The sequence below is a fragment of the Catellatospora chokoriensis genome, assembly GCF_011297315.1.
Taxonomy (GTDB): Bacteria; Actinomycetota; Actinomycetes; order Mycobacteriales; family Micromonosporaceae; genus Catellatospora; species Catellatospora citrea.
Genome location: NZ_JAAOTI010000047.1, coordinates 1 through 47,342 on the forward strand (window position 1 = coordinate 1; position 47,342 = coordinate 47,342).

The window sequence follows — 47,342 nt, forward strand, 5'->3', positions numbered from 1 at the left end:
TGGGGGTGGGGGTGGGGGTGGGGTTACAGGAGGGGGGCCAGGCCGAGGGTTAGGCCGGGGCGTTTGACCACCTCGCGGATGGCGAGGAGGACGCCGGGCATGAAGGAGGCGCGGTCGAAGGAGTCGTGGCGGATCGTGAGGGTCTCGCCGGTGGCGCCGAAGAGGATCTCCTGGTGGGCGACGAGGCCGGCGGCGCGGACGCTGTGGATGCGTACGCCCCCGACCTCGGTGCCGCGCGCGCCGGGCATCTCGTCCGTGGTCGCGTCGGGCATCGCGGGCTTGCCGGCGGCCTTGCGGGCCTGCTCGATGAGCCGGGCGGTGTGCAGGGCGGTGCCGCTGGGCGCGTCGACCTTCTTCGGGTGGTGCTGCTCGATGATCTCCACCGAGTCGAAGTAGCGGGCCGCCCGCTCGGCGAACTCCATCATCAGCACCGCGCCGATGCCGAAGTTGGGCGCGATCACCACACCCACCTCAGGCTTGGCCGCGAGCCAGCCCTTGACCTGCTCCAGGCGCGCGTCGGTGAAGCCACTGGTGCCGACGACCACGTTGATTCCCTGGTCGATGCACCACTGCAGGTTGTCCATGACCACGTCCGGCGTGGTGAAGTCCACCACGACCTGGGCGGCGGCGTCGGAGGCGTTGAACAGCCAGTCACCCTGGTCGACCATCGCCACGAGGTCGAGGTCCCCGGCCTGGTCGACGGCCCGGCACACCTCGATGCCCATGCGGCCGCGGGCCCCCAGCACACCGACCCGCAGCGGCTCTACTTCATCAGTCACGCGCCCAACCTAGCGGATCAGACCGCCCCAAGCGCGACGACCACGCGCTTTCGGGACGCCCCCACCCGACCGCCCCACCCACCGAATCGATCATGAAGTTAAGGCAGCGACACCCCGTCGAACACGTCCACAAGTTCATGATCAACCCGGGCACGGCGGGTGGGGGTCAGAGTTGGAAGGCGGTGTCGTCGAAGGGGCCTACTACGGCCAGGGACATGGGGGCGGTGAGGACCTTGGCGGCGATGTGGTTGACCTCGTCGAGGGTGACGGATTCGATGCGGCGGAGGAGTTCGTCGACGGACATGAGGTCGCCGTGCAGGAGTTCGCCCTTGCCGAGGCGGCTCATCCGGGAACCGGTGTCCTCCAGGCCCAGCACCAGGGAACCCTTGAGCATGCCCTTGCCGCGGCGCAGTTCCTCGGCGGTGATGCCGTGCGCGGCGGTGTCGGCCAGCTCCTGGCGGATCAGGGCGAGGACCTCGTCGGCCTTGGCGGGGGCGCAGCCGGCGTACACCGCGAAGCTGCCGGTCTCGGCGTACTGCGAGGTGTAGGAGTAGACCGAGTACGCCAGCCCGCGCTTCTCGCGGACCTGCTGGAACAGCCGGCTGGACATGCCGCCGCCGAGCACGTTGTTGAGCACGCCGAGGGCGAACCGGCGCTCGTCGTGGCGGTGCAGGGCCGGGCCGCCGAGCACCAGGTGGGCCTGCTCGGTGTCGTCCGGTCGCACCAGCGTGGCCGGCGGGCGGTGCTTGACCCGCGAGTGCGGCGAGCGGGTGGGCTCCGGCGAGGCCGGCAGGGCGTCGCCGAGCGGCGTGCCCGCGAACGCCTCGCGGACCTGCTTGACCACGGTCGCGTGGTCCAGGTTGCCCGCGGCGGCGATCACGATGACCGGCGGGGTGTACCGCCGCCGGTAGAAGCTGTTGATCTGCTTGCGGGTCATCGGCGTGATGGTCTCGACGGTGCCCGAGATCAGCCGGCCCAGCGGGTGGTCGCCGTAGAGGACCTCGGCATGCAGGTCGTGCACCTCGTCACCGGGCTCGTCGGCGTGCATGGCGATCTCTTCGAGGATCACCCCGCGCTCGGTCTCGACATCGGCCTCGGCCAGCACCGAGTCGGCGACCGCGTCGCACATGACGTCGATGGCCAGCGGCAGGTCCTCGTCGAGCACCCGCGCGTAGTAGCAGGTGTACTCCTTGGCGGTGTACGCGTTGGTCTCGCCGCCGACCGCCTCGATCTGCGCGGAGATGTCCAGCGCGGACCGCTTGCGGGTGCCCTTGAACAGCAGGTGCTCCAGGAAGTGCGAAGCGCCGCCGAGCTGCGGGGCCTCGTCGCGCGAGCCCACACCGACCCAGATGCCGAAGCTCACGCTGCGCATCGCGGGCACGGCCTCGGTGAGGATCCGCATCCCGTTGGGCAGCACGGTGCGCCGCACCGTCCCGCCGAGCGGGTCGCTGTCCAGGACCCGGGTCACCGCCCGCGCGCCGCTCCCGGAACCCGCGGCTGGTGCGGCGGAGGCGGCACGCCGTCGGCCGCCCGCCTGGCCGGAGGCGGGGCCGGGCTGCTCGGCGCGGCGGTCCGCGGGAGCCGGTCCGGTGGGCTGCGGCATGGACTCGCCGCCGGTGGTGGGTGCAGGAGACATGGGCGGCACGGTTCCTCAGCGCGGGTAATCGCGGGTAATGGGCACAGCCCGCGGGGAAGGATTCCTTCCCCGCGGGCTGTGTTCTAGCTGTTCTGGCTGGTCACCGACGAGTGTCAGTCGCGGCGCTGGGTGCGCCGGCGCTCGCCGCCCTCGCCACGGGGACGGTCGCCGCCCTCACGGCGCGGGCCGCGGTCGCCGCCGCGGTCGCCACCCCGGTCACCCTCGCGGGGGGCCGGCTTGTCGCTGACGATCGGGTTGCCGTCGGGGCCGATCTTGTCCAGGTAGACCTTGCCGCGCGCGTCGATGTCGGCGATGACGACCTCGACCTTGTCGCCGACGTTGAGGAAGTCCTCGACGCGGTCGACCCGCTTGCCGTCGCCCACCTTGGAGATGTGCAGCAGGCCGTCGCGGCCGGGCAGCAGCGAGACGAAGGCGCCGAACGCCGCCGTCTTCACCACGGTGCCCAGGAAGCGGTCGCCCACCTTCGGCATGGTCGGGTTCGCGATGGCGTTGATCCGGTCCACGGCGGCCTGGGCCGACGGGCCGTTGGTCGCGCCGACGTAGATCGTGCCGTCGTCCTCGATGGAGATCTCGGCGCCGGTCTCGTCCTGGATCGCGTTGATGGTCTGGCCCTTGGGCCCGATCACCATGCCGATCTTGTCGACGGGGATCTTGACCGAGGTCACCCGCGGGGCGTACTCGCTCATCTCACCCGGGGCGGCGATGGCCGCGGCCATCACACCCAGGATGGTCTGGCGCGCCTCGTGGGCCTGCTGCAGCGCGGCGGCCAGCACGTCCGACGGGATGCCGTCGAGCTTGGTGTCCAGCTGCAGGGCGGTCACGAAGTCCGGCGTGCCGGCGACCTTGAAGTCCATGTCGCCGAACGCGTCCTCGGCACCGAGGATGTCGGTCAGCGTCACGTACTGGGTCTTGCCGTCCACCTCGTCGGAGATGAGGCCCATGGCGATACCGGCGACGGGGGCCTTCAGCGGCACACCGGCGCTCAGCAGCGACATGGTCGACGCGCAGACCGAACCCATCGAGGTCGAGCCGTTGGACCCCAGCGCCTCCGACACCTGCCGGATGGCGTACGGGAACTCCTCGCGCGCCGGCAGCACCGGGATCAGGGCCCGCTCCGCCAGCGCGCCGTGGCCGATCTCGCGGCGCTTCGGCGAGCCGACCCGGCCGGTCTCACCGGTCGAGTACGGCGGGAAGTTGTAGTTGTGCATGTAGCGCTTGGTCTTCTCCGGTGAGAGAGTGTCCAGCGCCTGCTCCATGCGCAGCATGTTCAGCGTGGTGACGCCCAGGATCTGGGTCTCGCCCCGCTCGAACAGCGCCGAGCCGTGCACCCGCGGCAGCACCTGCACCTCGGCGGTGAGCTGGCGGATGTCCCGCAGCCCACGACCGTCCATGCGGACGCCGTCCCGCAGCACGCGGTTGCGCACCTCGGACTTGGTCACCGACCGGAACGCGGCCGAGACCTCCTTCTCACGCCCCTCGAACTGCGGCGCGACCTGGCCGACGACCTTCTCCTTGACCAGGTCGAGGGCCTCTTCGCGATCGGCCTTGCCGGCGATCTTGAGAGCCTCGGTGATCTCCGAGCCCGCCGCCGCCTTCACGGCCGCGTACACGTCGTCCTGGTAGTCCAGGAACACCGGGAACTCGGTCACCGGCTTCGCGGCGACCGCCGCCAGCTCGCTCTGCGCGCGGCACAGCTCGCGGATGGCGACCTTGGCGGCCTCCAGGCCACCGGCCACGATCTCCTCGGTCGGCGCCTGCGCGCCGCCCGCGACCAGCTTGATGGTGTTCGCGGTGGCCTCGGCCTCGACCATCATGACGGCGACGTCGCCGTCCTCGAGGGCACGGCCGGCCACCACCATGTCGAAGGTGGCGCGCTCCAGCTCGGCGTGGGTCGGGAACGCCACCCACTGGCCGTCGATGTGCGCCACGCGGGTGGCGCCGATCGGGCCGCTGAACGGCAGGCCGGACAGCTTGGTGGACATGCTGGCCGCGTTGATCGCGACCACGTCGTACGGGTGCTCCGGGTCGAGCGAGAGCACCGTCTCGACGACCTGGACCTCGTTGCGCAGGCCCTTCACGAACGACGGCCGCAGCGGCCGGTCGATCAGGCGGCAGGTGAGGATGGCGTCCTCGCTGGGACGTCCCTCACGGCGGAAGAACGAACCCGGGATGCGACCGGCGGCGTACATCCGCTCCTCGACGTCCACCGTGAGCGGGAAGAAGTCGAACTGGTCCTTGGGCTGCTTGCCCGCGGTGGTCGCGGAGAGGACCACCGTGTCGCCCAGCTGGGCGATGACGGAGCCGGCGGCCTGCTTGGCCAGCCGTCCGGTCGAGAAGATGACCTCACGGGTGCCGAACGACCCGTTGTCGATCACTGCTTTGCTGGTCTGTTCGCCGAGGTTGTGCTCGGTCATGAAGCTGTGTGCTCCTTCTGTCGCGGCACGAGCCGCCCGTTGCCGGGTAGGACAGTCGGTCTTCGATCGAAGCGCCCGGAGCTCGCTCCGGACACCACTACCGAGGACCGACCCAAACCGGCTGGCCTGGGTGTGTTGCTTGCGCCAGGCCCGGTGTTTCTTCCCGACGGCGGGTGCGTGCCAAAGTGTGGTCAAACATCGGGGGAGCGACTGGCGTCGCTCCCCCGTCAGAACTATCGGCGCAGGCCGAGGCGCTCGATGAGCGCACGGTAGCGGGCGATGTCCGACTTCTGCAGGTAGGCCAGCAGCCGCTTGCGGCGGCCGACCAGAAGCAGCAGACCACGACGGCTGTGGTGGTCGTGCTTGTGCAGCTTGAGGTGCTCGGTCAGATCCTGGATCCGCTTGGTGAGGACCGCCACCTGGACCTCCGGCGAGCCGGTGTCCCCTTCGACGGTGGCGTAGTCCGCCATGATCTGGGTCTTGACTTCAGCGTCGAGCGCCATGGTCTCCCTAACTGGTGAGTCTTTGCCACCCGATATCCCACGGCGTCGTGCAGGCATACCGGGCCGACACCGGTGACCCGGTGTCCCTTCCAGGCTACCAGCCGGTGAGATACCACCCCGCCGGGATACGCAAACTACGCGTTCCCCGCGCCGGGTGAGCTCGGCCCTACGGCTTCGGCACGCCCAGCACGGCTCGCGTGCGGGCCACGTCGTCCTCGATGGCCTCGACCAAGGACGCGATCCCGTCGAACTTGAGCGTCGGGCGCAGGTGGCTGACGAAGTCCAGGGCCAGCCGCTCGCCGTAGAGATCGCCGGAGAAGTCGAGCACGTACGCCTCGACTCGCCGGTCCTGTCCCGCGAACGTGGGGTTCGTCCCGATCGACACCGCCGCGGGCAGCCGCTCGTTGCCGCGGACCAGCCAGGCGGCGTACACCCCGTCGGCGGGCACCGCCGCGTACTTGGCCACCATCAGGTTGGCGGTCGGGAAACCGATCTCCCGGCCGCGCTGGTCGCCGCGCACCACGACGCCCTCCAGCCGGTGCGGGCGGCCCAGCACCGCCGCGGCTGCCGCCACGTCACCGGCGTCCACGCAGGCCCGCACGTACGTCGAGGAGTAGACGGTGCCGTCGCCGGTGACCAGCGGCGCGGACTCGACCGCGAAGCCGAACGTGCGGCCCAGCTTCGCCAGCAGCTCCACGTCGCCGGCGGCCTTGTGCCCGAACCGGAAGTTCTCCCCCACCACGACCAGCGCCGCGTGCAGGTGCTCGACCAGCACGTCGTGCACGAACCGGTCCGCGTCGAGCTTGGAGAAGTCGAGCGTGAACGGCTGCACGCACAGCACGTCGACGCCCAGGCCCGCCAGCAGCTCGGCCTTGCGCTGCGGGGAGGTCAGCATCGCCGGGTGCGAGCCGGGGCGCACCACCTCGGACGGGTGCGGGTCGAAGGTCAGCACGACCGCGGGCAGGCCCAGCTCGCGGGCGCGCTTCACGGCGTGGCCGATGGTCTGCTGGTGCCCGGTGTGCACCCCGTCGAAGACGCCGATGGTGACGACCGCGCGGCCCCAGCCACCCGGCGCCGCGTCGTACCCCCGCCACCGCTGCATCACTGCTCGCCTCCCACCAGGACGATCTCCGCCTTGGCCCGGCCGCCGCGCTCGGACATCACGGCCAGCGCGGCCCCGTCCGGGCCCACCACACCGTACGGCCCGGCCTGGCCGACCGCGGGCAGCGGCCCGCCGTGCGACACGATCTTCGCGGCGTCGGCGTCGACCGCGCGCACCGGCATGGCGCGGCCCAGGGCCTGCGCCAGCGGCAGCGCCACCGGGTCGGCGAGCTCCGCGAGCTGTTCCAGGGTGTACGCCTCGGCGAGGGTGAACCCGCCCACGGCGGTGCGCCGCAGCGCGGTGAGGTGACCGCCGACACCGAGCGCGGCGCCCAGGTCACGGGCGATGGCGCGGATGTAGGTGCCCGACGAGCAGGCCACTTCCACGGCGACGTCGACCACGTCGTCGGTCCGGGTGATCTCGGACACGTCGATCCGCGAGATCGTCACTCGGCGCGCGGGCAGCTCGACCTGCTCGCCCTGGCGCACCCGGTGGTACGAGCGCACCCCGTTCACCTTGATCGCGCTGACCGCGGACGGCACCTGGTCGACCTCGCCGGTCAGCGCGGCCAGCCCGGCCCGGATCTGCTCGTCGGTGACGTGCCCGGCGGGCGTGGTGGCGGTGACGTCGCCCTCGGCGTCGTCGGTGACCGTGACCTGGCCCAGCCGGATGACCCCGCGGTAGACCTTGGCCGTGCCCACGACGTACGTGAGCAGCCGGGTGGCCCGCCCGACGCCGAGCACCAGCACCCCGGTCGCCATCGGGTCCAGCGTGCCGCCGTGGCCCACCTTGCGGGTGCCCGCGATCCGGCGCACCCGCGCGACGACGTCGTGCGACGTCATGCCGCCGGCCTTGTCGACCACGATGAGCCCGTCGGTCACCGGGCGCTGTTCCCTCTTCACACTCACAACGCACCAGCCTAAGGCGAGGCCGGGACCGGTCCCGGGCTGGGCACGGCCCAGCCGCCGGTGCGCATCCGCAGCACCAGCGCCACGAAGCGCACCACCATGAACATGGTCAGCCCGGCCCACACCCCGGCCAGGCCGAGCTGGAGGTAGTACGCCAGCCAGGTCAGCGGCAGGAAGCCGGCCACCGCGGCGAGGATGGTCAGGTTGCGCAGGTAGGCCACGTCGCCCGCGCCGATCAGCACCCCGTCGAGCGCGAACACGATCCCGCCCAGTGGCAGCAGCACCAGGAACCACGGCCAGATCAGCGCGGTCTGTGCCCATACCGCGGGATCGTCGACGAACAGCGCGGGCAGCACCGCCACGCCCGCGCCGAGCACGACGGCGAACGCGACCCCGCACCAGCCGCCGAGCCAGGCGATGCGGCGCGCGGTGCGCTTGGCGGCCGGCGCGTCGCCCGCGCCCAGCTCCGCGCCGACCAGCGACTGCGCCGCGATCGCCACCGAGTCCAGCACCAGCGCGCTGAAGAACCACAGCTGCAGCGCGATCTGGTGCGCGGCCAGCGCCGCCGCGCCGAACCGGGCCGCCACCGCCGCCGCGGACAGGAAGCACGCCTGGAACGCCGCGCCGCGCACGAGCAGGTTGCTGTTGACCGACAGCTGGCGGCGCAGCACGTCCCAGCGCGGCGCGAGCGGCACCCGCGCCACGACCAGGGCCCGCAGGAACAGCCCGCCGGAGGCGGCCTGCGCGACCACGTTGGCCCAGGCCGAGCCGACCATGCCCCAGCCCAGCCCGTACACCAGCAGCGGGCACAGCACGGCGGAGGCGAGGTTCGCACCGAGCACGTAGCGCAGCGGGCGGCGGGTGTCCTGCACCCCGCGCATCCAGCCGTTGCCCGCCATCGCCAGCAGGATGAACGGAGTGCCGAGGCTGGCCACTTGCAGCCACGACTCGGCCTGCGCGGCGACCTCGGCCGCCTCCGGGCCGCCGCCCGACAGCGCCCGGGTCAGCGGCCCCGCGAACAGCTGCGCCGCGACCAGCAGCGCCAGTCCGGCGAGCACGGCCAGCCAGGACGCCTGCACCCCTTCCTGGACGGCGCCCGCGCGGTCGCCCGCGCCGAAGCGGCGCGCGGCCCGGCCCGTGGTGCCGTACGCCAGCACGTTGCCGAGCCAGACGGCCAGCCCGAGCACCGTGCCGGCCATGCCCAGCGCGGCCAGCGGCACCCGGCCCAGGTGGCCCACCACGGCGGTGTCGACCAGCACGTACAGCGGTTCGGCGGCCAGCACCACCAGGGCGGGCAGGGCGAGCGACGCGATCCGGCGGTATTCGGCCGTCGGCGTCGAGGTGGTGGTCACGGGCGCTCGCGCTGCGGCGACGCGGTCGCCGTGCCGGCGTCTTCGGCTGCGAGAAACCCCGCCCGGCGCCGGGCCAGCTCGGCGGGCGCGCCGATCGCGGTCCGGTCCTCGGGCACGTCCAGGTAGTGCCGCACCAGGTGCGCCAGGAACGCCGGGTCGGCGTCCACCACGCGCAGCCCGACCCGCAGCGTGCCCCGCTCCCGTCCGGGCCGGTCGACGGCCAGTGACAACGGGTCGTTCGCGCCCGCGGCCGCGTGCGCCCCGGTGAGGTGGGCCCACGGCACCGATCGTGTGCCGATCCGGCGCACCAGCAGCCCGCCGGGAGTGATCGTGATCCGCACCGGTCGCCAGGTCAGCAGCAACGCGAGCAGCATGAACGCGAGCGCGACGCCGAGTGAGAGCGTGCCCAGCGCGGCCGGCGAGCCCTGGCCCAGCATCACCGCGCTCGCGGCCAGCGAGACCGTCGTCATCAGGTGGTGGCGCGGCCCGGCGACCGTGGTGAAGCCGAGCGGCAGCCCGGACGGCACGAGCAGCGCCTGCGCGTGCTCGCGCCACAGCTTCCGGGCGACGACGAGATAAACGACCACCATCACGACGGCCGTGAATATCGACACCGCCGGGCGCCACATCGCGCCGCCGCCGATCGCCCCGGCGGAGATGGTGACCAGCAGGCAGGCGCCGCCGAGGCTCCACACCGCAGCACGCAGCCGGCGAGCCCGCATTGCCGTGTCGGCGAGGATTTCGTCGATGGCGGGGGCCGCGGGCACGGCTGTCGAGGACATCACGACAGCGTAGACGCCGCGATCACCCCGCCGTGTCCCCGTCGTTTGCCGGGGCGGACTACTGCCGGGTGTCCATGGAGGTCTGCAGGGCGCGGCGGGCCTGCTCGCGCTCGCGCTCTTCCTCGGTGGGCTGCGGCTGGGGCTTCTTCGACGTAGGCATGGGACGGTCCTTTCACAGAACAACAACGGGTCAACTTCGTCGCGCGGTCGCGTCAGGGACGCGCCGTGCTCTTCTGTAGTCCGCCGCCGCTCTCGGGATCGCCGAGCTGAATCGCCGGTGTGACTGCCGCGGAGCCGCAGGTCGTCGTGGACCGCGGGCGGCGCCGCTAGAGGCAAAACTATCGTTCAGGTCCACATCCTGCACAGTGGTTCCCACATCACGGAACGTCAGCCATGCGACAGCGCTGCTGGAGGTTGCCTTAACGCACGACCAGTCGGATATGTCTGATTGCTGATTCGTCACACCGTGGAACGCGGCGCGCGGCCCGGCGCTCGGCGCTCGGCGCTCGGCCTTGATCGTCCGACTTGCCCGGCACTCGTGCGTATCTTGGGCGCGCTTTCGAACACTTGCCTGGCAAGTCGGACGATCTTCGTGGACGGCGGGACGGCCTGGGCAGGGGCCTGGCCCGGTTAGTGGTCCTGGGTCGGGTCAGCGGCGCGCGGGTGGCGTCAGCGGGCGAGGAAGTGCCAGCCGAGCCAGAACCAGAAGCTCAGGATGGCCAGGCGGCCCACCGGGATGCCGCCGACGTCGTAGCGCATGACCAGCGCGGACACGTCGCCGAGGGTCGGGATGCGGGAACCCGGCCGGCGGGCGGCCCACTCGACGGCGAGCACCGCCAGCCCGGCGAGCAGGAACCCGGCGATGGCCAGCAGACGGGTCAGGCTCATCGGCGCACCAGCCCCCAGAATCCGGCCAGCCAGCCGAAGTACGCCATGCTGCGCACCAGGTAACCGTCGAGCAGCGGGTCGGCCAGCAGGGACAGGGTCGGGTAGTCATGGGTGGAGCCCATGCCGAAGGTGATCACCTCGACCACCACGAACACGGCCACCGGCACCAGCCACCAGGCGACGCCGGGCAGCAGGGTCACCGGCGCGGCCCGCCGCGGCAGCCGGGAGGACATGCCCGCGAGCAGGAGACCGCCGCCCAGGGCCAGCACGTACAGGTTCGCGGCCAGCGAGAACGACGGGAGCAGCCCGCCGATCAGCGCGAACGGGACGAACACCGGCAGCATGACCTGCGCGCGCGCCCAGGGCGACACCGGTTCGACGGTGAGCTCAGGACGCTGTTCCATGACCTGATTGTGCTCCGTTGACCGGTCTTCCGGGAGATCTTTCCTGCCGGAAGACCGGGACGCGCATGATCGACGCGTGGTACCAGAACCGGCGGTCAGGCCGTAGATCACGCCACGAATTAGCGATCTTCATCGTCACGCGGGGCGGGCCGGGGCGGTCAGGCCTGGGACGCCAGCTGGTCGCGTACCGCTGAGATGATCTGCTCGGCGGTGCCGCGGCCGGTGAAACCGGCTGCCAGCCGGTGCCCGCCGCCGCCCAGGGCGACCGCGACCCGGCTCACGTCCGCGCCGCCCTTGCTGCGCATGGAGACCGCCCACTCGGTGGGCGCCACCTGCTTGAGCAGCAGCGCGACGTCGGCCTCGGAGACGCAGCGCACCGAGTCGATCAGCGCCTCCAGCACGTACGGCGGCTGGTGGTGCTTGGCCAGGTCGTCGAGCGTGGCCACGGCGTACACCAGGCCGCGCCCGCCCGCCGACTCCGGCTCCAGCTGCGCCCGGCCCATCACCTCGCCGAACATGCGGACCGCGCCGAACGGGCGGCTGTCGAAGATGCGGCGCGCGATCGCCCCGACGTCGATGCCGGTAGCCACCAGCCGGGCCGCCAGCTCGTGCACCTCGGGCGTGGTCAGGTCGAACTTGAACGAGCCGGTGTCGGTGACCAGGGCGATGTACAGGCACTCGGCCATGTCGCGGTCCAGCGGCACGTCCAGGCGGCGCAGCAGCTCCGCGGCGACCACCGACGTGGCCGCGGCGCACGGGTCGACCAGCGACACCTTGCCGAAGCCGGTGTTGGAGGCGTGGTGGTCCAGCACCAGGCTGACCGTCGCCGTCTCCAGGCGGTCCGCCAGCGCGCCCAGCCGCGACTCGCTGGCCGCGTCGAAGGTCACCAGCAGGTCCGGCGCCGGGTCGGCCTCGGCCTCGGGGATCAGCAGGTCCATCGCGGGCATGTGCAGCGGCTCCGGCACGGTGAGCGGACCGGGGAAGGTGCACTGCAGCGAGGTCACCCCGAGCCGGCGCAGCCCCTGGGCGAAGCCGAGCATGCTGCCCAGCGCGTCACCGTCGGGGTTGACGTGGCACACCAGCAGCACCCGGGCGCCCGGCCGCAGCCCGGACCGCACCGCGTCGACCGCGGCGGCCCAGTCCTGCTCGGTCGGGCGGCCCAGGGTGCCCGCCTCCAGCGTCGTGGGCTTCACCGCTGGACTGCCGCGCGCAGCGCAGGCTCGTCCTCGTCATCGTCGTCGGACGCGCCCTCGTCGTCGTCCTCGTCGACCTTGTAGGGCTGCGCCTCGCCGGCGTACGCCGCACCCGCGGCCAGCTGCTGCACGACCTCGTCGCGCTGCTTGGCCTCGGCGAGCAGGTCGTCGATGTGCTTGACGTGCTCCTGCACATCGTCGGAGACGAACGCCAGCGACGGCGAGTGGCGCAGGCCCAGGGCCCGGCCCACCACGCCGCGCAGCATGCCCTTGGCGCTCTCCAGCGCCGCGGCGGTGCCCGCCTGCTCCTCGGCGTCGCCGAGCACGGTGTAGAAGACGGTCGCCTCGCGCAGGTCGGCGGTGATCCGCGCGTCGGTGATCGTGATCATCCCCAGCCGCGGGTCCTTGATCTGGGTACGAACCACCGATGCGACGAGCTCACGCACTCGCTCCGCATGCTTGCGAACCTTGGCTGGATCAGCCATCACGTCACCTCCGCGACCGACGACCACGACGCGCCCGCGCCGACTCATGCCGGCCGCGGTGACGAGCCAGGGTCGAAACCAACACCATGACACTACCCGCCGGGCCCGACTGTCACTCGCGGGAGCTGAGCGCTTCCGCCCTCCCAGCTCAGCCCTGTGACCACGGACACCCCGGCGCCTGGGGCGACCGCTCGGGCGCGCCCCGGCCCGCATTCGATAGACGTCGGCCTATCCGGATGACTCTTCGGCGATCGAGCTCATCCGGATAGGCCAACGTCCATGAAAAACGGGTCAAACCATAAAAAGCAGGTCAGTCGTCGTCGCCGTACCAGCGGCGCTTGACGGACAGAACCTCGACCTCGGGACGGCCGACCACCAGGCGCTCGCAGTGGTCCAGCACCTCGTTGACGTGGGCCGCGTCGGCCGCGACGACGGCCACCCCGATCTCGGCGCGCCCGTGCAGCTCCATGGCGCCCACCTCGGCGACCGCCACCTCGTACTTCTTCAGCGCCGCGATGATCGGACGGATGTACGACCGCTTCTCCTTCAGCGACCGCGAGTCACCGGGCAGGAGCAGGTCGAAAACGGATGTTCCGGTATGCACGAGCGATGACAGTACGCCAGGTCACACCTTGCGGGCCACCAGAATGTCCCGGGTGATGGCCTGGTCGACGCGGTGCTCGAAGCCCTCGTAGTCGACGGCCTCCAGCCCGTGCTCCTCGAGCAGGTCCAGCGCGTCCTCGCGCGGAGCGACGTGGGTGTTCCACGACATGCCCAGCGCGCCACCCGGACGCAGCAGCGACGACCAGCCCGGCAGCGCCTCCTCCAGCAGCTCCTGCGGGCCGCGGGCGAGGCCCTTGGCGCTGCGGCTGCCGTGGACCACGCCGTACGGCAGGTCGGCCACGATCACGTCGACCGAGTTGCCCTTGAGCAGCGCCCGGGACGCGATGGTGTCCGCCTCGAACACGGACAGGTGCTGCGGGTGCTCCCGCACGTCGCCGATGCGCGCGTCGAAGCGCCGGCCGAGGCGCTTGCCCTCGCGGCGCAGCGGCGTCATCTCGGTGGTGTGCTTGATCCGCTTGTTCTTGAGCCAGGTCTTGAGGAACGCGCTGTACGCCTCGACGTCCTTGCCGTCGAGCTCGATGCCGACCGCGTCCCAGCCGTACATCAGCGCCTGGTTGAGCGTGGTGCCCCGGCCGGCGACCGGGTCGAGCACGGTGAAGCGCTTGGTGAGCAGCTGCTCGGCCCAGGAGGTGGCCAGCACGGTGACGTTGAGCAGCAGCTTGGTGAAGTGCTCGTTGGTCTTGCCGGCGTACTTCTGGATGGTGATCAGGTCGTCGTCGTAGCGGTCCAGCGACGGCTCGCCGAGCGGCCGCAGCAGGCCGCCCTCGACCATCTCGAACAGGGCGTACGCCGACGACAGGTTGGCCAGCACCCGCAGCTCGTCCGTGCCGAGCGTGCCGTCCTCGACCTCGAACGACAGGTACGGCCGCCCGGCGAACTCCACGATCTCGGCCGGCTCGATCCGCCCGCCCAGCGCCCGCTCGGAGAACACGGCCAGCTCGGCCGCCATCAACTCCGGGGCCGACTGCGTGTAGACCCGGTTCGCCGACGGCGCCACCAGAAGCCCGTACCTAGCCACCTGTGCCACTCCTTCCGCCGCCTTCTCAACGACGATCCAGCAAGACTTGTTGTCCGCAACTGTTGCCGCATGACCTGCGGACACGGAGCGGGGCGGGACTCCGGTGCACTTTCGCACCGGGGCCCCGCCCCGCGTCACGGGATCACACCCGCGGCTTCTCGCGCATCTCGAAGGTCTCGATGATGTCGCCCACCTGCAGGTTGTTGTAGCCACCCAGGGTCAGACCACACTCGAAGCCCTCGCGGACCTCGGTCGCGTCGTCCTTGAACCGCTTGAGCGAGCTGATCGAGGCGCTCTCCGCCACGACCGCACCGTCGCGGACGACCCGTGCCTTGGCGTTGCGCCGCAGCAGACCCGACCGGACGATACAGCCGGCGATGAGACCCACCTTGGACGAACGGAAGACCTCGCGGACCTCCGCCGAACCCAGGGCGACCTCTTCGTACTCCGGCTTGAGCATGCCCTTGAGGGCCGCCTCGATCTCCTCGATGGCCTGGTAGATGACCGTGTAGTACCGGATCTCCACGCCGTTGCGGTCGGCCAGGTCGCGTGCCTGGTCCATCGGCCGCACGTTGAAGCCGATGATGATCGCGGTCGAGTTCGACGAGGCCGACGCCAGGTTGACGTCGTTCTCCGTGATCGCACCGACGCCGCGGTGGATGATCCGAAGCTGGATCTCCTCCGGGATCGGCAGCGCGACCAGCGCGTCCTCCAGTGCCTCCACGGAACCGGACACGTCGCCCTTGATGATGAGGTCGAGCGAGGTGCGCTCGCCCTCCTTGATCTTCTCGAGCAGCGTCTCCAGCGTGGCCCGGCCGCGCAGGTTCGCCTGCTCGGCAGCCCGCTTACGGGCCTGCCGCTGCTCGGCGATCTGGCGAACGGTCCGGTCGTCGTCGGCGGCCAGGAAGGTGTCACCCGCACCCGGCACCGCGGTCAGACCGAGCACCATCACCGGACGGGCGGGGCCCGCCTCGGCCAGCGGGGTGCCGTTCTCGTCGAGCATCGCCCGGACGCGACCGTAGGCGTTGCCCGCCACGATCGAGTCGCCGACGCGCAGCGTGCCCTTCTGGACCAGGACCGTCGCCACCGGGCCGCGGCCCTTGTCGAGCCGGGCCTCGATGGCCAGACCCTGGGCGTGCCCGTCGATCGGGGCCAGCATCTCCAGCGACGCGTCCGCGGTGAGCAGGACCGCCTCCAGGAGGCCGTCGATGTTGAGACGGCTCTTGGCGGAGATGTCGACGAACATGGTCTCGCCGCCGTACTCCTCGGCGACCAGGCCGTACTCGGTCAGCTGCTGACGCACCTTGCCCGGGTTGGCCTCCGGCTTGTCGACCTTGTTCACCGCGACCACGATCGGCACGTCGGCCGCCTTGGCGTGGTTGAGCGCCTCGATCGTCTGCGGCATGACGCCGTCATCGGCCGCCACGACCAGCACGACGATGTCGGTGGCCTGGGCACCACGGGCACGCATGGCGGTGAACGCCTCGTGACCCGGGGTGTCGATGAAGGTGATGGCCCGCTCTTCGCCCTCGTGCTCGACGTGCACCTGGTACGCGCCGATGTGCTGGGTGATGCCGCCGGCCTCGCCCTCGACCACGTTCGCCGACCGGATCGCGTCCAGCAGCTTGGTCTTACCGTGGTCGACGTGACCCATGACGGTCACCACCGGCGGCCGGCTGACCAGACGCTCCTCGTCGACGTCGGCGTCGAGGTCGATGTTGAAGCGGGCCAGCAGCTCGCGGTCCTCGTCCTCGGGGCTGACGATCTGCACCTCGAAGCCGAGGTGCTCGCCGAGCAGCTGCAGCGTCTCGTCCGTGCAGGACTGCGTCGCCGTCACCATCTCGCCCAGGTTGAACATCTCCTGGACGAGCGAGCCCGGGTTGGCGTTGATGCGATCGGCGAAGTCCGACAGCGACGCGCCGCGCGGCAGCCGGATCTCCTGACCCTGACCACGCGGTGCGCCCGAGCTCATCGTGGGCGCGGAGAGGTTGTCGAACTCTTGACGCCGCTGCTTCTTGGACTTGCGGCCGCGCGACTTGCCGCCGCCACGACCGAACGCACCGGCAGCGCCGCCACCACGGCCACGACCACCGGCACCGCCACCCGGACGGCCTGCGCCACCCGCCGGCGGGCCACCGGTGCCACCACCGGGACCACCGCGGTAACCGCCGCCGCCACCGGGCGCACCGCCACCGGGACGGAAGCCCGTGCCGGCGCCGCCGCCGCCACCGGGACCGCCACGGAAGCCGCCACCGCCGCCGCCACCAGGGCCGCCGCGGAAGCCGCCGCCGCCACCGGGACCACCGGGACGGCCTGCGCCGCCACCCGGGCCACCGGGACGACCCGCGCCGCCACCCGGACGGGCGGGACGCTGGCTGGGCATCGACGCCGGGTTCGGCCGCGGCGGCATGGAAGCCGGGCTGGGCCGAGGCGGCATGGAAGCCGGGTTGGGACGAGGCATGCCCGCGGGGGACGGACGCGAAGGAGCGCCGCCCTGCGAGATGCCGAACGGGTTGTTGCCACCGCTGCGCGGCGGGCGAGCACCACCAGGTGCGGCCGGACGGCCCTCACGGGCGCCGCCCTCGGGACGCGGGCCACTCGGACGGCCGTCGCGGCCGCCCTCGGGACGCGGACCGGCGGGACGTCCGTCACGGCGATCGCCACCGGGCGCGCCGGGACGGCCGCTCGGAGCGGCCGGCGGACGGGCCGCGGTGGAACCGGGCCGGGGCGGCATGAAGCTGGGCTTCGGGCCGTCACCGCGGGGCTGGTCCTCACGCTGCTTGGCAGCCTGCTGAGCCGCCCGGACGGAGGCCTCCTGCTCGGCCTTCAGCGCCGAGGCGCGGGCCTCGGCTGCGGCGACCTCGATGTCATGGGCGCTGGCCGGCTTCGTCACCGGGGTGGGCGGAACCATGGAGGTCGGTGCCTTCGGCTTCATGGGCGCCGAGGGCTTCTTGGGGGGTGCCGGCCGTGCCGTCACCCGGGGTTCGTTCGCGGTCGCCGCCGTGGTCGTCGCCGCCGCCGCGGGCGCCGACGGCGCACTCGGGGCGCTGGGCGCTCCCGAGCCGGCCGCGAAGGCGTCCTTCAGCCGACGGGCGACGGGAGCTTCCACGGTGCTCGACGCGGACTTGACGAACTCGCCCATCTCCTTGAGTTTGGCGAGAACGTTCTTGCTCTCGACGCCGAGCTCCTTAGCAAGCTCGTGTACGCGGGCCTTGCCTGCCACTGCACTCCTCACTCCGAGGTCGCACGGGCAGTGACCCGCTGCGACCTCACTTGTGCACTTGAAGCCTGATCATTTTTGCGACTTCATCGTGTGCCCATGCCGGTAGTCCTACCTTGCTTGATCCTCAGACGGGGCTGATGAGGCCGCCGTCTACGGTGGGTCCGCCACCCCGTGACTGGTCTGGCGGTGATCCTTCGGATCGGTTCGTGACCCTCGGGCCGTCACGGTCCGTGGATCGCCCCGGCCAGCTCGCCGGTGTCGATGACCCCGGTGATCCGCAGCGCGCGCCCGAAGGCACGACGCCGCAGCGCCAGCTCGAGACAGGCCGCTGTCGGATGCACGTGGGCACCCCGGCCGGTCAATCTGCGTCGCGGGTCGGGTCGGAGACTGAACTGGTCAGCTCCCGACGCCACCGCCACGACGCGGAGCAGTTCGGTAGCGGACGCCCGCTGCCTGCATCCGACGCAGGTGCGCACCGGAGGCGGCACAAGCGTGACTGATGAGGCCGCCACAAGCGGTGCGGGCCGCGAGCGTCGTACCACCTGTTGAGTCTACCCCTATGCGGAGACGGGAGTGCCGCCCGGCTCCGTCTCGTGATCAGCCGCGGAACGCGGTCCGCGCGGCTGCGCGGTCCCGGAGTCGGCCGCGTCGGAGCGGATGTCGATGCGCCAACCGGTCAGACGGGCAGCCAACCTGGCATTCTGCCCTTCCCGCCCGATCGCCAGGGAGAGCTGGTAGTCAGGCACCGTGACGCGCGCCGCACGCGTTGCGAGATCCACCACTTCGACCTTCAGGGCCTTGGCCGGGGAGAGCGCGTTGCCCACGAACTCCGCCGGGTCGTCCGACCAGTCGATGATATCGATCTTCTCGCCGTGCAGTTCGCTCATGACGGCGCGCACCCGCTGACCCATCGGGCCGATGCAGGCACCCTTCGGGTTGACCCCCTGCACGGTGGACCGTACCGCGATCTTGGTGCGGTGGCCGGCCTCGCGCGCGATCGCGGCGATCTCGACGGTGCCGTCGGCGATCTCCGGGACCTCCAGCGCGAACAGCTTCTTCACCAGCGCCGGGTGCGAGCGGGACAGGGTCACCTGCGGCCCGCGGAAGCTCTTGGCGACGTGCACCACCACGCAGCGGATGCGCTGACCGTGCGGGTACGTCTCGCCGGGGACCTGCTCCGACTGCGGCAGCACGGCCTCGACCTTGCCCAGGTCGACCGAGACGATGCCCTTCTCGGTACGGCTCTCGTGCGCCTGGATCACGCCGGTGACCAGGTCGCCGTCGCGGTTGACGTACTCGCCGAAGTGCACCTCGTCGGTCGCCTCGCGCAGGCGCTGCAGGATGACCTGCTTGGCCGTCATCGCCGCGATCCGGCCGAAGTCGTGCGGGGTGTCGTCCCACTCCCGCAGCAGCTCACCCTCGCCGCCGTACTCCTGCGCGTACACCACGGCCGCGCCGGACTGGCGGTTGATCTCCACCCGCGCGTGCGACTGCGCGCCCTCGGTGTGCCGGTACGCGGTGAGCAGCGCAGACTCGATTGCCTGCAGGATGGTCTCCTCGGAGATCTCCTTGTCGCGTGCCAGCGCCCGGAGCGCCGCAAGATCGATGTTCACCGCTCTTCCCCTTCATCGTCCAGCTCGTCGTCGTCGAGCTCCTCGTCGTCGGACGAGTCGTCGTCGAACTCCGCGAGCTCCTCATCGGAGATCTCATTCATGCGCTTGAACTCGACCTGGACGTGTCCGGGGCCCAGCGCGTCATAGCCGAGCGCGTGCTCCTTGCCGTCCACGTCGAGGGTGATCCCGTCGGCGTCGGCGGCGAGCACGCGGCCGGTCAGCGTCTTGTCCCCCGCCTTGACCTTCACCAGCCGGCCCGCGTTGCGGGCCCAGTGGCGCGGCAGGGTCAGCGGCCGGTCGACCCCGGGCGAGGAGACCTCCAACTGGTACTCGCCCATGATCAGATCTGTGCCGGACTCCTCGGCCTCGTCCAGCGCCCGCGACACGGCGCGGGAGACCTCGGCGATGGCGTCGAGCCCGACCCCGCCGTCGCCATCGATGATCACCCGGACCAGGTGCCGGCGGCCGACCTGCTTGACCGACAGCTCCTCCAGGTCGTAGCCGGTGCCGGCCACCACGGGGTCGATCACGGCCTGCAACCGGGCGCGGCGCGCCGCCAGTTCGGCCGGAGAGGTCCTGGCCGGAGCCGGTGCCGCCGCCCGGGCGGGCGTCCGGCCCGCCTGACGTCCTGTGGCACGGCCACGCTGAGCCATCTGGGGCACCCCTCTCGGTGATTCATCGACTGCGCAGAGCGTAACCCGCGAGCACGCGGCAGCTACCAGCGGCGCGCTGCGGTGGCGGCGCGCGGCGTTCGACACGTGATCAAGGAGTGGCAGCCGCGGCCGTCTTAAGGGAGACTGGCGCGGTGCGTACGCGGGGAAATGATCATAGCTGGTCGGGAGGCTCCCGACCGAATCGACGGCAACTGCTGCGGGCCGGTGCGATGACGGCGACGGCCGCCGCGACCGTGACCGCGCTGGCCGGTTGCGACCTGCTCGACCCCACCCCGGACGCACCGCCCCCGCCGGACGCGCTGATGGGCCTGCTGGCCGGCACCCACGCGCTGGTCGCGGCGTACGACGCCGCGCTGGCCGCCGACACCACGCTCACCACGCTGCTGACCCCGCTGCGCGAGACGCACCGCGCGCACGCCGCCGCCCTGGACGCGATCATGAGCCCGCGGCCCTCGCCGAGCGCCTTCACCGCCGCCACCGCCGCCCCGGTCACCGGCGACCGCAAGGCGATCCTCAAGACCCTGCGCACCGCCGAGGTGTCCGCCGCCAAGCAGGCGGTGGAGGCCTGCGTGACCACCACCGCGGTCCGCGCCGTGCTCGTGGGCGAGATCGCCGCCGCCCGCGCCACCCACGTGGAGGTGCTGGCATGAGCGGCCCGAACACGTCAAGGTCATCAGACTTGCCGGGCAGGTGTGCGTATCTTGAGCTCGGTTCTGCCCATGTGCCTGGCAACTCGGGCGATCTTGGGAGCGGGCGCCGCGAGGAGAAGGCATGAGCGAGAAGCTGGTGGAGCGGCTGCAGGCCGCGCTGAGTGCGGAGCACAGTGCGATCTTCGCGTACGCCCGGTTCGGAGTGCTGCTGGACAAGACCGGGCAGAAGGAGGCGCGGGTCGGCGAGGAGACGCACCGGACCCGGCGTGACGCGCTGCTGGTGCAGCTCGCCGAGCTGAAGGCGACCGCGCCCGTCGCGCAGGCGGGCTACGCGCTGCCGTTCCCGGTGGCCAAACCGGCCGACGCGCTGAAGCTCGCGGCCTACGTCGAGGACGGCGTGGCGGCGACCTGGCGGGCCGCGCTGGCCGACGCCGAGGGCGAGGTGCGCCGCCAGATCCTGCTGGCCTACACCGACGCCGCGGTACGCGGCACGCGGTGGCGCAGACTCGCCGCCGTCACCCCCGCCACCGTGTCGTATCCGGGCCGCAAGACCCAGTAGCAGGCGTTGCCCACCGGTTCACGACACAGGCCTTGCTAACCGCATACCGGGTATGCATACTCAGTAGCCATGTCCATCCGGCATGGTTTGCTCGCCCTGCTCGAACGCGGTCCCCGCTACGGCTACCAGCTGCGGGCCGAGTTCGAGGACTCGACCGGCTCCACCTGGCCGCTCAACATCGGCCAGGTCTACACCACCCTCAACCGCCTCGAACGTGACGGCCTCGTACGTGCGCTGCCGGAGAACGACGGGGGGCAGCGCCCCTACGAGATAACCGGGGAGGGGCGCGCCGAGCTCGCGCTCTGGTTCGCCACCCCGATCGCCCGCGCCGACCGGCCCCGCGACGAGCTGGCCATCAAGCTCGCGCTCGCCATCACCACGCCGGGCATCGACGTGCAGGCGGTGGTGCAGTCCCAGCGCAGCGCGACGATGCGCGCGCTGCAGGAGTACACCCGGCTCAAGCGCACCGACGCCGAACTGCCCTGGCGGCTCGTGCTCGAGGCGATGATCTTCCAGTCCGAGGCCGAGCTGCGCTGGCTCGACCACTGCGAGACGGCCCTGGTGCGGTACGAGAAACCTGTCGCCGCCCCGCTGCCGTCGCACGACGACACCCCCCGGGAGGCCAGGCGATGACCGCCGTCCTGCAACTGCGCGACGTGCACCGCACCCACGGCACCGGCGAGGCGGCCGTGCACGCCCTGGCCGGAGTCACCCTCGACGTGCTCGCCGGAGAGCTGGTGGCCGTGATGGGCCCGTCCGGCTCCGGCAAGTCGACGCTGCTCAACCTCGCCGGCGGGCTCGACGCGCCGGACGCGGGCGAGGTGCTCGTCGAAGGGGTCGCCCTGTCCACGCTGCGCCGCCGCGAGCTGGCCGGGCTGCGCCGGCGCAGCGTCGGATACGTGTTCCAGGCCCTCAACCTGCTCCCCAGCCTCACCGCCATCGAGAACGTGGCGCTGCCGCTGGAGCTGGAGGGCATCGCCGCCCGCAAGGCCCGGCCGCTCGCCGAGGCGGCGCTGGCCGAGGTGGAGCTCGACGGGTACGCCGACCGCTTCCCCGACGAGATGTCCGGTGGCCAGCAGCAGCGCGTGGCCATCGCCCGCGCCCTGGTCGGGCAGCGCCGCCTGGTGCTGGCCGACGAGCCCACCGGCGCGCTGGACTCGGTGACCGGCGAGGCGGTGCTGCGCCTGCTGCGCGCCCGGGTCGACGCCGGAGCGGCCGCGGTGCTGGTCACCCACGAGGCCCGGCACGCCGCCTGGGCCGACCGGGTCGTCTTCCTGCGCGACGGCCGGATCGTCGACGCGTCCGGCCCGCTCACCCAGCCCGAGCAGCTGCTGGAGCCCGCGTCATGAGGTGGCTGCGGGCCTGGGCTCCCGCGCTGCGCATGGCACGCCGCGAGGCGCTGCGTTCCCGTGGCCGCTCCGCCCTGGTCATCGCGATGATCGGATTGCCGGTCGCGATGATGTCCTTCGTCGCGGCCGCCTACGACATGCACCAGCTCACCCCCGTCGAGGAGCTGACCCGCCAGATCGGGCAGTACGACGCGCAGGTCGAGTGGGTCGCCGACGGCCCGGTCACCCAGCCCCCGTTGGGTGATGGCTACTCCACCACCGGCAGGATGCGCGAGTCGCCGCCGACCGCGGCCGAGCTGCTGGCGGTGCTGCCCGCCGGGTCGACGGTCAGCCAGGTCGCCGAGGGCGGTGTCGACGTGTTCACCCCGAACGGCATCGGCGGCGTCAGCGCCCGCGGGGTCGACCTGGCCGATCCGCGCCTGAGCGGGTTCGTGGAGCTGCTGTCCGGCGTCGCGCCCGCTCGCGCCGACGAGGTCGCGCTCAACGAAGGGCTGGCCGACCGGCTGGGGGTGGGCGTCGGCGGGAAGATCCGCACGGCGAACCCCGAGTACACGTACACCGTCACCGCCGTCGTCGAGCTCCCGAGCTCGCTGTACGAGACCGTCGTCTTCCGGCCGGGCGTCCTCCCGCCGCCGGTCGACTGGCTGGTCGACACCCCGTCCCCGGTGCTGTGGACCGACGTGCAGCAGCTCAACCAGCACGGCCTCGTCGTCCGGAGCCGCGCGGTGGCCCTCGACCCGCCGGCCGTCCCCGTGGACGACTACGTGAACGACTACGTGGATCGTCACCAGGTCGAGGAGGTCGCCCTCGGTGCGATCATGATCGTTCTGATCATGCTGGAGGTCGTGCTGTTGGCCGGTCCGGCCTTCGCCGTCGGGGCGCGGCGGCGCAGCCGCGACCTGGCGCTGGTCGCCGCCGCCGGCGGAACCCCCGCCCACCTGCGGCGCATCGTGCTGGCCGATGGCGTGGTGCTGGGACTCGGCGCGGCGATCGCCGCCGTCGCGCTCGGCGTCACCGTGGCCGTGCTCACCCTGCCGCTGTTCGAGCAGTACCTGGTCCACGCCCGGGCCGGGGGCCTGCGGATCTTCCCCGCCGCCCAGCTCGGCGTCGTGCTGCTCGCGGTCGGCGCGGGCCTGGCGGCCGCGATGGTGCCCGCGTTCACCGCCGCGCGGCAGAGCGTGGTCACCGTGCTCGCGGGCCGCCGGGGCGTCACCCGATCCCGCAAACGCTGGATCACCCTCGGCACAGTGCTCGCGGCGGGCGGCGCAGTGATCGCCGTCACCGGCGCCGGGGTCGGCGGGACCACCGCCATCATGGCCGGCCTGGTCCTCGGCGAACTCGGCCTGGTGCTGCTCACCCCGTCTCTGGTCGGGCTCATCGCCCGCGCCGGACGGTGGCTGCCGCTCGCGCCGCGGATCGCGCTGCGCGACACCGCCCGCAACCGCGGCTCGGCCGCGCCCGCGATCTCGGCCGTGATGGCCGCGGTCGCCGGAGCGGTCGCCATCGGGGCGTTCCTCGGCAGCGACGAGCAGCAGCGGTTCGACAGCTACGAACCGAGGATGCCGGTCGGCAACGTGCTGGTGCGGCAGAACGCTCCGGACACCGCTCCGGCACCGGACGTGGTCCGGGTGCAGGAGGCGGTGCGCCAGGTGATGCCCGGCGCGCGGGCGCACGTGCTGCAGTCTCCCGTCTGCGTGGACCCGGCCGAGGGGCATGGCTGCTCGCTGCGCCTCGACATGCCGCCCGCCGCGCGCTGTCTGGTCTCGTCCGGCCACGACGTCACCACCGAGCAGCGGGATCTGGCCGCGCTCGAGGACGCACGCTGCGCGTGGGAGCGGGGCATCGGCTCGATCCAGTTCGCGGTCGTCGACGACGCGGCGGCCCTGGAGGCGATCAGCAGCGCGCCCGCGGCCGACCTGGCCCAGGCCCGGCAGACGCTGGCGGCGGGCGGCCTGGTGGTCGCCGATCCCCGCTACATCAGCGGCGGCATGGTGTCGGTCATCGTGACCGAGTGGCAGGAGCCGACCGCGAAGCAGGCGCAGCGGGATCCCGCCGATCGGCCGGCGGTGACGGTGCCTGCCACGGCACTGCCGGCCGGCACGCAGACCGCAGCGTTCGCCGTGGCCACACCCGCCCTGATCCAGCGACTCGGACTGGGCGTACGCCGCGACATGGTGATCGCCACCGTCGGGCACGTGGCCTCCGCCGAGGAGACCGAGCGGCTCAACGGAGCCGTGCACGCCGTGGCCGCGAACCTCGGCGTGGAGGTCGAGCAGGGTGCCCAGTACCGCGAGGACCCGATCGTCTGGATCCTCGGCGTGGTGGCGGCGCTCGTCGCGCTGGGCGCCGCGGGCATCGCCACCGGGCTGGCCGCCGCGGACGGCCGGGCCGACCTGGCCACCCTCGGCGCCGTCGGGGCCAGCCCGCGGGTACGCCGGCTGCTGTCGCTGAGCCAGTCCGGGGTGATCTCCGGGTTGGGCGCCGTGCTCGGGGTGCTCGCCGGCCTGGGCACCACGGCCGTGCTGATCGCCGCGCTCAACGCGGGCGGCGACCACATCCGGTTCGGCGAAGCCCCGATGCGCCTGTTCCTGCCCTGGGAGTCGATCGCCATCGTGCTGGCCGTCCCCCTGGTCGCCATGGCCGGCGCAGGCCTGCTCACCCGCTCCCGCCTCCCCATCGAACGCCGCCTGTAGGAAAGGAAGGGCACCTTCACATCGCTATACGTAGCGGAAGGTGCCCTTCCTAACGCCACTCCGCCGTGACCTGCGCTCATGCGGTGCGACCCACCTCGAAACGCCTACGACCGACGTTGGGACGTCCGCGGCCGGTCGGGCCGAAGGTCCAGTTTCGGGGAAACCGCGCCTTCGGCCTCGGCCGTTGCTGCACTTTCCCCGAAACTGCGCGACGAGGCGCCGGCCCGCCCGGGTGGTGGAGAGGTGGGGGTGGGCCGGGTCGGGGTTGTGGTCTTTCGCAGGTCGGGTGGTTGCGGCACACTGTGCCGATGCTGCCCCGCCTCGCCCGTTACCTGGGCCATCGTCGTTGGTTCGCCCGCATGGGCAAGTTCCTCGTCCCGGCCGACCGCGCGGTCGCCAAGCTGACCAAGGGACGGGTCGTGGCGCTGGGCCTGCTGCCCACGCTCATCCTCACCACCACCGGCCGCAAGTCCGGCCAGCCACGGACCCAACCGCTGCTGTACGTGCGCGACGGCGAGAACTTCGTGGTGACCGGCTCGAACTGGGGCCAGCAGGGCCACCCGGCGTGGTCGGTGAACCTGCTCGCCACGCCGGACGCGGTGGTCACCCTCGACGGACGCGAGCTCCCGGTGCGCGGCGTGCTCGCCGACGGGGCCGAGCGCGAGCGCCTGTGGCAGCTGCTGCTGACGGTGTGGCCCGCCTACCAGACCTACCAGGAGCGCGCCTCGAACCGCGTGATCCGGATCTTCAGCCTCGTCCCCCGCTGACCCGCTGCTGCCCAGGTCAGAGCCTCGGAGCGTTAACAAGGGCACCTTCCGCTACGTATAGCGATGTGAAGGTGCCCTTCCTTTCTCAGGCGGCGTTGACGCCGATGGCGGAGCCGATGAGGTAGGTGGCGCCGGCGGCGGCCGCGCCGAGGAGGAGTTGCCGCAGGCCGGCGACCCACCAGCGGCGGCGGGTGAAGCGGGCGGTGAGGGCGCCGACGACGAACAGGCCGAGGCCGCCGATGCCGAGGGCCAGCCACAGCGACTCGCTGCCGAAGAGATAGCTGAGCAGCGGGATCAGCGCGCCCACCGAGAAGCAGACGAACGAGGAGATCGCCGCCGTCCAGGGGCTCGGTTTGCTGTCGGGGTCGATGCCGAGCTCTTCGCGCACGTGCATGCGCAGGGCCTCGTCGGGCTGGGTGCGCAGGTCTTCGGCGAGCTGCCGGGCCAGTTCGGGCGAGATGCCCCGGTCGATCCAGCGCTGGGCCAGCTCGGCGGCCTCCGCGGCCGGGTTGTGCCGCAGCTCCCGGCGCTCCTTGGCGACCTCGGCCTCGATCTGCTCGTTGGCGGTGCGCACGCTGGCGTACTCGCCCAGCCCCATCGAGATGGCCCCGGCGACCAGACCCGCCACGCCGGTGAGCACCACGGTGTGCGCGCTGACTCCGGCGCCGCCCACGCCCGCGATCAGGCCGATGTTGGTGACCAGGCCGTCCATCGCGCCGAACGTCGCCGCGCGCAGCCAGCCGCCGGAGACGTCCGCGTGCTCGTGGTCGATCGGCTTCAAGTCCGCGGGCCGGGCACCGGCGTCGGCCGGCACGGGCCCGACCGGGCGCGCGCCGCTCTCGGCGGTCACGGCGGGGTCGGGCTTGTCGGGGTTCACGGCAGGGTCAGGATGTCCGCGCCGGACTCGGTGACCACCAGCGTGTGCTCGAACTGGGCGGTCCAGCGGCGGTCCTTGGTGACCACCGTCCAGGAGTCGCGCCAGGTCTCGTACGCGATGGAGCCGAGCGTGATCATGGGCTCGATGGTGAACGTCATGCCCGGCACCATGATGGTGTCGGCGTTCGGGTTGTCGTAGTGCGGGACGAACAGTCCGCTGTGGAAGGACTGGCCGATGCCGTGCCCGCCGAAGTCGCGCACCACGCCGTAGCCGAAGCGCTTGGCGTACGACTCGATGACCCGGCCGATCACGTTGATCGGGCGGCCCGGCGCGACCGCCTTGATGCCCCGCATCATGGCCTCGTGGGTGCGCTCGACCAGCAGCCGGGCCTCCTCGGCGACGTCCCCGACGCAGAACGTCGCATCGGTGTCGCCGTGCAGCCCGTCCTTGAACGCCGTCACGTCGACGTTGATGATGTCGCCGTCCTCGATCACGGTCGAGTCCGGGATGCCGTGGCAGATGACCTCGTTGAGGCTGGTGCAGCAGGACTTGGGGAAGCCCTTGTAGCCCAGCGTCGACGGGTAGGCGTCGTGGTCGAGCAGGAACTCGTGCACCAGCCGGTCGATCTCGTCGGTGGTGACCCCCGGCTTGCAGTGCTCCCCGGCGAGCTGCACGGCCTGCGCCGCGATCCGCCCCGCGACCCGCATCTTCTCGATGGACTCGGCGTCCTGGGTGAGCGGGCCGTCCCAGCGCTTCGGCTGCTTGCGGCCGACGTACTCGGGACGGGGGATGTGGGCGGGCACCTCCCGCCACGGGGAGAGCTTGCCTGGGGTCAGCGTCGCGCGGCCGTTCATGCCCTGAACTCTAGCGCTCGGCGAAGACCGGGGCTCCGTCGATGCTGTGCGCGTTGCGGGTGGCCCGGTAGTGCTCGCGCTGTTCGGGCGTCTTGTGGTCCCAGAACTGGACGAGCAGGTCGCGGTCGCCCTCGTACGACATCAGGGGCACGCCGTAACCGCAGGAGTCCGAGACACGAGTGACGTCGATCACGACGATGCTGCGCAGGCCGACGTGCGGCGGGGCCGGGAACTGCTTGATCAGCTCGGCGGCGCGCGGGTCCTCGGCGAGCACCGACTCCCCGTGCCCGTGCAGCCGGTAGATCTTGGGCGGGCCGTCGAACGCGCAGACCATCAGCACGATGCGGTTGTTGTCGCGCAGGTGCGCCATGGTCTCGATGCCCGAGCCGCCGTATTCGTAGTAAGCCACCTGGTGGGGGCTGAGCACCGCGAAGGAGTCGGTCAGGCCCTTGGGCGAGAGGTTGACGTGGCCGTCCGGGTCGGACGGCGCGGTGGCCACGAAGAAGACCCGCTGCGCCATCAGGAACTCACGGATCCGGTCGTCGATCTGCTCGTACACCTTGCCCATGCCCGCGACGCTACCCCGCTCCACTCCCCCTCGCCGCCCCCTGGCCACCTGACGGGACGACCACCACCCCGGCGCGCCACCTGCCCCGCATAGACGTTGGCCTATTACGTTGACTCAGAGGAGATCGAAGTCAATGTAATAGGCCAACGTCTATGAAAAACGGGGTGCGTCAGACCGTGGCGAAGAACTCGGCGCGGTTGGCGCGGGCGTGGCGGACCTGGGTGGCCGCGTTCACCAGGGCCTGGAACAGGGCGTTGGTGGCCATGTCCTCCGGGTGCCACTGCACCCCGACCGCGAACGGGTGGTCCGGGTGCTCGACCGACTCGATCAGGTCGTCGGTGGTGCACCAGCCCGTCGGCACCAGCCGGCCCGGGTCCTTGACGGCCTGGTGGTGGTACGAGTTCACGACCGCCTCCGCGCCGTACAGCTCCCGCAGGCGCGAGCCGGTGGCGAAACGCACCGGGTGCTCGGCGTACACCTTCACCGGGCCGTGGGTGGTGTGCTCGCCGCTGCCGGGCACGTCGGGCAGGTGCTGGTGCAGCCGCCCGCCGGAGGCCACCGTCATCACCTGCATGCCGCGGCAGACGCCGAGCAGCGGCAGGCCGGTCTTCAGCGCGATGCGCACCAGCGGCAGCTCGCCCGCGTCGCGCAGCGGGCTGGTGTAGACCTTCGGGTGCGGCGCCTCGCCGTAGCGGGCCGGTTCGACGTCGGCGCCGCCCGCGACGATCAGCCCGTCGAGGCCGTCGAGGACCTCGACGCCGCCGTCGAGCATGGGGGGCACGAGCACCGGCCGGCCGCCCGCCTTGGCCACCTGCTCCGTGTAGGCCCAGGGCACCACCGCGGCGCGCGTGTCGTGCACGAGGAATCGGGTCGTTTCCACATAGGTGGTGATACCGATCAACGGTCTGGTCACATCGCTCACAACGGCGTCACATAGGCCCCGGTAATGCCCCCGTCCACGACGAACTGGGAGGCGGTGATGAATGAGGAGTCGTCACTGGCGAGAAACGCTACCGCCGCGGCGATCTCTTCGGGCTCGGCGAACCGGCCCATCGGGACATGGACGAGTCGGCGAGCCGCCCGCTCCGGATCCTTCGCGAACAGCTCCATCAGCAGCGGGGTGGCCACCGGGCCGGGGCACAGCGCGTTGACCCGCACCCCCTGCCGGGCGAACTGCACGCCCAGCTCGCGGCTCATCGCCAGCACGCCGCCCTTGCTGGCGGTGTAAGCGATCTGACTGGTCGCCGCACCCATCAGGGCGACGAAGCTGGCCGTGTTGATGATCGAGCCCTTGCCCGCGGCGAGCATGTGCGGCAGGGCGTACTTGCAGCACAGGTAGACGCTGGTGGTGTTGACCCGGAGCACCCGCTCCCAGGCGTCGAGCCCGGTGTCGAGGATCGAGTCGTCGTCGGGCGGGGAGATCCCCGCGTTGTTGAACGCGATGTCCACGCGCCCGCGCCGGGCCGCGACGCCGTCGAACAGCTCGCGCACCTGCTCTTCGTCGGAGACGTCGCACTGCACGAACTCCCCGCCGACCTCCTCGGCGATCTTCTTGCCCGCTTCCGCGGCGAGGTCGACGGCGACCACGTACGCGCCCTCCGACGCGAACCGCCGCGCCGTGGCCGCGCCGATGCCGCTGGCCGCTCCGCTGATGACCGCCACCCGGTCCTGCAACCGCCCCATGCCCTGCCTCTGCCTGCCCTTCGCTGTTCCGATGACCGGTGGCGCCCGCGACCCGTGCTTACAGCGTGCGGGACGCGGGCGGGGCACCGCTGGAGTTTCACTCGGTGGAGATGAAGACGTTCTTGGTCTCGGTGAACGCCAGCGGGGCGTCCGGGCCCAGCTCGCGACCCAGGCCGGACTGCTTGGCCCCGCCGAACGGGGTCCAGTAGCGCACCGAGGAGTGCGAGTTCACGCTCAGCACCCCCGCCTCGACGCCGCGGGCCAGCCGCAGCGCGCGGCCCACGTCGCGGGTCCAGATCGAACCGGACAGGCCGTACTCGGTGTCGTTGGCCAGCCGCAGCGCCTCGTCCTCGCCGTCGAAGGCCAGCACCGACAGCACCGGCCCGAAGACCTCCTCGCGCCAGTGCCGCTCGCCGGCGCCGCGGGCCGCCAGCACCGTCGCCGGGTGCCAGAAGCCGGCCCCGGTGGGCGCGTCGCCGCGCATCAGCACGTCCGCGCCGGCCACGTAGCCCGCGACGCGGGTGCGCTGCTCGGCGGTGATGAGCGGGCCCATGCCGGTGGCCGGGTCCATCGGGTCGCCGCAGCGCCAGGCGGCGACGTGCGGCTCCAGCAGGGCCAGGAAGTCGTCGTACACCTCGCGCTGGACGAGCAGCCGGGAGCGGGCGCAGCAGTCCTGTCCGGCGTTGTCGAAGACGGCCCCGGGCAGCGCGGCGGCGGCCTTGTCCAGGTCGGCGTCGGCGAACAGCAGGGTGGAGTTCTTGCCGCCCAGTTCCAGGGTCACCCGGGTCAGGTCGGCGGCGCAGGTGGCCATGATCTGGCGGCCCACCTCGGCGGATCCGGTGAAGCAGATCTTGCGTACGCCCGGATGGGTCACCAGCGCCTGCCCGGTGACCTCGCCATGGCCCGGCAGGACGGTCAGCACGCCCGGCGGCAGGCCCGCTTCCAGGGCCAGCTCGGCCAGGCGCAGTGCGGTCAGCGGCGTGGTCTCGGCCGGTTTCACGATGACCGTGTTGCCCGCGGCCAGCGCCGGGGCGAAGCCCCACGCGGCGATCGGCATCGGGAAGTTCCACGGCACGATCACGCCGACCACGCCCAGCGGCTCGTGGAACGTCACGTCCACGCCGCCCGCCACCGGGATCTGCCGCCCGGACAGCCGTTCCGGCGCGCCGGAGTAGTAGTCGAGCAGGTCGCGGACGTTGCCGGCCTCCCAGCGCGCGTTGCCGACGGTGTGCCCGGCATTGCGCACCTCCAGCAGCGCCAGCTCCTCGACGTGCGCGTCGACCACGGCCGCGAAGCGGCGCAGCAGCCGGGCCCGGTCGCCCGGAGACACGTTGCGCCAGCTCTCGAACGCCTTCGCGGCGGCCCGCACGGCCGTGTCCACCCCGGCCGCGTCCACCGGCTCCACCGAGGTGATCAGCTCCTCGGTGACCGGGTTGATGATCTTCACAGTCGCTCGAACCCCCGCACCAGTTCCCAGTCCGTCACCGCGGCGTCGTACGCGGCCAGTTCCACCTGAGCGGCGTGCCCGTAGTGCTCGACCACGGCGTCGCCGAACGCCTCCCGGGCCACCGCGCCCGACTCCCACCGCAGCAGCGCGTCGCGCAGCGTGGCGGGCATGCGCGGCGCGGCCGGGTCCGCGTAGGCGTTGCCGGTGAACACGGGCTCCAGCGGCAGCTCGTTGTCCATGCCGTGCAGCGCACCGGCGACCAGCGCCGCGATCGCCAGGTACGGGTTGACGTCGCCCCCCGGCGAGCGGTGCTCCACCCGCAGCGAGTGGTCGTGGCCGACGAGGCGCAGCGCACAGGTGCGGTTGTCGCGCCCCCAGCGCAGCGCCGTCGGCGCGAACGACCCCGCCTGGTATCGCTTGTACGAGTTGATGTTCGGCGCGTACAGCACGCTCATCTCGGCCGTCGTCGCCAGCATCCCGGCCAGCACCTGCTCGCCCAGCGGGCTCAACCGGTCGTGCTCGGCCATCACCGGCCGTCCCTGCTCGTCGCGCAGCGAGAAGTGGATGTGGCACGAGTTGCCCTCGCGCTGGTTCGGTTTGGCCATGAAGGTCAGCGACATGCCCTGCGCGGCGGCGATCTCCTTGGCCCCGTGCTTGTAGATCGAGTGCTGGTCGGCCGTCTTCAGCGCCTCGGCGTACCGGAAGGCGATCTCGTGCTGGCCCAGGTTGCACTCGCCCTTGGCGCTCTCCGGGGCCAGCCCCGCCCCGGCCATGCCCAGCCGGATCGCCCGCAGCAGCGGCTCCACCCGGGAGGTGCCCAGCAGCGAGTAGTCGACGTTGTAGCCGTTGGCCGGGGTCAGCCCCTGGTAGCGCTTGGCCGCCGCCTGCTCGTAGGTGTCGGCGTAGACCACGAACTCCAGCTCCGTGCCGATGTACGCGGTCAGCCCCCGCTCGGCGAGGCGGTCCAGCTGCCGGCGCAGGATCTGCCGCGGCGACTGCACCACCGGCGAACCGTCGTGCCACAGCACATCGGACATCACCAGCACCGTGCCGGGCAGCCACGGGATCGGGCGCAGCGTGTCCAGATCGGGCCGCAGCACGAAGTCGCCGTAGCCCTGCGACCAGCCGGAGACGGCGTACCCGTCGACCGGGGTCATCTCCACGTCCACCGCGAGCAGGTAGTTGCACGCCTCGCTGCCGTGCCCCACCACCTCGTCCAGGAAGTAGGCCGCGTGCAACCGCTTGCCCTGCAGGCGGCCCTGCATGTCCGTCATGGCCAGCAACACCGTGTCGATGTCGCCCGCCTCCACCATCGCGCGCAGGCGCTCCACCGACCACATGCCCACAAGGTCTACCGCCCCCACCCACCCACGTCAACAAACCCGAATACATCGCTGATCGTGGCGCACCGCCCCCACCCCCTGCGGCAACTGTTGAAGACTTGCGGCTTCCGCCGCCGGTTCAGGCCGCAAGTCTTCAAGAGTTGCGACGAGGGCGGGGGTGCGGAGGGCGCAAAGTTGTGACCGAGGGCTTCCGTTCGGGGGTTGTAGCGGGTACGACTGACCAGATGGGAGCGAGCGCACGGGCGGTGATCATCGGGGGCGGCGTGGTCGGCTGCTCCCTGGCCTACCATCTCGGCCGGGCCGGGTGGCGCGACACGGTGCTGCTGGAGCAGCACGAGCTCACCGACGGCAGCACCTGGCACACCGCCGGATTCGTCACCTCCATGCGCGGCCCGGACGGCCCCGGCTGGCACGCCCGGCTGGCCGGATACCTGCCTGCCCTGGCGGCCATGCTGCGCGCCGAGACCGGGCACGACCCCGGCTGGCGTCCGGTCGGCGGGCTGCGGCTCGCGCTCAGCCACGCCCACGTCGACGAGCTGCGCCGGCTGGCCCGCCGCGCCGACGAGCTGGGCGTGCCGCTCGAGCTGCGCGGCGCGTCGGCAACCATGAACCTGGTCCCCCGGCTCGACCTGTCCGACGTGCAGGCCGCGGCCTGGCTGCCGGGCGAGGGCTTCGTGCGCCCGAAGGACTTCGTGAACGCGCTGGTCGCGGGGGCCGTCGCGCACGGGGTGAGCATCCGCACCGGAGTCCGGGTCACCGGCATCGACACCACCGGCGGGCAGGTCCGCGCGGTGCACACCAGCGACGGCGTCATCGAGACCCCACTCGTGATCAACGCGGCGGGGGCGGCGGCGGGCGCCGTCGGGGCGATGGCCGGCGTCGTGGTCCCGGTCGTGCCGATCCTGCACCAGTACGGCGTCAGCGAGGTGCTGCACCCCGCGCTCGACCCGGACGCCACGCCCACCTGCCGGATCCCCGAGCAGTCGCTCTACCTGCGAGCAGCCAACGGTTGCGTCATCGTCGGCGGCAGTCGGCCCGACCCGGTGCCCGCCTGGCCGGCCGGCGACGCCGAACCCCTGGCCAAGGCCCGTGAGCTGGCCGCGCCCGACGAGGAGGCGTTCGCCCCGCTGTGGCAGCTGGCCGGTGAGCGTATGCCGGAGCTGCGCCGCACCAAGCTGGCGAAGATCATGCACGGGGTGGAGGCGTTCACTCCCGACGGCGCCCCGCTGGCGGGCCGCTCCGCCCTGCCCGGCCTGTGGATCGCGGCCGGGTTCGGCCTGCACGGCATGGGCCTGGCCGGCGGCCTCGGCCGCCACCTCGCCGAATGGATCACCTCAGGCACCCCGAGCTGGGAACTCGACGCCCTGCTCCCCGAACGTTTCGGCGCCCCCGCCGCCAACCGCGACTGGACCACCTCCCGCGCCCTGGACACCCTCCGCCGCTGACCCTCGGCCGGCTCGGGCTGCGGTTTCAGGGAAACAGCTGGAGTCGGCGGCCCATTGCCGCAGTTTCCCCGAAACCGCAAACAAGCCAGGAGACCGCGTCCGGGTCACTCGGTGGAGGGTTTGGCGGCTGGAGTGGCGGCAGGGCCTGGGCTGGTGACCGTGCTGGCGAGCTGTTCCCAGATCATGCCGGTCTGGTGGGCGAGCGCGCCGACCACGGCCGGCACCACGGGCAGCAGCCAGTCGGCGACCCAGCCGTGGTGGGCCAGGTTGAGCACCACGATGGCGGCCACCGCGCCGCCGACCCCGTGCGCGCTCGCCCGCCAGGCGGCCCGGCCGGAGTGGGAGATCGCGGCGCGGCGCGCGGCCTTGTCGCTGAGGTTCGGGAAGCCGGACAGCGCCTTGGCGTCACGCCGTCCGAAGTTGAAACCCGACACGGCGAGGGTGACCGCGCAGCCGGTCACCACGGCCGCGAGGGTGTTGCGGGTCAGCATCATCAGCAGCGCGGCGGACGCGCCGCCGGTGCCGACGGCGACCACGGCACGGATCCACTCCTGCTTCTCTCCGGGATACCAGTAGTACTTGGTGGTGGTGTCAGAGAGCTGTTTAACGATCCGCCCCATGGGGGTAGTCACCTCGCCGGCCGTCACATCTGGTCAGCCACTATCGTTACTTAACGTAGTTAGCTAGGTGCTCAAAGTCACGAAAATGGTCGTGACTTCGGCGTGGCGCGCCGTCCGGCCGGACCGTCAGAACAGGACCGTCGCGAACGCGCCCACCTGCCGGAAGCCCAGCCGCTGGTACACGCGGCGGGCCGGGGTGTTGAAGTCGTTGACGTACAGGCTGACGGTCGGCGCGACCCGGCGCAGCGCGTCGCGCACCACGGCCGCCATGCCGGCTATCGCGAAGCCGCGCCCGCGCCAGGACGGGTCCACCCAGACCCCCTGGACCTGCGCGGTATGGCGGGTCACCACCGCCAGCTCGGCCTTGAACACCACCGTGCCGTCGACGATCCGGGCGTACGACCGCCCCGCCTTCACCAGCTCGGCGACGCGCCCGCGATAACCGCGCCCCCCGTCGTCGCCCAGCGGCGACACGCCGACCTCCTCGGTGTACATCGCCACCGATGCCGGGAAGACGAGGTCGACCTCGTCGGGCCGGACCTGGCGCACCAGCGGGTCGGCGGCCACCGCGGGCGGGGTCTCCACGACCAGCAGCGGCTGGTGGGCGCGCACCGTGCGCTCGGGACCCCAGGCCGGCCGCAGCAGCTCCCACAGGCCCAGCACCGCCTCCGACTCCCCCACCAGCGACGCGCACACGCGGGGCTGCCCGGAGACCATCTCGGCGAACGCGGCCACCGCGGCGGCGTCGGCGCCGACCGGGGAGACCTGCCCGCCCGACCAGAGCACCGCCTCGGGGTGCCGGCGGCTGCCGTAGCCGTAGAGCCTGCCGTCGGCGCGCCAGCCCAGCCCGCGTATCGCCACCCGCTCAGCCACCTGCGCCGCCGCGATCGGATACGCCGCAAGCAGGCGTTCCACTGCGGCGCGGTCAGCTTCGGCCAGCTGCCGCACCGGAAGGGTGAGCATGACCACAGCCTAATGAGATCCGCGCGGGCCGCCAGTGGTATCCCCGGGAAACGAGGTTGTCGCCGACAGGTTGCCGATATATCGTAAACACATCGTTGATACGTCGACGATAATCACGAGAGAGCCCGCGCCTGCGGGCCCACTGAACGAACCAGGAGAAAACGACATGTTCCGACGACACCACGGACACGACACGCACGAGCACGAGCACGGACACGGCCCGGGGCATGGCCATGACCCCCGGCTGTTCGCCTTCGGGCCGATGCGGCCCCCGTTCGGCCCCGGCGGCTTCGGCCACGGACGCGGGCACGGCCGGGGACGCGGCCGGCGCGGCAACACCCGCGCGGCGGTGCTGGGCCTGCTGCTCGAGCGCCCGATGCACGGATACGAGATGATCTCCGAGCTGGAGACCCGCACCGGCGGGGTGTGGCGGCCGAGCCCCGGCTCGATCTACCCGACGCTGCAGCTGCTGGAGGACGAGGGCCTGATCGTCAGCGAGGAGAGCGGCGGGCGCAAGCGGTTCACCCTCACCGAGACCGGCCGGGCCGAGGCGGAGCGGGCCGGCGAGTCCGGCCAGGGCCGGCCGTGGCAGGACTTCGACGCCGACCACATCGCACAGTCCCAGGAGTTCCGCGAGGCCGGCTTCGCCATCATGGGCGCCCTGCGCCAGGTCGCCATGTCCGGCACCCCGGCCCAGCGACAGCAGGCCCTGGAAACCCTCCAGGACACCAAGCGCAAGCTCTACTCCATCCTCGCCGAGTGACCCCCGACGACGAAGGCCCCGTTCCTCAGGAACGGGGCCTTCTCGCGTCACCGGGTCAGTGGACCGTGACCACCGCGGGGGTGGGCGCGTCGTCGCCGAGCGGGTCGATGCCCATGTCGGCGGCGATCTTCATGGCCTCCTCGACCAGGGTCTCGACGATCATCGACTCGGGCACGGTCTTGATGACCTGGCCCTTGACGAAGATCTGGCCCTTGCCGTTGCCGGAGGCGACGCCGAGGTCGGCCTCGCGGGCCTCGCCGGGGCCGTTGACGACGCAGCCCATGACGGCCACGCGCAGCGGCGCGGGGAAGCCTTCCAGGGCTGCGGTGACCTGCTCGGCGAGCGTGTACACGTCGACCTGGGCGCGGCCGCAGGACGGGCAGGACACGATCTCCAGGCCCCGCTCCTTGAGGTTCAGCGACTCCAGGATCGCGGTGCCGACCTTGATCTCCTCGACCGGCGGGGCGGACAGCGACACCCGGATGGTGTCGCCGATGCCCTCGGCCAGCAGCGCGCCGAACGCCACCGCCGACTTCACGGTGCCCTGGAACGCCGGGCCCGCCTCGGTCACCCCGAGGTGCAGCGGGTAGTCGCACTGCTGCGCGAGCAGCCGGTACGCCCGGATCATCACGACCGGGTCGTTGTGCTTGACGCTGATCTTGATGTCACGGAAGCCATGCTCCTCGAACAGCGAGCACTCCCACAGCGCCGACTCGACCAGCGCCTCCGCGGTGGGCTTGCCGTACTTCTCCAGCAGGCGCTTGTCGAGCGAGCCCGCGTTCACGCCGATGCGGATCGGCACGCCGGCCGCCGAGGCCGCCGCGGCGATCTCCTTGACCTTGTCGTCGAACTGCCGGATGTTGCCCGGGTTCACCCGGACCGCCGCGCAGCCCGCGTCGATCGCCGCGAACACGTACTTGGGCTGGAAGTGGATGTCGGCGATCACCGGGATCGGCGACTTGCGCGCGATCGCAGGCAGCGCCTCGACGTCGTCCTGGGAGGGCACCGCCACCCGCACGATCTGGCAGCCGGACGCGGTGAGCTCCGCGATCTGCTGCAGGGTCGCGTTGACGTCGGAGGTCAGGGTGGTCGTCATCGACTGCACGCTGACCGGCGCTCCCCCGCCGACCGGCACGCTGCCGACCATGATCTGCCGGCTCTGGCGCCGCGGCGCGAGCGGCATGGGGGGAGCAGCCGGCATACCAAGGTTGATCGCAGTCACAGCACACTCACTTGTAGATCGAGATGGGGTTGACGAGGTCCGCGGTGACGGTCAGCAGGGTGAACGCACCGAAGATCAGGATGACCGTATAGGTCAGGGGCATCAGCTTGAAGTAGTCGACCCGGCCCGGGTCGGGCTTGTGCAACCGCGCGTACACCCATGAACGAATTCTCTCGAACCACGCGATGAACAGGTGTCCCCCGTCCAGGGGAAGCAGCGGCAGCAGGTTGAAGATGCCGATGAACAGGTTGAACGCGATGAACAGCCCGACGAACATGCTCCATGCGCCCTCCTGCGCGGCCTCGCCGCCCAGGATGCTGATGCCCACCACGCTGATCGGGGTGTTCGGGTCGCGCTTCTCCCCGCCGATGGCCGAGAACAGCGCCGGGATCCGCTTCGGGAACTCCTTGAGCGCCTCGAACGTCGCGCCGACCATGGTCCCGGCGTACTGGGCACTCGCGCCGACAGCCTCGCCGGGGCCGTACTTGACCAGGTAGGGAACCGTCGCGTCCAGGCCGACACCGATCGCGGCGACCTTCTGCACGCTGCCGTCGCTCATCTCGCGCTCGACCGTCGCGGGCGTCAGCTGCAGGGTCTGCGGTGCGCCGTCGCGCAGGACCGTCATCGTGGCGGTCTGGCCCGCGGTCAGCGGCCGGATCTGCTTGATCGCATCGCCCCAGTTGGCCACCGCGGTGCCGTTCACCGCGATCAGCTTGTCGCCGTTGCGCAGACCGGCCTGGCTCGCCGGGCTGGCCGGATCCTTCGCCTCGCAGGCGCGCAGCGGCAGGCTGGTCACCACGCACGGCTGCACCGTCAGCACGGCCGGCTGGCCGTCGCTGGGCACCTTGGTCGGCAGGTCCGGGTTGGGCAGGCCGGAGAAGACCGCCAGCCCCCAGATCGCGACCGCGGCCAGGATGAAGTGCACGATCGAGCCGGCCGACATCACGATCGAGCGCTTCCACACCGGGAAGCGCCACATCGCCTTCGGGTCGTCGGCGTCCTCGTCCTGCGGCGTCATGCCGACGATCTTGACGAAGCCGCCGAGCGGGATGCCCTTGAGCCCGTACTCGGTCTCGCCGCGGCGGAACGACCACAGGGTGGGACCGAAGCCCACGAAATACCGGGTCACCTTCATGCCGAAGGCCTTCGCCGTGCCCATGTGGCCGGCTTCGTGCAGGCTTACGGAGATCAGGATGACAAGCGCGAAGAGGGCGATCCCCAGGGCGTTCATCAGGCGCTCTTCTCCTTGATCAGGTCATGTGCGCGCGTGCGCGCCCAGTGCTCCGCGGCGAGCACGTCCTCGACGGTACCCGGTTCGTCGAAGTCGGGCGCACCGTCGAGGATCTCCCCGACGGTGTCGACGATGGCCAGGAACGGCAGACGGCCCGCTGTGAAAGCCGCCACACACTCCTCGTTCGCCGCGTTGTAGATCGCCGGCCGGCAGCGCCCGGCCCGGCCCGCGGCCTTGGCCAGCTCCACCGCCGGGAACGCCTCGGTGTCCAGCGGGCGCAGCTCCCAGTTGTGCGCGAGCGTCCAGTCGACCGGGGCGGCCGCCTCCGGCACCCGGTCCGGCCAGCCCAGCGCCAGCGCGATCGGCAGCCGCATGTCCGGCGGGCTGGCCTGCGCCAGCGTCGAACCGTCGGTGAACTCGACGAGGGAGTGCAGCACCGACTGCGGGTGCACCATGACCTCGATGTCGTCGTACGCCACGTCGAACAGCTCGTGCGCCTCGATCACCTCGAGACCCTTGTTCACCAGCGTCGCCGAGTTGATCGTCACCACCGGGCCCATGTCCCACGTCGGGTGCTTGAGCGCCTCCTCGACGGTGACCGCGCCCAGCTCCTCACGACGGCGGCCGCGGAACGCGCCCCCGCTCGCGGTCAGGATCAGCTTGCGCACCTCGGCCCGGGAGCCGCCGCGCAGGCACTGCGCCAGCGCCGAGTGCTCGCTGTCCACCGGCACGATCTGCCCCGGCTTGGCCACCGCCCGCACCAGCGGCCCACCGGCCACCAGCGACTCCTTGTTGGCCAGCGCGAGGATGCGCCCCGCCCGCAGCGCGGCCAGCGTCGGCGCGAGCCCCAGCGAGCCGACGACGCCGTTGAGCACGATGTCCGCGGGCCACTGGGCCAGCTCGGTCATCGCCTGCGGGCCGGCGAGGATCTTCGGCAGCTTGAAGTCGCCGGACGACCACCCGCGGCGCTGCGCCTCGGCGTAGAACGCCAGCTGCAGGTCCTGCGCCGCGGTGGACTTGGCCACCCCGACCGCCTCGACCCCCAGCTCCAGCGCCTGCTGCGCCAGCAGGGCCACGTTGCCGCCACCCGCGCCCAGCGCGACGACCCGGAACCGGTCCGGATTGCGGCGCACGATGTCCATGGCCTGCGTGCCGATCGACCCGGTGGAGCCGAGGAGCACTATCTCGCGGGGGATCATTCCTTCATTCTCGCCGAGCCCACTGGGTGCCCGCTGAGCGGGCTACTCGTCGGGCCCCTCTTTCTTGATCACGTACAGCTCGGCCTCCATGTCGTACCAGCGGTGGGTGCGGCCGACGTGGGTCATGCCGAGGCGGCGCATCAACGCCAGCGAGGGCGCGTTGTCGGGGCGGGCGATGGCGTGGATCTCGGCCAGCCCGAGCGCCCAGCCGTACGCCAGCACGGCCCGCGCCGCCTCGGTGGCGTACCCGTGGCCCCAGGAGTCGGGGTGGAAGTGCCAACCGATCTCGACCTCGCCCCGGCCGGGGCCGTCGGACGGGGTCGGCAGCGGCTTGAGCAGCACCGACCCGGCGACCGCACCCGTGTCGCGCCGCTCGACCGCCCAGACGCCGTAGCCGGGTTCGGCGGCGTAGAACTCGCGCCGCCGGTCGATGACGAGCTGGGACTGCGCCGGGTCGGCCAGCGGCGTGGACATGCCGAGCCAGCGGGTGACCTCGTCGCGCCGGTAGATGTCGTAGTTGCGGGCCAGGTCGGCGGAACCGCCGGTCCACTGCCGGATGACCAGCCGCGCGGTTTCCAGGCGCACCTCAGACCTCCGTCGGTGGGGGCATGTCGTCGGGCCGGCCGACCCGGTGGGCGTACCGGTCGACGACGACCGCGATCGCCGCGTCGTCGGCGGGGGTGATCAGCCGCCGGGGCACCGTGATCTCGCCGACCCCGGCCGCGACGAACCGCCAGAAGTAGTCGGGCCGCGCCACCTGCGACAGGCCGGACCAGCTGTAGAAGACCTCTCCGCTGCCGGTCGTGAGCCGCACCCCGAGCGTGTCGATCCGCACCGTCGTCGGCGCGTACTTCACGTCGGGCGTGCCGCGCACGGCCAGCCACGCGGACAGTGCCGCGTCCCCGGCGAACAGCACGGTGAGCAGGCCCAGCCAGACGGCGCCGAAGGGGAAGGGCCAGGCCTCACCCTCGTGCCACAGGTAGACCATCCACAGCGCGACCGTGCCGCTGACCAGCGCGACGAAGGTGCTCACCCGGTTCTGGTCGGCCCGGTGCAGCGCGGCCAGGCGCCGGAATTCGGGCCGATCCCACAGCCAGGTCACCTGGACCGTGTCGTCACCGTGCAACTGCATCGGGGCAGTATGGCCACCGGCCCGAGGAAGGTCAACGGAGCGGAATGCTCGCCGGCCCGCGCCCTCGGCACGGCCCGGCGAGCGCCTCAGGTCAGCTGCGGAACGGTCCGGTGACCTCATACGTGATGCCGCCCGACGAGGAGCCCGAGGTGCCTCGCTGGGACGAGAAGTAGAAGCGGTTGCCGACCGGGTTGAACGCCGGTCCGGTGACCTCCGAGGAGCTCTGCCCGGTGATGCGCAGGAACGGCGCGATGACGTCGTCCGGGGTGATGACGCAGATCTCCAGGTTGCCGCCGTCCTCGGCGACGAACAGGTCCCCGCTGGTCGCGCTGCCGGTGATGTTGTCGACTCCGGTCAGCGGCGGCGTGCCGCTCACCAGCGAGTCGTCGTACGCCAACTCGATCTGCGACGTCGCGGTGTGGTACGCCCAGACGCGGTTGTCGCCCTTGGTGGTGAAGTAGACGATGCCGTTGTCGTACCAGCAGCCTTCGCCGCCGTTGAACCGCTTCACGCCGCTGACCTGGTTGCGGGTCGCGGTCGGCGAGCCGTCCGGGTCGGGCACGGTCGCCCAGGTGAGCGTGACGTTCGTGCCGGAACCGCCCTTGGCCACCTGGAGCGTGCCGGTGGCGAGGTTTCCCCAGGTGTTCGGGATGAACCGGTAGAAACACCCGTCACTCTGGTCCTCGGTCAGGTAGATGACGTGGTTCACCGGGTCGCAGGCGGCGGCCTCGTGCTTGAACCGGCCCATCGCCGGGCGGGCCGCGGCCGCGTTCACGCCCCACGGGTCGGTCTCCCAGACCCGGCCGGTCGACGTCTCCTCGCAGGACAGCCAGGTGTTCCACGGGGTATGCCCGCCAGCGCAGTTCGTGGAGGTCCCCGAAAGGATCCGGTACGCGCTGGTGACGGTGCCGCCGGAGGTGAACTTCACCGCCGACGCCCCGCCCGCGGACACCTCGGAGTTGGACACGTAGATCCAGCCCGAGCTGTCGGCGAAGCACGCCCCGCCGTCGGGGGCGGCGTGCCAGGTGTACGACGTGCCGGGCACGGTCTGACTGGACCGTGCGATGACCCGGCTGGTGAAGCCGGAGGGCAGCATGATGCCGTTGGCGTCGGCGGCCTGCAGCGCCCCGTACGGCCCCGGGCCGGGCTGGGCCGGTGCGGCGAACGCCTCTTTCCACAGCGCACCCGAGAAGGCGGCGGCCGCGCCGCCCACGACCCCGGCCCGCAACACGTTACGACGGTCCACGATAGACCTCCACGATGGTCGATGTCTGTCAGCGAGCACGCTAAGCGCCCCAGACATCGCCCATCCCGTGATCAGATGAACGTCTTATGTCCCGACGGTATCCGCCCGCGACACCACCACCCAAGATCCGTTTTCGTGGACGCTGACGCTGACGCTGACGACGTCCAGCGTCCACAGAAACGGATCACCACCTCAACAGGCCCGCGGAGACACCCTCTTTACGGCAATTCCGCGATGGTGAGGCTTCACATGCCTTCTACACCCTGCCGTCCGGAACCACGGTCTGGCGGTACGAGAGTTCGTACCGGTGCGCTCCCTTGACGAGCACACTCGCCTCGATCGGCCGGCGGTCCGTGGTGAATACCGTACGGGCGGTGCGCAGCACCGGAACCTCACCCGGTAGTTCGAGCAGCCGCGCTTCCTCGGCTGTGGCAGGGCGGGCCGAGATCTGGTCCGTCCACTCGACCGGCGGATGTCCCGCGTCGGCCAGCAGGCGCGGTATGCCGCCGCGGATCAGTTTCCGCTCCGCCAGCGCGGTGCCGCGGGCCAGTTCCAGCGGGAAGTACAGCCAGGCCAGCTCGACCGGCTCCTCGTCCAGCAGCAACACCTGCTGGCGCAACTGGACCGCGCTGTCGACGGCGAGCCCCAATGCGAAATTCACGGCGCCGGGCGGCTGCACCTCGCGCACATCCACCAGGTGCACGCGACCACGCCCGCGCCCGGCGCCATCGGTCCAGCGGGAACCGGCACCGGGCTGGGCGGGTGGCATGTATGCGGCGGGCTCGACGGCAATCGGCGACAGCTCGCGCACGAACACACCCAGCCCGGCACGGCCGACGACGAATCCCTCTTCCTTGAGCACGGCCAGCGCCCGCTGCACCGTTTGACCGGTCACCGCGAACCGGGACACGAGCTGCTGCGTCGACTCCAGACGTGCACCGGGCGGCAGGTCACCCGACATGATCAAGGCGCGCAGCTCGGCCGCGATCTGATGGTGGCGAGGCCTACTGTCGCGATACGCCATCGTCGCCCACTTTCGTGCGATACCGGAACACCCGTCCCTCGGGGCGCATCACCATCACCGCGACCTCGTACGGCCTGCCGTCGCGGCCACACGTCACCCGGAACAGCTGCACCACCAGGCTGCCGTCCCTCAGGTCGAGGGCGGCCGTCTCCGCCGCCGTGCCCGGCCTGACCACCAGTTCCTCGGCCACTTCGGCGGGCAGGTGGCCCAGCGCGGCGAGCAGCGTCGGCGAACCGCCGCGAATCCGAGCAGACTCGGCGAGCCCGGTGCCGCGCGCGACCTCCAGCGGGTAGTACGAGTCGGCCAGCTCCACCGGCCTGCCGTCCAGCAGCACCAGGCGGCGGCGCACCACCACCTGGGAGCCGAGGACGTCCGCCACGGCCGACGGCGCGGCTACCTCGGCGACCTCCAGCAGGCGCTGCGAGCCGACCCCACCGAGTTGCGCGGCTTCAGCCGTCCACGCGTCGGGCGCACCCGCGGGCTGTGGCAGCACGTAGGAGATCGGCTCGGCCACCCGCTCGCCCGAAGGTTCCATGACGCGCACTCTACCCGCGCACTACCTTGATGACTTAAGTAGTAAGGCAGTAAGGTTCACAGCGACAGCTGTCACTCCCTTAGAGCGGAGTCACCCCATGGACGCTGGACCGGCAGACCACCTGTCACACCTCCCGTACGGCGAACTCGCCGTGGCTCTCTACCACTCCCCCATGCCTGACGACGCTGGCGCGGTCCGGGGAGCGGCGACGGAACAGGTCGAGGAATGGCTCGGCAAGGGCGTCGCCACCGTCGGCGACGTGGAGCGGCTCGCCGCCCTGGCACAACGTTCTCGCGAACTGGGCACGCTGCGGGCCAGAGGCCAGATGACCTCCGCCCAGCGCCGGGAGTACGCGGCAATGTGGCCGTCCCAAAGGCGCGCAAACCTGGCTTGTGGGCTCGCCTATCACGTGATCCGGCAACGGATTGCGGGCTCAGATCACCGCTAACCATGATCCGAGTTCGCGATGCGGACGGAAGATCGCTGTTCCGGGTCAGGAAGTGAGGTCCAACCGCACTTTCCGACCCGAAACAGCGATCTTGGCCCGCAGGCGGCGCACCGGGTCGCGGAAACCGGGGCCCCGCAGAGCAGGAGGTCAGCCGCGGTCAGGCCTCCTTGATGCCGTAGCGGCGGTAGACCAGGCCCAGGGGCCCGGGGGCCCACCAGTTCCAGCGGCCCAGCAGGCGCATCGTGGCGGGCACCAGCACCGCCCGGACCAGCGCCGCGTCGATGGCCACGGCGACCACCATGCCGACGCCGAGCACCTTGATCGTCGTCGTGCCGCCGGTCGCGAACCCGCCCAGCACCACCATGAGCAGCAGTGCCGCCGCCGTGATGATCCCGCCGGTGCGCTGCAGCCCGGACGCGACGGCCTGGGTGTTGTCCCCGGTGGCGTCCCACTCCTCCCGCACCCGCGACAGCAGGAACACCTCGTAGTCGGTGGCCAGTCCGAACAGGACCGCGAGCATCAGCACCATGTTCCCGGGTTCCAGGAACCCGGTCACCGTGAAGCCCAGCCAGTCCGACAGGTGCCCGTCCTGGAAGATCCAGACGACCACGCCGAACGACGCCCCGATCGAGATCACGTTCATCACGATGGCCTTCAACGGCAGCACGACCGAGCCGAACGCCAGGAACAGCAGCAGGAACGTGATCACCGCGACCATGCCGAGCATCCACGGCAGCCGCCCGCCGATGGAGTCGAGCTGGTCCAGGTCGGCCGCGGTGCGCCCGCCGACCAGCAGCTGCGTGCCGTCGGGCACGGGCAGGTCCCGGATCGCCCGCACGACCTCGCGAGCGCTCTCGTCGGCCGGCTCACCGGGGTAGGACGCCGTGATGAGGGTGGCGTCCCCCCTCTGCGCCGCGATCATCGCGCCGGGCACGTTCGGCACGGCCTGGATGCGGGTCAGCATGGTGTCCGCGCCGGGGCCGAGGACCAGGACGCTGATCGGGGCGGCACTGCCACCGGGGAACTCGGCGGCGATGCGCTCGGTGACGGTGCGCGACTCGGTGCCCGCGGGCAGCACACGCTCGTCGAACCCGCCGAACTGCGCCCGCAGGAACGGGGTCGCGGTGAGCGCGAGGATCGCGGCGACGCCGAGGGCGTACAGCACGGGCCGGCTCATCACGCTGCGGGCGATGCGGGCCCAGCCGCCCTCACCGGCCGGGCGGGCCTGGAACAGCTTCGGCAGCGGCACCCGCCATGCGTTGATCTTCGGGCCGAGCACGGCCAGCAGCGCGGGCAGGGCGGTGAGCGCGGCCAGCATGGCGACGAGCACGGCGGCCATGCCGCCCCAGGCCATGGACTTGAGGAAGTCCATCGGGAAGATCAGCAGGCTGGCCAGGGCGAGCGCCACGGTCAGACCCGAGACCAGCACGGTACGCCCCGCGGTGGCCAGCGTGTGCGCGACCGCGTCCGCGGGGCTGCGCCCGGCGGCCAACTCCTCACGGAATCGACTGACCACGAACAGCGCGTAGTCGATCGCCATGCCCAGGCCGAGCATCGTGATGATGTTGACGGCAAACACGGACACGTCGGTGACCTGGGCGAGCAGGCGGACCGCGATGAACGCGCCGAGCACCGCGAGCACCCCGACGAACAGCGGGGTGGCCGCGGCGACCAGCCCGCGGAAGATGAACACCAGCAGCACCAGCAGGATCGGCAGGCTGATCAGCTCGGCCTTGGTGATGTCGTCGTTGATCCGCGTGTTCGCGTCGTCGAGGAACGGGATGAGCCCGCCGACCTCGGTGCGCAGCCCGTCGGCGACCAGGTCGTCGCGCAGCGTGGCGAGGTCGTCGAGCTTGCTGTTCTCGTCTCCGTCGCGCAGCTGGATCGCCAGGTAGGTGGCGTGGCCGTCGGTGGAGGTGAAGCGGCCGGGCACGCCCGGCGTGTGCGCGCCGACGACGCTGGCCACCTCGGGCCGCCCGGACAGCTCGGCGGCGACGGCGGCCACCGCGTCCCGGAACGCGGGCTGGTCCTGAGTCAGGCTGTCCGAGGAGTACAGCGCCAGGATGTCGACGTCCTGGCGGCCGAGCTGGGCGGTGATCTCCCGGTGCGCCCGGCTGGACGCGCTGCCCGGGTCGTCGAACCCGCCGCTGATCAGGTCCCCGAACACGCCGCCGCCCCACGACGCCCCGATGACCAGCACCGCCGCGGCTATGCCGAGCACCAGCCAGCGCAGCCGCACCACGGCTCGCCCCCACCACGCGAACATCGCGTTCCTTCCCGGAACAGATATCATTGTTTACGCCACTCATTTGAGTGAACGGTGTTTACTTTCGCGGACGACGTTCACTCCGGTCAAGGGAGCTCCATGTCGGACACCTCACACCGCCGCGAGCGCCTGCGCGAGCGCACCTTGATCGAGATCAAGGACCTGGCGCGGGCGCAGCTGGTCGCGAGCGGGCCGGCCGCGATCTCGCTGCGCGCCATCGCCCGGGAGATGGGAATGACCGCCGCCGCGCTCTACCGGTACGTGCCCGCGCTCGACGCGCTCGTCATCGAGCTGTGCACGGACCTGCACAACGAGGTGCGGGTCGCCTGCGAGGCGGCCCGTGACGCGGATGCCGACCCCGATCCGCTGCGGCGGCTGCTCGTCATGGCCCGCGAGCTGCGGCGCTGGGCACTGGCGCACCGCCCGGAGGCGACCCTGATCTTCGGGCCGCCGCTGCCGGGCGTCGAGCAGTTCCACCAGCAATGCGACGACCTGCAGTGCGCGGGCGCCCAGCTCGGCCAGATCTTCGTGGCGCCGCTGCTGGAGCTGTGGCAGGCGGGCCGGCTGCCGCAGGCCCCCCACGTCGACCTCGGCCGGCTGGCCGGGGCGCTGCCCGCGCACGGCGAGCTGCCGATCGAGGTCACCGCGGTCTTCCTGACCTCCTGGATCCGCCTCTACGGCGTGCTCGCCGCCGAATTGTTCGGCCAGCTCACCTGGGCCGCCACCGACACCGAGCCCCTCTTCGAGGCCGAACTCGCCTCCTTCGCCGCCCAGATCCCGCCCGCCGCCCCCGCCCCCTCCGCCGCAACTCTTCAGGAGTCGCGGCCTCAGGGCAGCCC

46 protein-coding genes are annotated in these 47,342 nt (G+C 71.7%); 10 read left to right on the top strand and 36 right to left on the bottom strand.

The window, feature by feature from the left end; translation table 11 throughout:
- Window positions 1-23: 23 nt before the first annotated feature.
- The 18 genes from dapB to rimP all read right to left on the bottom strand — a co-directional run bounded on the left by dapB (window position 24) and on the right by rimP (window position 19,598).
- Window positions 24-779 (bottom strand): 4-hydroxy-tetrahydrodipicolinate reductase, encoded by a 756-nt coding sequence (gene dapB / locus HAV39_RS40135; RefSeq protein ID WP_120318571.1) that lies wholly within the window; start codon window positions 777-779, stop codon window positions 24-26.
- A gap of 166 nt (window positions 780-945) precedes the next feature.
- The gene (locus tag HAV39_RS40140) at window positions 946-2,382 is read right to left on the bottom strand and encodes a M16 family metallopeptidase (RefSeq protein ID WP_191844357.1); all 1,437 of its coding nucleotides are present in this window, start codon (window positions 2,380-2,382) and stop codon (window positions 946-948) included.
- A 146-nt stretch (window positions 2,383-2,528) separates the two neighbouring features.
- The gene (locus tag HAV39_RS40145; RefSeq protein ID WP_120318569.1) at window positions 2,529-4,850 is read right to left on the bottom strand and encodes a polyribonucleotide nucleotidyltransferase; all 2,322 of its coding nucleotides are present in this window, start codon (window positions 4,848-4,850) and stop codon (window positions 2,529-2,531) included.
- A 233-nt stretch (window positions 4,851-5,083) separates the two neighbouring features.
- A complete protein-coding gene (rpsO, locus tag HAV39_RS40150) occupies window positions 5,084-5,353 on the bottom strand; it encodes a 30S ribosomal protein S15 (protein ID WP_191844328.1) in 270 nt (89 codons plus the stop codon).
- Window positions 5,354-5,519: 166 nt separating this feature from the next.
- Entirely contained in the window at window positions 5,520-6,455 is a 936-nt protein-coding gene (locus tag HAV39_RS40155) for a bifunctional riboflavin kinase/FAD synthetase (RefSeq protein WP_191844329.1), read from the bottom strand.
- Complete coding sequence (gene truB, locus HAV39_RS40160) at window positions 6,455-7,297, bottom strand: tRNA pseudouridine(55) synthase TruB (RefSeq protein ID WP_239120745.1); 843 nt, start codon at window positions 7,295-7,297, stop codon at window positions 6,455-6,457. The genes HAV39_RS40155 and truB overlap by 1 nt, the downstream gene beginning before the upstream one ends.
- A gap of 77 nt (window positions 7,298-7,374) precedes the next feature.
- Window positions 7,375-8,715 carry an MATE family efflux transporter gene (locus HAV39_RS40165; RefSeq protein WP_191844330.1) on the bottom strand — a complete coding sequence of 447 codons (1,341 nt, stop codon included), beginning with the start codon at window positions 8,713-8,715 and terminating at the stop codon, window positions 7,375-7,377.
- Entirely contained in the window at window positions 8,712-9,497 is a 786-nt protein-coding gene (locus HAV39_RS40170; RefSeq protein WP_191844331.1) for a hypothetical protein, read from the bottom strand. The genes HAV39_RS40165 and HAV39_RS40170 overlap by 4 nt, the downstream gene beginning before the upstream one ends.
- Before the next feature lie 669 nt (window positions 9,498-10,166).
- Entirely contained in the window at window positions 10,167-10,385 is a 219-nt protein-coding gene (locus HAV39_RS40175) for a DUF6186 family protein (protein WP_191844332.1), read from the bottom strand.
- Entirely contained in the window at window positions 10,382-10,789 is a 408-nt protein-coding gene (locus HAV39_RS40180) for a hypothetical protein (RefSeq protein WP_191844333.1), read from the bottom strand. The genes HAV39_RS40175 and HAV39_RS40180 overlap by 4 nt, the downstream gene beginning before the upstream one ends.
- Window positions 10,790-10,947: 158 nt before the next feature.
- Entirely contained in the window at window positions 10,948-11,982 is a 1,035-nt protein-coding gene (locus HAV39_RS40185) for a DHH family phosphoesterase (protein WP_239120739.1), read from the bottom strand.
- Window positions 11,979-12,467, bottom strand: a complete 489-nt coding sequence (rbfA, locus tag HAV39_RS40190; RefSeq protein WP_120321735.1) for a 30S ribosome-binding factor RbfA — start codon at window positions 12,465-12,467, stop codon at window positions 11,979-11,981. The genes HAV39_RS40185 and rbfA overlap by 4 nt, the downstream gene beginning before the upstream one ends.
- Before the next feature lie 310 nt (window positions 12,468-12,777).
- A complete protein-coding gene (locus HAV39_RS40195) occupies window positions 12,778-13,071 on the bottom strand; it encodes a DUF503 domain-containing protein (protein ID WP_191844334.1) in 294 nt (97 codons plus the stop codon).
- Window positions 13,072-13,092: 21 nt separating this feature from the next.
- Window positions 13,093-14,109, bottom strand: coding sequence for a TRM11 family SAM-dependent methyltransferase (locus HAV39_RS40200; RefSeq protein ID WP_191844335.1), 1,017 nt, complete (start codon window positions 14,107-14,109; stop codon window positions 13,093-13,095).
- Between the two features lie 142 nt (window positions 14,110-14,251).
- The gene (infB, locus tag HAV39_RS40205; protein WP_191844336.1) at window positions 14,252-17,332 is read right to left on the bottom strand and encodes a translation initiation factor IF-2; all 3,081 of its coding nucleotides are present in this window, start codon (window positions 17,330-17,332) and stop codon (window positions 14,252-14,254) included.
- Between the two features lie 221 nt (window positions 17,333-17,553).
- A complete protein-coding gene (locus HAV39_RS40210) occupies window positions 17,554-17,820 on the bottom strand; it encodes a YlxR family protein (protein WP_203736382.1) in 267 nt (88 codons plus the stop codon).
- Window positions 17,821-17,889: 69 nt separating this feature from the next.
- Window positions 17,890-18,945 carry a transcription termination factor NusA gene (gene nusA, locus HAV39_RS40215; RefSeq protein WP_191844337.1) on the bottom strand — a complete coding sequence of 352 codons (1,056 nt, stop codon included), beginning with the start codon at window positions 18,943-18,945 and terminating at the stop codon, window positions 17,890-17,892.
- Complete coding sequence (gene rimP / locus HAV39_RS40220; protein ID WP_120318556.1) at window positions 18,942-19,598, bottom strand: ribosome maturation factor RimP; 657 nt, start codon at window positions 19,596-19,598, stop codon at window positions 18,942-18,944. Before rimP ends, nusA begins: the two co-directional genes overlap by 4 nt.
- Window positions 19,599-19,828: 230 nt before the next feature.
- Between rimP and HAV39_RS40225 the strand changes: the two genes are divergently transcribed.
- From HAV39_RS40225 to HAV39_RS40250, 6 genes are all read left to right on the top strand, one after another.
- Complete coding sequence (locus HAV39_RS40225; RefSeq protein WP_191844338.1) at window positions 19,829-20,269, top strand: hypothetical protein; 441 nt, start codon at window positions 19,829-19,831, stop codon at window positions 20,267-20,269.
- A 121-nt stretch (window positions 20,270-20,390) separates the two neighbouring features.
- Complete coding sequence (locus tag HAV39_RS40230) at window positions 20,391-20,828, top strand: ferritin-like domain-containing protein (protein ID WP_191844339.1); 438 nt, start codon at window positions 20,391-20,393, stop codon at window positions 20,826-20,828.
- Between the two features lie 69 nt (window positions 20,829-20,897).
- Entirely contained in the window at window positions 20,898-21,461 is a 564-nt protein-coding gene (locus HAV39_RS40235; protein ID WP_120318553.1) for a PadR family transcriptional regulator, read from the top strand.
- Window positions 21,458-22,177 (top strand): ABC transporter ATP-binding protein, encoded by a 720-nt coding sequence (locus tag HAV39_RS40240; protein ID WP_191844340.1) that lies wholly within the window; start codon window positions 21,458-21,460, stop codon window positions 22,175-22,177. Before HAV39_RS40235 ends, HAV39_RS40240 begins: the two co-directional genes overlap by 4 nt.
- Entirely contained in the window at window positions 22,174-24,870 is a 2,697-nt protein-coding gene (locus tag HAV39_RS40245) for an FtsX-like permease family protein (protein ID WP_191844341.1), read from the top strand. Before HAV39_RS40240 ends, HAV39_RS40245 begins: the two co-directional genes overlap by 4 nt.
- A gap of 302 nt (window positions 24,871-25,172) precedes the next feature.
- A complete protein-coding gene (locus tag HAV39_RS40250; protein ID WP_191844359.1) occupies window positions 25,173-25,637 on the top strand; it encodes a nitroreductase/quinone reductase family protein in 465 nt (154 codons plus the stop codon).
- A gap of 85 nt (window positions 25,638-25,722) precedes the next feature.
- Here HAV39_RS40250 and HAV39_RS40255 read toward each other — a convergent pair whose 3' ends face one another.
- The 7 genes from HAV39_RS40255 to HAV39_RS42415 all read right to left on the bottom strand — a co-directional run bounded on the left by HAV39_RS40255 (window position 25,723) and on the right by HAV39_RS42415 (window position 32,406).
- The gene (locus tag HAV39_RS40255) at window positions 25,723-26,418 is read right to left on the bottom strand and encodes a VIT1/CCC1 transporter family protein (protein ID WP_191844360.1); all 696 of its coding nucleotides are present in this window, start codon (window positions 26,416-26,418) and stop codon (window positions 25,723-25,725) included.
- Window positions 26,419-26,510: 92 nt separating this feature from the next.
- Window positions 26,511-27,368 (bottom strand): type I methionyl aminopeptidase, encoded by an 858-nt coding sequence (map, locus tag HAV39_RS40260; protein ID WP_191844342.1) that lies wholly within the window; start codon window positions 27,366-27,368, stop codon window positions 26,511-26,513.
- A 10-nt stretch (window positions 27,369-27,378) separates the two neighbouring features.
- A complete protein-coding gene (locus HAV39_RS40265; RefSeq protein ID WP_191844343.1) occupies window positions 27,379-27,936 on the bottom strand; it encodes a pyridoxamine 5'-phosphate oxidase family protein in 558 nt (185 codons plus the stop codon).
- Window positions 27,937-28,105: 169 nt separating this feature from the next.
- Window positions 28,106-28,858 carry a gamma-glutamyl-gamma-aminobutyrate hydrolase family protein gene (locus HAV39_RS40270; protein WP_191844344.1) on the bottom strand — a complete coding sequence of 251 codons (753 nt, stop codon included), beginning with the start codon at window positions 28,856-28,858 and terminating at the stop codon, window positions 28,106-28,108.
- Window positions 28,855-29,619, bottom strand: coding sequence for a 3-oxoacyl-ACP reductase (locus tag HAV39_RS40275; RefSeq protein WP_191844345.1), 765 nt, complete (start codon window positions 29,617-29,619; stop codon window positions 28,855-28,857). Before HAV39_RS40275 ends, HAV39_RS40270 begins: the two co-directional genes overlap by 4 nt.
- Before the next feature lie 97 nt (window positions 29,620-29,716).
- Window positions 29,717-31,060, bottom strand: a complete 1,344-nt coding sequence (locus HAV39_RS42410) for an aldehyde dehydrogenase family protein (RefSeq protein WP_239120744.1) — start codon at window positions 31,058-31,060, stop codon at window positions 29,717-29,719.
- A gap of 2 nt (window positions 31,061-31,062) precedes the next feature.
- The gene (locus HAV39_RS42415; RefSeq protein ID WP_203736380.1) at window positions 31,063-32,406 is read right to left on the bottom strand and encodes a glutamine synthetase family protein; all 1,344 of its coding nucleotides are present in this window, start codon (window positions 32,404-32,406) and stop codon (window positions 31,063-31,065) included.
- 227 nt (window positions 32,407-32,633) lie between these two features.
- On the opposite strand from HAV39_RS42415, the gene HAV39_RS40285 reads away from it, so the two are divergent.
- Complete coding sequence (locus HAV39_RS40285) at window positions 32,634-33,854, top strand: NAD(P)/FAD-dependent oxidoreductase (protein WP_191844346.1); 1,221 nt, start codon at window positions 32,634-32,636, stop codon at window positions 33,852-33,854.
- A 104-nt stretch (window positions 33,855-33,958) separates the two neighbouring features.
- Here HAV39_RS40285 and HAV39_RS40290 read toward each other — a convergent pair whose 3' ends face one another.
- Both HAV39_RS40290 and HAV39_RS40295 read right to left on the bottom strand, forming a co-directional pair.
- Window positions 33,959-34,474 carry a hypothetical protein gene (locus HAV39_RS40290; protein ID WP_120318542.1) on the bottom strand — a complete coding sequence of 172 codons (516 nt, stop codon included), beginning with the start codon at window positions 34,472-34,474 and terminating at the stop codon, window positions 33,959-33,961.
- A 126-nt stretch (window positions 34,475-34,600) separates the two neighbouring features.
- Window positions 34,601-35,437 carry a GNAT family N-acetyltransferase gene (locus tag HAV39_RS40295; protein ID WP_191844347.1) on the bottom strand — a complete coding sequence of 279 codons (837 nt, stop codon included), beginning with the start codon at window positions 35,435-35,437 and terminating at the stop codon, window positions 34,601-34,603.
- 166 nt (window positions 35,438-35,603) lie between these two features.
- Between HAV39_RS40295 and HAV39_RS40300 the strand changes: the two genes are divergently transcribed.
- A complete protein-coding gene (locus HAV39_RS40300; RefSeq protein WP_191844348.1) occupies window positions 35,604-36,200 on the top strand; it encodes a PadR family transcriptional regulator in 597 nt (198 codons plus the stop codon).
- Between the two features lie 55 nt (window positions 36,201-36,255).
- Here the strand turns inward: HAV39_RS40300 and ispG are convergent, their stop codons facing one another.
- The 8 genes from ispG to HAV39_RS40340 form a co-directional block, all read right to left on the bottom strand.
- Window positions 36,256-37,422 (bottom strand): flavodoxin-dependent (E)-4-hydroxy-3-methylbut-2-enyl-diphosphate synthase, encoded by a 1,167-nt coding sequence (gene ispG / locus HAV39_RS40305; protein WP_120318540.1) that lies wholly within the window; start codon window positions 37,420-37,422, stop codon window positions 36,256-36,258.
- Window positions 37,423-37,429: 7 nt separating this feature from the next.
- Complete coding sequence (locus HAV39_RS40310; protein ID WP_191844362.1) at window positions 37,430-38,656, bottom strand: M50 family metallopeptidase; 1,227 nt, start codon at window positions 38,654-38,656, stop codon at window positions 37,430-37,432.
- The gene (gene dxr / locus HAV39_RS40315) at window positions 38,653-39,834 is read right to left on the bottom strand and encodes a 1-deoxy-D-xylulose-5-phosphate reductoisomerase (RefSeq protein ID WP_191844363.1); all 1,182 of its coding nucleotides are present in this window, start codon (window positions 39,832-39,834) and stop codon (window positions 38,653-38,655) included. The genes HAV39_RS40310 and dxr overlap by 4 nt, the downstream gene beginning before the upstream one ends.
- A gap of 60 nt (window positions 39,835-39,894) precedes the next feature.
- Window positions 39,895-40,437: a GNAT family N-acetyltransferase gene (locus HAV39_RS40320; RefSeq protein WP_191844349.1), complete on the bottom strand. Its 543-nt coding sequence runs from the start codon at window positions 40,435-40,437 to the stop codon at window positions 39,895-39,897.
- A 1-nt stretch (window position 40,438) separates the two neighbouring features.
- The gene (locus HAV39_RS40325; protein ID WP_191844350.1) at window positions 40,439-40,984 is read right to left on the bottom strand and encodes a hypothetical protein; all 546 of its coding nucleotides are present in this window, start codon (window positions 40,982-40,984) and stop codon (window positions 40,439-40,441) included.
- 91 nt (window positions 40,985-41,075) lie between these two features.
- On the bottom strand, window positions 41,076-42,230 hold the full coding sequence (locus HAV39_RS40330) for an alkaline phosphatase PhoX (RefSeq protein WP_191844351.1): 1,155 nt from the start codon (window positions 42,228-42,230) through the stop codon (window positions 41,076-41,078).
- Window positions 42,231-42,486: 256 nt separating this feature from the next.
- The gene (locus HAV39_RS40335; RefSeq protein WP_191844352.1) at window positions 42,487-43,254 is read right to left on the bottom strand and encodes a GntR family transcriptional regulator; all 768 of its coding nucleotides are present in this window, start codon (window positions 43,252-43,254) and stop codon (window positions 42,487-42,489) included.
- A complete protein-coding gene (locus HAV39_RS40340; protein ID WP_191844353.1) occupies window positions 43,235-43,789 on the bottom strand; it encodes a UTRA domain-containing protein in 555 nt (184 codons plus the stop codon). The genes HAV39_RS40335 and HAV39_RS40340 overlap by 20 nt, the downstream gene beginning before the upstream one ends.
- Window positions 43,790-43,961: 172 nt before the next feature.
- Between HAV39_RS40340 and HAV39_RS40345 the strand changes: the two genes are divergently transcribed.
- Entirely contained in the window at window positions 43,962-44,237 is a 276-nt protein-coding gene (locus HAV39_RS40345; RefSeq protein WP_191844354.1) for a hypothetical protein, read from the top strand.
- A 157-nt stretch (window positions 44,238-44,394) separates the two neighbouring features.
- On the opposite strand, the gene HAV39_RS40350 is transcribed toward HAV39_RS40345, so the two are convergent.
- Window positions 44,395-46,503 carry an MMPL family transporter gene (locus HAV39_RS40350; RefSeq protein WP_191844355.1) on the bottom strand — a complete coding sequence of 703 codons (2,109 nt, stop codon included), beginning with the start codon at window positions 46,501-46,503 and terminating at the stop codon, window positions 44,395-44,397.
- Between the two features lie 99 nt (window positions 46,504-46,602).
- On the opposite strand from HAV39_RS40350, the gene HAV39_RS40355 reads away from it, so the two are divergent.
- A partial coding sequence (locus tag HAV39_RS40355; RefSeq protein WP_191844356.1) for a TetR/AcrR family transcriptional regulator occupies window positions 46,603-47,342 on the top strand: 740 nt, incomplete at its 3' end.

Excerpts from the sequence above, each read along its gene's own strand:
- HAV39_RS40140 (WP_191844357.1), bottom strand. The coding sequence starts at position 2,382 with ATGCCGCAGCCCACCGGACCGGCTCCCGCGGACCGCCGCGCCGAGCAG.
- HAV39_RS40145 (WP_120318569.1), bottom strand. The coding sequence starts at position 4,850 with ATGACCGAGCACAACCTCGGCGAACAGACCAGCAAAGCAGTGATCGAC.
- rpsO (WP_191844328.1), bottom strand. The coding sequence starts at position 5,353 with ATGGCGCTCGACGCTGAAGTCAAGACCCAGATCATGGCGGACTACGCC.
- HAV39_RS40155 (WP_191844329.1), bottom strand. The coding sequence starts at position 6,455 with ATGCAGCGGTGGCGGGGGTACGACGCGGCGCCGGGTGGCTGGGGCCGC.
- truB (WP_239120745.1), bottom strand. The coding sequence starts at position 7,297 with ATGACGTCGCACGACGTCGTCGCGCGGGTGCGCCGGATCGCGGGCACC.
- HAV39_RS40170 (WP_191844331.1), bottom strand. The coding sequence starts at position 9,497 with ATGTCCTCGACAGCCGTGCCCGCGGCCCCCGCCATCGACGAAATCCTC.
- HAV39_RS40175 (WP_191844332.1), bottom strand. The coding sequence starts at position 10,385 with ATGAGCCTGACCCGTCTGCTGGCCATCGCCGGGTTCCTGCTCGCCGGG.
- HAV39_RS40180 (WP_191844333.1), bottom strand. The coding sequence starts at position 10,789 with ATGGAACAGCGTCCTGAGCTCACCGTCGAACCGGTGTCGCCCTGGGCG.
- rbfA (WP_120321735.1), bottom strand. The coding sequence starts at position 12,467 with ATGGCTGATCCAGCCAAGGTTCGCAAGCATGCGGAGCGAGTGCGTGAG.
- rimP (WP_120318556.1), bottom strand. The coding sequence starts at position 19,598 with ATGGCTCAGCGTGGCCGTGCCACAGGACGTCAGGCGGGCCGGACGCCC.
- HAV39_RS40225 (WP_191844338.1), top strand. The coding sequence starts at position 19,829 with ATGACGGCGACGGCCGCCGCGACCGTGACCGCGCTGGCCGGTTGCGAC.
- HAV39_RS40230 (WP_191844339.1), top strand. The coding sequence starts at position 20,391 with ATGAGCGAGAAGCTGGTGGAGCGGCTGCAGGCCGCGCTGAGTGCGGAG.
- HAV39_RS40235 (WP_120318553.1), top strand. The coding sequence starts at position 20,898 with ATGTCCATCCGGCATGGTTTGCTCGCCCTGCTCGAACGCGGTCCCCGC.
- HAV39_RS40240 (WP_191844340.1), top strand. The coding sequence starts at position 21,458 with ATGACCGCCGTCCTGCAACTGCGCGACGTGCACCGCACCCACGGCACC.
- HAV39_RS40245 (WP_191844341.1), top strand. The coding sequence starts at position 22,174 with ATGAGGTGGCTGCGGGCCTGGGCTCCCGCGCTGCGCATGGCACGCCGC.
- map (WP_191844342.1), bottom strand. The coding sequence starts at position 27,368 with ATGAACGGCCGCGCGACGCTGACCCCAGGCAAGCTCTCCCCGTGGCGG.
- HAV39_RS40265 (WP_191844343.1), bottom strand. The coding sequence starts at position 27,936 with ATGGGCAAGGTGTACGAGCAGATCGACGACCGGATCCGTGAGTTCCTG.
- HAV39_RS40275 (WP_191844345.1), bottom strand. The coding sequence starts at position 29,619 with ATGGGGCGGTTGCAGGACCGGGTGGCGGTCATCAGCGGAGCGGCCAGC.
- HAV39_RS42415 (WP_203736380.1), bottom strand. The coding sequence starts at position 32,406 with ATGTGGTCGGTGGAGCGCCTGCGCGCGATGGTGGAGGCGGGCGACATC.
- HAV39_RS40285 (WP_191844346.1), top strand. The coding sequence starts at position 32,634 with ATGGGAGCGAGCGCACGGGCGGTGATCATCGGGGGCGGCGTGGTCGGC.
- HAV39_RS40290 (WP_120318542.1), bottom strand. The coding sequence starts at position 34,474 with ATGGGGCGGATCGTTAAACAGCTCTCTGACACCACCACCAAGTACTAC.
- HAV39_RS40295 (WP_191844347.1), bottom strand. The coding sequence starts at position 35,437 with ATGCTCACCCTTCCGGTGCGGCAGCTGGCCGAAGCTGACCGCGCCGCA.
- HAV39_RS40300 (WP_191844348.1), top strand. The coding sequence starts at position 35,604 with ATGTTCCGACGACACCACGGACACGACACGCACGAGCACGAGCACGGA.
- HAV39_RS40325 (WP_191844350.1), bottom strand. The coding sequence starts at position 40,984 with ATGCAGTTGCACGGTGACGACACGGTCCAGGTGACCTGGCTGTGGGAT.
- HAV39_RS40335 (WP_191844352.1), bottom strand. The coding sequence starts at position 43,254 with ATGGCGTATCGCGACAGTAGGCCTCGCCACCATCAGATCGCGGCCGAG.
- HAV39_RS40340 (WP_191844353.1), bottom strand. The coding sequence starts at position 43,789 with ATGGAACCTTCGGGCGAGCGGGTGGCCGAGCCGATCTCCTACGTGCTG.
- HAV39_RS40345 (WP_191844354.1), top strand. The coding sequence starts at position 43,962 with ATGCCTGACGACGCTGGCGCGGTCCGGGGAGCGGCGACGGAACAGGTC.
- HAV39_RS40350 (WP_191844355.1), bottom strand. The coding sequence starts at position 46,503 with ATGTTCGCGTGGTGGGGGCGAGCCGTGGTGCGGCTGCGCTGGCTGGTG.